Source organism: Variovorax boronicumulans, assembly GCF_030812215.1.
In the GTDB taxonomy this organism is placed as follows: Bacteria; Pseudomonadota; Gammaproteobacteria; order Burkholderiales; family Burkholderiaceae_C; genus Variovorax; species Variovorax boronicumulans_C.
The window spans coordinates 114139-168513 of record NZ_JAUSSG010000002.1 but is presented as its reverse complement, the minus strand read 5'-3'; the positions used below and the strand labels follow the sequence as shown (position 1 = coordinate 168513).

The 54375-nt window shown below is 67.1% G+C and carries 60 protein-coding genes (1 of these 60 only partly in view); 39 read left to right on the top strand and 21 right to left on the bottom strand.

Annotated features, from left to right (window positions below; genetic code table 11):
• The 20 genes from J2W23_RS06990 to J2W23_RS06895 form a co-directional block, all read left to right on the top strand.
• A protein-coding gene (locus J2W23_RS06990) for an RluA family pseudouridine synthase (protein ID WP_176657646.1) crosses the window boundary here: on the top strand, positions 1-627 show its 3' portion. It extends 342 nt beyond the left edge of the window; the window shows 627 of its 969 coding nt (coding positions 343-969); its start codon lies beyond the left edge, outside the window; the stop codon is at positions 625-627.
• A 129-nt stretch (positions 628-756) separates the two neighbouring features.
• A complete protein-coding gene (gene scpB, locus J2W23_RS06985; RefSeq protein ID WP_307648500.1) occupies positions 757-1665 on the top strand; it encodes an SMC-Scp complex subunit ScpB in 909 nt (302 codons plus the stop codon).
• On the top strand, positions 1652-3415 hold the full coding sequence (locus J2W23_RS06980; protein ID WP_307648181.1) for a pseudouridine synthase: 1764 nt from the start codon (positions 1652-1654) through the stop codon (positions 3413-3415). Before scpB ends, J2W23_RS06980 begins: the two co-directional genes overlap by 14 nt.
• A 152-nt stretch (positions 3416-3567) precedes the next feature.
• Positions 3568-3993, top strand: a complete 426-nt coding sequence (gene ndk / locus J2W23_RS06975; RefSeq protein WP_013542117.1) for a nucleoside-diphosphate kinase — start codon at positions 3568-3570, stop codon at positions 3991-3993.
• Positions 3994-4014: 21 nt separating this feature from the next.
• The gene (rlmN, locus tag J2W23_RS06970) at positions 4015-5169 is read left to right on the top strand and encodes a 23S rRNA (adenine(2503)-C(2))-methyltransferase RlmN (RefSeq protein WP_176656783.1); all 1155 of its coding nucleotides are present in this window, start codon (positions 4015-4017) and stop codon (positions 5167-5169) included.
• Positions 5170-5173: 4 nt separating this feature from the next.
• Complete coding sequence (pilW, locus tag J2W23_RS06965) at positions 5174-6028, top strand: type IV pilus biogenesis/stability protein PilW (RefSeq protein WP_307648180.1); 855 nt, start codon at positions 5174-5176, stop codon at positions 6026-6028.
• Positions 6021-6971: a helix-turn-helix domain-containing protein gene (locus J2W23_RS06960; protein ID WP_307648179.1), complete on the top strand. Its 951-nt coding sequence runs from the start codon at positions 6021-6023 to the stop codon at positions 6969-6971. The genes pilW and J2W23_RS06960 overlap by 8 nt, the downstream gene beginning before the upstream one ends.
• Positions 6968-8248 (top strand): flavodoxin-dependent (E)-4-hydroxy-3-methylbut-2-enyl-diphosphate synthase, encoded by a 1281-nt coding sequence (gene ispG / locus J2W23_RS06955; RefSeq protein WP_176656786.1) that lies wholly within the window; start codon positions 6968-6970, stop codon positions 8246-8248. The genes J2W23_RS06960 and ispG overlap by 4 nt, the downstream gene beginning before the upstream one ends.
• Positions 8249-8260: 12 nt before the next feature.
• Complete coding sequence (hisS, locus tag J2W23_RS06950) at positions 8261-9598, top strand: histidine--tRNA ligase (RefSeq protein WP_307648178.1); 1338 nt, start codon at positions 8261-8263, stop codon at positions 9596-9598.
• Positions 9599-9677: 79 nt separating this feature from the next.
• Positions 9678-10370, top strand: a complete 693-nt coding sequence (locus tag J2W23_RS06945) for a YfgM family protein (protein WP_307648177.1) — start codon at positions 9678-9680, stop codon at positions 10368-10370.
• Between the two features lie 7 nt (positions 10371-10377).
• On the top strand, positions 10378-11520 hold the full coding sequence (gene bamB / locus J2W23_RS06940) for an outer membrane protein assembly factor BamB (RefSeq protein WP_176656789.1): 1143 nt from the start codon (positions 10378-10380) through the stop codon (positions 11518-11520).
• A gap of 60 nt (positions 11521-11580) precedes the next feature.
• Positions 11581-12924: a ribosome biogenesis GTPase Der gene (der, locus tag J2W23_RS06935; protein WP_013542109.1), complete on the top strand. Its 1344-nt coding sequence runs from the start codon at positions 11581-11583 to the stop codon at positions 12922-12924.
• Between the two features lie 174 nt (positions 12925-13098).
• Positions 13099-13344 carry an RNA chaperone Hfq gene (gene hfq, locus J2W23_RS06930; protein ID WP_012747311.1) on the top strand — a complete coding sequence of 82 codons (246 nt, stop codon included), beginning with the start codon at positions 13099-13101 and terminating at the stop codon, positions 13342-13344.
• A 57-nt stretch (positions 13345-13401) separates the two neighbouring features.
• Complete coding sequence (gene hflX, locus J2W23_RS06925) at positions 13402-14571, top strand: GTPase HflX (RefSeq protein WP_307648176.1); 1170 nt, start codon at positions 13402-13404, stop codon at positions 14569-14571.
• A gap of 74 nt (positions 14572-14645) precedes the next feature.
• Entirely contained in the window at positions 14646-16016 is a 1371-nt protein-coding gene (gene hflK / locus J2W23_RS06920; RefSeq protein ID WP_307648175.1) for an FtsH protease activity modulator HflK, read from the top strand.
• Positions 16017-16033: 17 nt separating this feature from the next.
• On the top strand, positions 16034-16933 hold the full coding sequence (hflC, locus tag J2W23_RS06915) for a protease modulator HflC (RefSeq protein ID WP_013542106.1): 900 nt from the start codon (positions 16034-16036) through the stop codon (positions 16931-16933).
• Positions 16934-16948: 15 nt separating this feature from the next.
• On the top strand, positions 16949-17137 hold the full coding sequence (locus tag J2W23_RS06910; RefSeq protein WP_013542105.1) for a DUF2065 domain-containing protein: 189 nt from the start codon (positions 16949-16951) through the stop codon (positions 17135-17137).
• 310 nt (positions 17138-17447) lie between these two features.
• Positions 17448-18608, top strand: coding sequence for an ATP phosphoribosyltransferase regulatory subunit (locus J2W23_RS06905; protein ID WP_307648174.1), 1161 nt, complete (start codon positions 17448-17450; stop codon positions 18606-18608).
• A 22-nt stretch (positions 18609-18630) separates the two neighbouring features.
• Positions 18631-19962 (top strand): adenylosuccinate synthase, encoded by a 1332-nt coding sequence (locus J2W23_RS06900; RefSeq protein WP_176656793.1) that lies wholly within the window; start codon positions 18631-18633, stop codon positions 19960-19962.
• Between the two features lie 16 nt (positions 19963-19978).
• Positions 19979-20503, top strand: a complete 525-nt coding sequence (locus J2W23_RS06895; protein ID WP_013542102.1) for a phosphoribosyltransferase — start codon at positions 19979-19981, stop codon at positions 20501-20503.
• Here the strand turns inward: J2W23_RS06895 and J2W23_RS06890 are convergent, their stop codons facing one another.
• The 3 genes from J2W23_RS06890 to J2W23_RS06880 form a co-directional block, all read right to left on the bottom strand.
• Positions 20504-20968: a VOC family protein gene (locus J2W23_RS06890; protein WP_176656794.1), complete on the bottom strand. Its 465-nt coding sequence runs from the start codon at positions 20966-20968 to the stop codon at positions 20504-20506.
• A 63-nt stretch (positions 20969-21031) separates the two neighbouring features.
• Positions 21032-21898 (bottom strand): helix-turn-helix domain-containing protein, encoded by an 867-nt coding sequence (locus tag J2W23_RS06885; protein ID WP_307648173.1) that lies wholly within the window; start codon positions 21896-21898, stop codon positions 21032-21034.
• 64 nt (positions 21899-21962) lie between these two features.
• Positions 21963-22082: a DUF5713 family protein gene (locus J2W23_RS06880; protein WP_307648499.1), complete on the bottom strand. Its 120-nt coding sequence runs from the start codon at positions 22080-22082 to the stop codon at positions 21963-21965.
• A gap of 6 nt (positions 22083-22088) precedes the next feature.
• On the opposite strand from J2W23_RS06880, the gene J2W23_RS06875 reads away from it, so the two are divergent.
• Together J2W23_RS06875 and J2W23_RS06870 are read left to right on the top strand one after the other, a co-directional pair.
• The gene (locus tag J2W23_RS06875) at positions 22089-23282 is read left to right on the top strand and encodes a PLP-dependent transferase (protein ID WP_307648172.1); all 1194 of its coding nucleotides are present in this window, start codon (positions 22089-22091) and stop codon (positions 23280-23282) included.
• Positions 23283-23451: 169 nt separating this feature from the next.
• Positions 23452-23655, top strand: coding sequence for a hypothetical protein (locus J2W23_RS06870; protein ID WP_055796387.1), 204 nt, complete (start codon positions 23452-23454; stop codon positions 23653-23655).
• A 77-nt stretch (positions 23656-23732) separates the two neighbouring features.
• Here J2W23_RS06870 and J2W23_RS06865 read toward each other — a convergent pair whose 3' ends face one another.
• Positions 23733-24365: an arylesterase gene (locus J2W23_RS06865; RefSeq protein WP_307648171.1), complete on the bottom strand. Its 633-nt coding sequence runs from the start codon at positions 24363-24365 to the stop codon at positions 23733-23735.
• Between the two features lie 36 nt (positions 24366-24401).
• On the opposite strand from J2W23_RS06865, the gene J2W23_RS06860 reads away from it, so the two are divergent.
• Genes J2W23_RS06860 through rlmB form a run of 4 tightly spaced genes read left to right on the top strand, consistent with a single transcriptional unit; the run spans position 24402 to position 27453 of the window.
• Positions 24402-25124 (top strand): ABC transporter ATP-binding protein, encoded by a 723-nt coding sequence (locus J2W23_RS06860; RefSeq protein ID WP_307648170.1) that lies wholly within the window; start codon positions 24402-24404, stop codon positions 25122-25124.
• Positions 25125-25180: 56 nt separating this feature from the next.
• Positions 25181-25687, top strand: a complete 507-nt coding sequence (locus J2W23_RS06855) for a ribosomal protein L7/L12 (RefSeq protein ID WP_176656799.1) — start codon at positions 25181-25183, stop codon at positions 25685-25687.
• Between the two features lie 4 nt (positions 25688-25691).
• Positions 25692-26672, top strand: coding sequence for a hypothetical protein (locus tag J2W23_RS06850; protein WP_307648169.1), 981 nt, complete (start codon positions 25692-25694; stop codon positions 26670-26672).
• 34 nt (positions 26673-26706) lie between these two features.
• On the top strand, positions 26707-27453 hold the full coding sequence (gene rlmB / locus J2W23_RS06845) for a 23S rRNA (guanosine(2251)-2'-O)-methyltransferase RlmB (protein WP_176656801.1): 747 nt from the start codon (positions 26707-26709) through the stop codon (positions 27451-27453).
• 7 nt (positions 27454-27460) lie between these two features.
• On the opposite strand, the gene J2W23_RS06840 is transcribed toward rlmB, so the two are convergent.
• The 3 genes from J2W23_RS06840 to J2W23_RS06830 form a co-directional block, all read right to left on the bottom strand.
• Complete coding sequence (locus J2W23_RS06840) at positions 27461-28660, bottom strand: NAD(P)/FAD-dependent oxidoreductase (RefSeq protein WP_307648168.1); 1200 nt, start codon at positions 28658-28660, stop codon at positions 27461-27463.
• 130 nt (positions 28661-28790) lie between these two features.
• Positions 28791-28961, bottom strand: coding sequence for a hypothetical protein (locus tag J2W23_RS06835; protein WP_176656803.1), 171 nt, complete (start codon positions 28959-28961; stop codon positions 28791-28793).
• 101 nt (positions 28962-29062) lie between these two features.
• Positions 29063-29662, bottom strand: coding sequence for a helix-turn-helix domain-containing protein (locus tag J2W23_RS06830; protein WP_307648167.1), 600 nt, complete (start codon positions 29660-29662; stop codon positions 29063-29065).
• 42 nt (positions 29663-29704) lie between these two features.
• Between J2W23_RS06830 and J2W23_RS06825 the strand changes: the two genes are divergently transcribed.
• Positions 29705-30226, top strand: coding sequence for a GNAT family N-acetyltransferase (locus tag J2W23_RS06825; RefSeq protein ID WP_176656805.1), 522 nt, complete (start codon positions 29705-29707; stop codon positions 30224-30226).
• Here the strand turns inward: J2W23_RS06825 and J2W23_RS06820 are convergent.
• Genes J2W23_RS06820 through J2W23_RS06805 form a run of 4 tightly spaced genes read right to left on the bottom strand, consistent with a single transcriptional unit; the run spans position 30223 to position 32974 of the window.
• Positions 30223-30705 carry a DUF3237 domain-containing protein gene (locus J2W23_RS06820; protein WP_307648166.1) on the bottom strand — a complete coding sequence of 161 codons (483 nt, stop codon included), beginning with the start codon at positions 30703-30705 and terminating at the stop codon, positions 30223-30225. The two genes, J2W23_RS06825 and J2W23_RS06820, sit on opposite strands and share 4 nt — an antisense overlap.
• A gap of 13 nt (positions 30706-30718) precedes the next feature.
• Positions 30719-31687 (bottom strand): aldo/keto reductase, encoded by a 969-nt coding sequence (locus J2W23_RS06815; protein WP_307648165.1) that lies wholly within the window; start codon positions 31685-31687, stop codon positions 30719-30721.
• 38 nt (positions 31688-31725) lie between these two features.
• Entirely contained in the window at positions 31726-32325 is a 600-nt protein-coding gene (locus tag J2W23_RS06810; RefSeq protein ID WP_176656808.1) for a chromate transporter, read from the bottom strand.
• Positions 32326-32383: 58 nt separating this feature from the next.
• Entirely contained in the window at positions 32384-32974 is a 591-nt protein-coding gene (locus tag J2W23_RS06805) for a chromate transporter (protein WP_307648164.1), read from the bottom strand.
• Positions 32975-33057: 83 nt separating this feature from the next.
• On the opposite strand from J2W23_RS06805, the gene J2W23_RS06800 reads away from it, so the two are divergent.
• Complete coding sequence (locus tag J2W23_RS06800) at positions 33058-33981, top strand: YihY/virulence factor BrkB family protein (RefSeq protein WP_176656810.1); 924 nt, start codon at positions 33058-33060, stop codon at positions 33979-33981.
• A 20-nt stretch (positions 33982-34001) separates the two neighbouring features.
• On the opposite strand, the gene J2W23_RS06795 is transcribed toward J2W23_RS06800, so the two are convergent.
• A complete protein-coding gene (locus J2W23_RS06795) occupies positions 34002-34553 on the bottom strand; it encodes a DUF924 family protein (RefSeq protein WP_176656811.1) in 552 nt (183 codons plus the stop codon).
• A 115-nt stretch (positions 34554-34668) separates the two neighbouring features.
• Between J2W23_RS06795 and J2W23_RS06790 the strand changes: the two genes are divergently transcribed.
• From J2W23_RS06790 to J2W23_RS06775, 4 genes are all read left to right on the top strand, one after another.
• Positions 34669-35118, top strand: coding sequence for a CHRD domain-containing protein (locus J2W23_RS06790; RefSeq protein WP_176656812.1), 450 nt, complete (start codon positions 34669-34671; stop codon positions 35116-35118).
• 75 nt (positions 35119-35193) lie between these two features.
• Positions 35194-36402 carry a patatin-like phospholipase family protein gene (locus tag J2W23_RS06785; RefSeq protein ID WP_307648163.1) on the top strand — a complete coding sequence of 403 codons (1209 nt, stop codon included), beginning with the start codon at positions 35194-35196 and terminating at the stop codon, positions 36400-36402.
• A gap of 87 nt (positions 36403-36489) precedes the next feature.
• Positions 36490-37239, top strand: a complete 750-nt coding sequence (locus J2W23_RS06780) for an acetoacetate decarboxylase (protein ID WP_176656814.1) — start codon at positions 36490-36492, stop codon at positions 37237-37239.
• Between the two features lie 58 nt (positions 37240-37297).
• Positions 37298-38080, top strand: a complete 783-nt coding sequence (locus J2W23_RS06775; RefSeq protein WP_176656815.1) for a 3-hydroxybutyrate dehydrogenase — start codon at positions 37298-37300, stop codon at positions 38078-38080.
• Positions 38081-38083: 3 nt separating this feature from the next.
• Here the strand turns inward: J2W23_RS06775 and J2W23_RS06770 are convergent, their stop codons facing one another.
• Positions 38084-39034 (bottom strand): bifunctional helix-turn-helix transcriptional regulator/GNAT family N-acetyltransferase, encoded by a 951-nt coding sequence (locus J2W23_RS06770; RefSeq protein WP_307648498.1) that lies wholly within the window; start codon positions 39032-39034, stop codon positions 38084-38086.
• A gap of 161 nt (positions 39035-39195) precedes the next feature.
• On the opposite strand from J2W23_RS06770, the gene J2W23_RS06765 reads away from it, so the two are divergent.
• Positions 39196-41583 (top strand): YgiQ family radical SAM protein, encoded by a 2388-nt coding sequence (locus J2W23_RS06765; protein WP_176656817.1) that lies wholly within the window; start codon positions 39196-39198, stop codon positions 41581-41583.
• A 27-nt stretch (positions 41584-41610) separates the two neighbouring features.
• On the opposite strand, the gene J2W23_RS06760 is transcribed toward J2W23_RS06765, so the two are convergent.
• Entirely contained in the window at positions 41611-41991 is a 381-nt protein-coding gene (locus tag J2W23_RS06760; RefSeq protein WP_176656818.1) for a tautomerase family protein, read from the bottom strand.
• A 54-nt stretch (positions 41992-42045) separates the two neighbouring features.
• A complete protein-coding gene (locus J2W23_RS06755) occupies positions 42046-42717 on the bottom strand; it encodes a cold shock and DUF1294 domain-containing protein (RefSeq protein WP_307648162.1) in 672 nt (223 codons plus the stop codon).
• Positions 42718-42987: 270 nt separating this feature from the next.
• Here J2W23_RS06755 and J2W23_RS06750 point away from each other — a divergent pair, with 270 nt between their 5' ends.
• Both J2W23_RS06750 and J2W23_RS06745 read left to right on the top strand, forming a co-directional pair.
• The gene (locus J2W23_RS06750) at positions 42988-43914 is read left to right on the top strand and encodes a DMT family transporter (RefSeq protein WP_307648161.1); all 927 of its coding nucleotides are present in this window, start codon (positions 42988-42990) and stop codon (positions 43912-43914) included.
• 37 nt (positions 43915-43951) lie between these two features.
• A complete protein-coding gene (locus J2W23_RS06745) occupies positions 43952-44854 on the top strand; it encodes a hypothetical protein (protein WP_307648160.1) in 903 nt (300 codons plus the stop codon).
• Between the two features lie 12 nt (positions 44855-44866).
• Here J2W23_RS06745 and J2W23_RS06740 read toward each other — a convergent pair whose 3' ends face one another.
• Positions 44867-45742, bottom strand: coding sequence for a CoA transferase (locus J2W23_RS06740; RefSeq protein ID WP_307648159.1), 876 nt, complete (start codon positions 45740-45742; stop codon positions 44867-44869).
• 148 nt (positions 45743-45890) lie between these two features.
• Between J2W23_RS06740 and J2W23_RS06735 the strand changes: the two genes are divergently transcribed.
• Positions 45891-46793 carry an SDR family oxidoreductase gene (locus tag J2W23_RS06735; protein ID WP_176656823.1) on the top strand — a complete coding sequence of 301 codons (903 nt, stop codon included), beginning with the start codon at positions 45891-45893 and terminating at the stop codon, positions 46791-46793.
• A gap of 3 nt (positions 46794-46796) precedes the next feature.
• On the opposite strand, the gene J2W23_RS06730 is transcribed toward J2W23_RS06735, so the two are convergent.
• Positions 46797-47255: an Lrp/AsnC family transcriptional regulator gene (locus tag J2W23_RS06730; RefSeq protein WP_307648497.1), complete on the bottom strand. Its 459-nt coding sequence runs from the start codon at positions 47253-47255 to the stop codon at positions 46797-46799.
• 115 nt (positions 47256-47370) lie between these two features.
• On the opposite strand from J2W23_RS06730, the gene J2W23_RS06725 reads away from it, so the two are divergent.
• Positions 47371-47979, top strand: coding sequence for a glutathione S-transferase (locus J2W23_RS06725; RefSeq protein WP_307648158.1), 609 nt, complete (start codon positions 47371-47373; stop codon positions 47977-47979).
• 1 nt (position 47980) lies between these two features.
• Here the strand turns inward: J2W23_RS06725 and J2W23_RS06720 are convergent, their stop codons facing one another.
• Positions 47981-48379: a DUF488 domain-containing protein gene (locus tag J2W23_RS06720; RefSeq protein WP_307648157.1), complete on the bottom strand. Its 399-nt coding sequence runs from the start codon at positions 48377-48379 to the stop codon at positions 47981-47983.
• Positions 48380-48399: 20 nt separating this feature from the next.
• Positions 48400-50265: a PhoX family protein gene (locus J2W23_RS06715; protein WP_307648156.1), complete on the bottom strand. Its 1866-nt coding sequence runs from the start codon at positions 50263-50265 to the stop codon at positions 48400-48402.
• A 99-nt stretch (positions 50266-50364) separates the two neighbouring features.
• On the opposite strand from J2W23_RS06715, the gene J2W23_RS06710 reads away from it, so the two are divergent.
• Together J2W23_RS06710 and J2W23_RS06705 are read left to right on the top strand one after the other, a co-directional pair.
• Complete coding sequence (locus tag J2W23_RS06710) at positions 50365-51192, top strand: crotonase/enoyl-CoA hydratase family protein (protein ID WP_307648155.1); 828 nt, start codon at positions 50365-50367, stop codon at positions 51190-51192.
• Between the two features lie 288 nt (positions 51193-51480).
• Entirely contained in the window at positions 51481-51795 is a 315-nt protein-coding gene (locus J2W23_RS06705; protein ID WP_013542063.1) for a hypothetical protein, read from the top strand.
• Between the two features lie 30 nt (positions 51796-51825).
• On the opposite strand, the gene J2W23_RS06700 is transcribed toward J2W23_RS06705, so the two are convergent.
• Both J2W23_RS06700 and J2W23_RS06695 read right to left on the bottom strand, forming a co-directional pair.
• A complete protein-coding gene (locus J2W23_RS06700) occupies positions 51826-53085 on the bottom strand; it encodes an acyl-CoA dehydrogenase family protein (RefSeq protein WP_307648154.1) in 1260 nt (419 codons plus the stop codon).
• A gap of 84 nt (positions 53086-53169) precedes the next feature.
• On the bottom strand, positions 53170-54312 hold the full coding sequence (locus J2W23_RS06695) for a DSD1 family PLP-dependent enzyme (protein WP_307648153.1): 1143 nt from the start codon (positions 54310-54312) through the stop codon (positions 53170-53172).
• Between the last annotated feature and the right edge of the window lie 63 nt (positions 54313-54375).

The following is a 54375-nucleotide window of genomic DNA, read 5'->3' as shown; positions in this document are numbered from 1 at the left end:
CATCCGGCCCCGGGGCACTGGAGCGGCACGCTGCTGAACGGGCTGCTCGCGCTGGACCCGAAAGCCGTGCTGCTGCCCCGCGCGGGCATCGTGCACCGGCTCGACCGCGACACCAGCGGGCTGATGGTCGTCGCGCGCACCCGTGCCGCGATGGATGCGCTGGTGGCGCTGATCGCCGCGCGCGAGGTCAAGCGGCAATACCTGGCCATCGGACACAAGCCATGGGTCGGCGCCGCGGCCCGCCAGGTCGATGCGCCGATCGGGCGCGATCCGCGTAATCGGCTTCGCATGGCCGTGGTCGACCTGGAGCGCCATTCGGGCAAGACGGCCCGCACACTGATCGAGCGGCTCGACAGCCATTCGGAAGGCTGCGTGGTGCGCTGCACGCTCGAAACCGGCCGCACTCACCAGATCCGCGTGCACATGGCGTCGATCGGCCATCCGTTGGTCGGCGATGCGCTTTACGGTGGCGCTCCGGCCGTGGGGCTGGCGCGTCAGGCGCTGCATGCATTCCGGCTGGCCTTCGTGCATCCCGTCACGCAGGCGCCGCTCGAGTTCCGCTCGCCGCCGCCGCCCGACCTCGTCCAGGCTTTGCAGTCCTGGGGGCTGGACTACAATCGCGCCTGACGGCCCAAGGGCCGCGCCGGCCCCCCGAAGCCGGCCCTGCGTTGCACTCGCCGCGTGCCGGCAACGCCTCCTTCTTTCATCCTTCTGAACAAGCGCCCCCGAGGCGCCTTTTCCCGGATAACGCGAACCATGAATACGGCGGATGCCAAGCGCATTCTCGAAACCGCCTTGATCTGTTCGAGCCAGCCGTTGCCGGTGCGCGATCTGCGCGTGCTGTTCGACGACGAGCTGGGTGTGGACACCATCAAGGTGCTGTTGCTTGAACTGCAGGAAGACTGGGCGCAACGCGGCCTGGAGCTGGTGAGCGTCGGCAGCGGCTGGCGCTTCCAGAGTCGGCCCGAGATGCGCGACCACCTCGATCGCCTGCACCCCGAAAAGCCGCCGCGCTATACGCGCGCCGCGCTCGAAACGCTGGCCATCATTGCCTATCGCCAGCCGGCGACGCGCGGCGATATGGAGGACATCCGGGGCGTCACGATCAACTCGCTGATCCTGAAGCAGCTCGAGGATCGTGGCTGGGTCGAGGTGATCGGCCACCGCGAAACCGTCGGCCGCCCCGCGCTGTATGCAACCACGCGCCAGTTTCTCGACGACCTCGGCCTGGCCTCGCTCGACCAACTGCCGCTGATCGAGACCCCCGCGCAGCAGGCCGCATTGGTCGATGCGCTCGAGCAGGCGTCCGGCAGCCAGCAGGGCCTGCCCATGGATGCCGTCGCCGAATCGGATGCCGATGCGTCCGTCGATGGCGATGTGGATGTGATGCCGCAAGAGGCGCAAGAGATGCCGCTGTTGGCCGGCGACTCCGTCGAAGCCGCACCTGAAGTGCTGGAAGCCGCCGCTGGGCAAGTGGCCGAAGACGTTGCGTCCGCCGACATTGCCGAAGCGGACGAAGCCCCGCTTCCCGCGGGCGAAGAGGCCGAATCTCCTGCTGAAGCCGAGCCCACCCCCGTTACCACCGATTCCGACCCCGATGCCGCGTCCCAGGACGAGGTCGATCCCCACGCAGTTCCTCCGGAAAAACCCCATGAGCCCATCTGACATCGACGACGCGGGAATCCTGCCGATCGCGCCTGAATCCGAGAAGAAAGAGGCGCCGGCGCCTGAGCAAGCTGCGGATGCTGGCATCGATTCCGCGGTACCTGCCGACGGCGAGGCTCCCAAGAAGCGGCGTCCGCGCAAGAAGAAGGTCGTCGAGGTTGTGGCCGACGAGGCCGGAGCGTTACCGGCAGTCGAGCAGGCCGAGCCTGCGGAGCCGGTGGTCGAGTCGTCGGCGGCTGCATCCGAAGAGGCCGCTCCGGTATCCGTCACTCGCCAGGAGCGTCCGGCAGAGGAGCCACCCCGTGGTGACCAGGGCGACGATGAGGACGAAGACGAAGAGCCCGACGAGGAAGAAGACGACCTCGACCGTGCCCGCCGCGCTGCCGAGCGCGAGCAGCGCAACGCGCTGCCGCCTGAGCCGATCCGCTTTGCGGACGTCATCTCGGGCCAGTTCGACGCCGACGAGGAAAGCCCCGAGGTGCCGCCGCTCAAGCGGGTGTTGCTGCCCGAGGCCGATTCGCCCAAGCTGCACAAGGTGCTCGCACAAGCCGGCCTGGGTTCGCGGCTCGAGATGGAAGCGCTGATCCTGCAAGGGCGCATTTCCGTCAACAACGAACCCGCCCACATCGGCCAGCGCATCCAGTACGGCGACCAGGTCAAGATCAATGGCAAGCCGATCCGCTACCGCATCGCACCGCCGCCGCCGCGCGTGATCGCGTACCACAAGCCAGTCGGTGAAGTGGTCACGCATGACGACCCGCAGAACCGGCCCACCGTGTTCCGCAAGCTCCCGCGCCTGCAGCAGGGCAAGTGGCAGTCGGTCGGCCGGCTCGACCTGAACACCGAAGGCTTGCTGCTGTTCAGCAGCTCTGGCGACCTGGCCAACCAATTGATGCATCCGCGCTTCGGCCTGGAGCGCGAATATGCGGTGCGTGTGCTGGGGGCCCTCAGCAGCGAAGAGAAGCAGAAGCTGCTCGACGGCGTGCGCCTCGAAGACGGGATGGCCCAGTTCGGCACCATCGAAGAGGGCGGCGGCGAAGGTTCCAACTGCTGGTATCGCGTCACCATTTCCGAGGGGCGCAACCGCGAAGTGCGCCGGCTGTTCGAGTCGGTGGGCCACGCGGTCAGCCGCCTGATCCGCATCCGCTATGGCGCGATGGTTCTGCCGCGGGGCCTGAAGCGCGGCGCCTGGATGGAGTTGGACGAGCGCGATATCCGCGCGCTGTTCCAGGCGTCGGGCGGCGCGGCTGCGCGCCCTGCGGCGCCTCAGCAACGCGGCCCTGGTGGTCCCGATGGCGGTGGCCGCAACGGGCGCAACAAGAAGCGCCGTGGCAACCGCAACGGCGGCGGTCAAGGGCAAGGACAACAACCGCGCGAAATGCGCGACGACGGGCGCGAGGCGCCCATCCCGAATCCGCTGGGCGATGGTCGTCCGCCGCGCGGCGATCGCGGTGGTCGTGCCAACCGCGGTGGCGGCAACGGCGGCCCGCCCCAGCAGCGCCGTGGCAACGCCGGTGGCAACAACCGCCAAGGGCAGGGCGGCGGCAACCGGCAAGGCGACGATCGCCAGCCGAGCGGCGCCAACCAGCCCGATCCGATGAAGACTTCGCTGGGCTACATCGGTGCCGACAGCTTCTCGCGCCAGCGCAAGGAGCAGCGCGGAGGGCAGGGGCGCCGCGGCGGTGGCGGTGGTGCCCCGGGCGGTGGTGGTTACGGCGGCCCGGCCGGCTCGCGCCGCCGCGGACGCTGAAAGCCAGCCGTCACGGCGCGGCTTTCGCGGGGTTTTCACCAATCCCGAAGGCCGCGCCGGTTAAAATCAGAGGCTTTGTCGACTCGTGACGAAACAAATTCGTTGCAGTTGTGACAAAACACTTCAAAATCAAAGCTGCAGGAAGCATTTCAATGGCTATCGAACGTACCCTTTCCATCATCAAGCCCGACGCCGTCGCCAAGAACGTCATCGGCAAGATCGTTTCCCGCTTCGAAGCTGCCGGCCTCAAGATCGTCGCCGCCAAGCTGGTGCATCTGTCGCGCAACGAAGCCGAACAGTTCTACTCGGTCCACAAGGAGCGTCCCTTCTTCAAGGACCTGGTCGAGTTCATGATCTCGGGCCCCGTGTTCGTGCAAGTGCTCGAAGGCGAAAACGCCATCGCCAAGAACCGTGACCTGATGGGCGCCACCGACCCCAAGAAGGCAGCCGCCGGCACCATCCGCGCCGACTTCGCCGACAGCATCGACGCCAACGCCGTGCACGGTTCGGACGCCCCTGAAACCGCCGCGAACGAAGTCTCGTTCTTCTTCGCCGGCCTCAACGTCTACGCACGCTGAGGCTGTCTGCCGATCGATTCCATGACCACGGCCAACCTGCTCGACTTCGATCTCGAGGGGCTGGCCGCGTTCTGCGAAAAACTCGGCGAGAAGCGTTTCCGCGCCACGCAGCTGTTCCGCTGGATCCACCAGCGTGGCGCCAGCGACTTCACCCAGATGACCGATCTGGCCAAGTCGCTGCGCGAGAAACTCGCGACCACCGCGCGCGTGGAGGCCTTGCCGGTCCTCACGCAGCACGAATCCAAGGACGGCACGATCAAGTGGCTGTTCGACGTCGGCGACGGCAATGCCGTCGAAGCCGTATTCATTCCCGAGGACGACCGCGGCACGCTGTGCGTGTCGTCCCAGGCCGGCTGCGCCGTCGGTTGCCGCTTTTGCTCGACCGGGCATCAGGGCTTCAGCCGCAACCTCAGCACGGGCGAAATCGTTGCCCAGCTCTGGTTTGCCGAACACTTTCTGCGCAAGCATCTGAAACGCGATGATCGCGTCATCTCCAACGTGGTGATGATGGGCATGGGCGAGCCGCTGCAGAACTACACCGCGCTGGTGCCTGCCTTGCGCACCATGCTCGACGACAACGCCTACGGCCTGTCGCGCCGGCGCGTCACGGTGTCGACCTCCGGCGTCGTGCCGATGATCGATCGCCTGGGCACCGATTGCGCCGTGGCCATGGCCGTTTCGCTGCACGCTCCCAACGATGCACTGCGCGACGACCTCGTGCCGCTCAACCGCAAGTACCCGATTGCCGAATTGCTCGAGGCCTGCAAGCGCTACCTCGAACATGCGCCGCGCGACTTCATCACCTTCGAGTACTGCATGCTCGACGGCGTGAACGACCAGCCCGAGCATGCGCGCCAGCTGGTCGAGCTCGTGCGCAAGCACGACGTTTCGTGCAAGTTCAACCTGATTCCGTTCAATCCGTTTCCCGCCTCGGGTCTCTTGCGTTCGCCGCAGCCGCGCGTGCTGGCATTCGCCCGGACTCTGAGCGAGGCGGGCCTCGTGACCACCGTGCGCAAGACGCGCGGCGACGACATCGATGCCGCCTGCGGGCAACTCGCCGGCGACGTCAAGGACCGCACCCGCGCCGCCGAGCGCATGGCCCAACGCCGTGCAACCGAACGTCCCGTTGTCTTGCACCCGAAGCGCAAGGCACCCACCGTCTCCCAGGAGCATTGAACCGATGAGCAAGGCCTTTCCGATGATCACCGCGAGCACGCAGCGCATGCTGGCTGCAAGCCTTGCCGGTGTCGCCGTGGCGTTTCTGCTCGCGGGCTGCGTCAACACGCGGACCACAACCACCAGCTTGGCCGACACCAGCTCGGGCAAGGGCACCGAGATCGTCACCGAGTCCGACGAGACCAACCGCCAGCGCCGCGCGCGCCTGCGCATGGAACTGGCGGCTGGCTACTTCGAGCACGGCCAGACCACCGTGGCGCTCGACGAGATCAAGCAGGCGCTCGTGGCCGACCCCAACTACGCAGACGCCTACAACCTGCGCGGCCTCGTCTACATGCGCCTGGAGGATGCCGGTCTTGCCGAAGACAGCTTCCGCCGCGCGATCGCCATCAACCCGCGCGATCCCAACACCCGCCACAACTATGGCTGGCTCCTGTGCCAGCAGAACCGCTTTGGCGACGCGGCGCAGCAGTTCACTGAAGCGCTCGCCGTGCCCAGCTACGCCGACCGTGCCAAGACGCTCATGACGCAGGGCGTCTGCGAGCTCAAGGCCGGGCTGCGTCCGCAGGCGGAGCGCAGCCTGATGCAGGCCTACGAGATCGACGCCGGCAATCCGGTGGTCGGCTTCAACCTGGCGTCGGTGCTGGCGCAGCGCGAGGAGTGGCAGCGCGCGCAGTTCTACATTCGCCGCGTCAACAACAGTCCCTCGGCCAGTGCCGAGACGCTGTGGCTTGGCATCAAGATCGAACGGAAGCTCAACAACCGCGAGGCCATCGCGCAGTTGGGAGGCCAACTGCAACGCCGCTTCCCTCAATCGCGGGAGGCATCAGCGTACGAGCGCGGGAATTTCAATGACTGAACGGGTTTCGGAGTTCGGCACTTCCGCGGCACTGCCGCTCGAGGAAGGCGACATCACGCAAAAGACGGCCGGCGACCTGCTGCGCGAAGCGCGCGAGGCGCACGGACTGCACATCGAAATGGTCGCGGCCGCACTCAAGGTGCCGCCGCAGAAGCTCGCGGCGCTCGAGGCGGACGACATCGATTCGCTGCCCGACCCGGTCTTCGCACGCGCCCTGGCCAGCAGCGTTTGCCGGGCCCTGCGCATCGACCCGGCGCCCGTGCTCGCCAAGCTGCCGAGCACCCAGCACAGGGCGCTGGCCGTGGCCGACCGCACCCTGAAGACCAATATCGTCTCCGGCACGCCGCGCTGGAACGGCGGACGCTCCAGTGTGCTGCCGTCGCGGCCTCTGCTGATGGTGGTCGTGCTGCTGCTGATCGGCGCAGGCGCGCTGTTCTGGCTGCCGCAGTCGGTCTTTGACCAGATCGACGCCTCGGTGTCGCGTCTCACGTCGCGCAGCGCGCCTGATGCGGCTTCGATGGGGGAGGCGCCTGCAGCCGGATCGAACCTGGGCACGCCGGGTGTTGTGGCTGAAAACGTTCCCGTGCAAGCGGTTGCGCCCACAGGGCCGGCAGGCGACGCGCCCGCCGCGGCTGCCAATGCGAATCCCGCCGCCCCTGCAGCCGTCGCGCCTGCCGCAGCGGCATCTCCTGTCAGCAGCAGCCAGCAACTGGTTTTCGTGGCACGCGAAGAGTGCTGGATCACCGTGACCGAAGCGGGCGGCAAGCAGTTGCTGCGTCGCAGTCTCCAGGCCGGCGAGACCGTCGGCCTGTCCGGCACGTTGCCGCTCTCGGTGGTGGTGGGGCGTGCCTCGGCCGTGGATGTGCAGGTCAGCGGCAAGCCCTACGATCTGAAGCCCGTTACCCGCGGTGGCGGCGTAGCGCGCTTCGAGGTGAAATCGTGACCGATTGCACACCCCAACCCATTGAATCGGCGGCGCCCAAGGCCCGCCGCTCCCGTCAGGCCAGCGTGGTCTGGGGCCCGCGTGTCGTCACGGTGGGCGGCGATGCGCCGGTGCGCGTGCAGTCGATGACCAACACCGACACGGTCGATGCCATCGGCACCGCGATCCAGGTCAAGGAACTCGCCATTGCGGGCTCCGAGATGGTCCGCATCACGGTCAACACGCCCGAGGCCGCGGCCCAGGTGCCATACATCCGCGAGCAGCTCGACCGCATGGGCATCGACGTGCCGCTGATCGGCGACTTCCACTACAACGGCCACCGCCTGCTCACCGACTATCCGGCCTGCGCCGAGGCGCTGAGCAAGTACCGCATCAACCCCGGCAACGTGGGCAAGGGCGACAAGAAGGACAAGCAGTTCGGCCAGATGATCGACGCCGCGATGCGCTGGAACAAGCCGGTGCGCATCGGCGTGAACTGGGGCAGTCTCGACCAGGAACTGCTCGCCAGCTTGATGGACACGAACAGCCAGCGCGCCGAGCCCTGGGATGCCAAGCAGGTGATGTACGAGGCGCTGATCACCTCGGCCATCGAATCCGCCAAGCTCGCCGAATCGATGGGCATGGCCGGCAACCAGGTCATCCTGTCGTGCAAGGTGAGCGGCGTGCAGGACCTGATCTCGGTCTACCGCGAACTTGCGAAGCGCTGCGACAACCCGCTGCACCTGGGCTTGACCGAAGCCGGCATGGGCACCAAGGGCACGGTGGCGTCGGCCACGGCGCTGTCGATCCTGCTGCAGGAGGGCATCGGCGACACGATTCGTGTGTCGCTCACGCCGCAACCGGGCGAGTCGCGCACGCAGGAAGTGCTGATCGCCAACGAAATCCTCCAGGCCCTGGGCCTGCGCGTGTTCGTGCCCAGCGTCACGGCCTGTCCCGGCTGCGGCCGCACCACGAGCACCACCTTCCAGGAACTGGCCAAGCAGATCGACGATTACCTGCGCTTGCAGATGCCGGTCTGGCGCAAGAAATATCCGGGTGTCGAGACGATGAAGGTGGCCGTCATGGGCTGTATCGTCAACGGCCCCGGCGAGAGCAAGCACGCCGACATCGGCATCAGCCTGCCCGGCACCGGCGAGGCGCCTGCCGCGCCGGTCTTCATCGACGGCGAAAAGGCCCTCACGCTGCGCGGCGACAATATCGCCAACGAGTTCCACCAGCTCGTCGAAACCTACATCGAAAAGCGCTTCGGCCAGCCCCAGGCTGCCGACGTCGCCTGACCACTTTCTCCCATGGCTGACAAGATCAATGCCGTCAAAGGCATGAACGACATATTGCCGGCGAGCGTGCCGCGCACCGACCGCTTGCCCGATTCGGCCTTGTGGTCGTGGTTCGAGCAAACGGTGCGCAGGCTGCTGGCCCGTTATGGCTACCAGTACATGCTGACCCCGGTGGTCGAGCCGACTGCGCTCTTCGTACGCGGGCTGGGCGAGGTGACCGACATCGTCGAGAAGGAGATGTACTCCTTCACCGACTCGATGAACGGTGACAAGTTGACGCTGCGCCCCGAGGCCACCGCCGGCATCGTGCGGGCCATGGTCGAGCACAACGCGCTCTACAACGGCCCGCTGCGCCTATGGACGATGGGCCCGATGTTCCGGCACGAGCGCCCGCAGAAGGGCCGCTACCGCCAGTTCCACCAACTCGACGTCGAGGCGCTGGGCTTTGCCGGGCCCGATGTGGACGCCGAACTGATCCTCATGGTGCGCGCGCTGTGGCGCGAACTCGGCCTCCTCGAGGGCCAGCACGTGCGGCTCGAGATCAACAGTCTCGGCCAGCCGGCTGAGCGCCAGGCCCACCGCGAGGCGCTGATCCGCCACTTCGAGGCGCATGCCGGGCTGCTCGATGCCGATGCACAGCGCCGTCTGCACAGCAATCCGCTGCGCATCCTCGACACGAAGAACCCCGCCATGCAGGCGATGGTCGAGGCTGCGCCCCAGCTGATGGATTTTCTTGGCGAGGAATCGCGTGCTCACTTCGATGCGGTGCGCGCGGTTCTCGATGCAGCCGGCCTTGCCTACCGCGTCAACCCTCGCTTGGTGCGTGGCATGGACTACTACAACCTGACCGTATTCGAATGGGTCACCGACCAGCTCGGATCGCAAGGTACGGTCTGCGGAGGAGGGCGCTATGACGGCCTGATCGGCCAGATGGGCGGCAAGCCCGCGCCGGCGGTGGGCTTCGGCCTCGGCATCGAGCGTCTGCTGCTCTTGATCCAGGAACTCGGCCTGCCGGTGCCAGGCACGGCGCCCGCTGCGTACGCCATCGTGCCTTCGGCTGCGGTGCTGCCGCAGGCGATGGTGGTGCTGGAGAAATTGCGCGCGGCCGGCGTCGCCGTGGTGCAGCACGCGGGCGGGGGCAACATGAAGGCCCAGTTCAAAAAAGCCGATGCGAGCGGAGCACGCTTTGCGCTGGTCTTCGGCGAGGATGAGCTTGCCCGCGGCGAAGTCACGGTGAAATCCCTGCGCGACGGCAGCGGCTCTCAAGTGGCCCGTTCGCTTGCGGATGTGGCCGCTTGGGCGGCCACCCTACAATTGCCGGCTCCCGGGGAATCATCGGACCGTTCCTGAATCCTTAAGCCTCATGGAGGCACAGGGCGCGCAACCCGGCGCACTACGGCTTTCGAGTCCTTCCAACCACTGACAGCGCATGGCAACCCATCTCGACCTTGAAGAACAGGAACAGCTCGACCAGCTCAAGCATTTCTGGAATACCTACGGCACCCTGATCACCTGGGTCGTGCTGCTTGTCGCCGGCGCCTTCGTGGCCTGGAACGGCTGGCAGTACTTCCAGCGCAACAAGGCAGCCCAGGCCGCGGCCCTTTACGACGAGGTCGAGCGCAGCACGCAGTCCGGCGACGTCGAGCGCATCCAGCGTGTGCTGGGCGACATGAAGGAACGCTTCGCCGGCACCGCTTATGCGCAGCAGGCAGGCCTCCTGGCCGCCAAGACGCTGTACGAAAAGGGCAAGGTCGAGGAATCGCGTGCCGCGCTGGGCTGGGTGGCGCAGAGCGCCGTCGATCCGGGCTACCAGGCCATTGCGAAGCTGCGGCTCGCGGCCGAGCTGCTCGACGGCAAGTCGTACGACGAAGCCTTGAAGCAACTCGACGGCAACGTGCCCAAGGAGTTCGAACCACTGGTGGCCGACCGCAAGGGCGACATCTACATGGCACAGGGCAAGCGCGACCTGGCGCAGGCCGAGTACCGCAAGGCCTGGACAGGCCTTGGCGCAACCTCCGATTACCGCCGCCTGGTGGAGATCAAGCTGAACGCGGTCGGTGTCGACCCGAAGAGCCTGGCGCCAACCATCACTGTCACACCTGCAGCCCCCAAAACTCCCTGATCGCATCATGAATTTCAAGCGTCTCATGTCTGAATCGGGCGCCCTGCGCGCAGGTTCCGCTCTTGTTCTGGTAGCGCTGCTGGCCGCCTGTTCCGGCACCAGCAAGCCGAAGCCGGCCGAGCTGCCTGCCAACCCCGCCTTGCTCGGCGTGCGCCAGGCCTGGAGCGTGAAGATTCCGGAAGTGAGCTTCCCGCTCACCGCCGACGTCAGCGGCGACATCGTGACCGTGGCCGGCAACGACGGCACCGTGGTGGCCATCGATGCCCGTGCCGGCCGTGAAACCTGGCGTGCAAGCGCTGGCGCGACGCTGGCGGCAGGCGTCGGCAGCGACGGCTCGATGGCTGCGGTCGTCACCACCAACAACGAGCTCGTCGCCATCGAAGGCGGCAAGGTCCTGTGGAAGCAGAAGCTGGCGGCGCAGGCCTTCACCGCACCGTTGGTCGCAGGCCGCCGCGTGTTCGTGCAGACCGCCGACCGCAGCATCAGCGCCTGGGATGGCCAGAGCGGCCGCCGCCTCTGGCTGCAGCAGCGCCCCGGTGAAAACCTCGTGCTGCGCAAGTCGGGCGTGCTGATCGCCGTGGGCGACACCTTGGTCGCGGGCATCGGCGGCCGGCTGGTCGGCATCAACCCGGCCAATGGCACCTCGCGCTGGGAGTCGCCCATCGCGGCGCCGCGCGGCACCAACGACGTGGAGCGCCTGGTCGACCTGACCGGCAGCGTGAGCCGCTTCGGGGACAGCGTTTGCGCGCGGGCCTACTACGCCAGCGTCGGTTGCGTCGAGACGCAGCGCGGTGCGCTGGTCTGGAGCAAGCCCGCCTCGGGTGCGGATGGCGTCACCGGTGACGAAGGCTTTGTCTACGGCACCGAATCCGATGGCAGCGTCACGGCCTGGCGCCGCGGCGACGGCGAGCGCGCCTGGCAAATGACCCGCTTCAAGAACCGTGTACTGACCTCGCCGCTCGCGGTGGGTCGCTCGCTGATCATCGGCGAGGACACCGGCTCGCTGCATTTCGTTTCGCGCGAAGACGGCGCGCTGCTCAATCGTGTCACGCCCGATGGCTCCGCCATCACCGTTGCGCCGGTCCTGGCCGGCAACACGGTCGTGGTCGTGACTGCCAAGGGCGGCGTGTTTGGCTATCGCCCTGACTAATTTCTTCTTTTCCAACTCTCAAGGCCCGACCATGAAAACCGCGCCATCGAAAGGCCGGCCATGAAGCCGGTCGTGGCCCTGGTCGGCCGTCCCAACGTCGGCAAGTCGACGCTCTTCAACCGCCTGACCCAGACGCGCGACGCCATCGTCGCCGACTACGCTGGCCTCACGCGCGACCGCCACTACGGCAATGGCCGCCTGGGCAAGCACGAGTTCATCGTGATCGACACCGGCGGCTTCGAGCCTGATGCCGGCAGCGGCATCTACAAGGAAATGGCCAAGCAGACGCGACAGGCCGTGGCCGAGGCCGATGTGGTGATCTTCGTGGTCGATGCCCGCGAAGGCCTCTCGGCACAAGACCACGACATCGCCAACGAACTGCGCCGGTTGGGCAAGCCCTGCGTGCTGGCGGCCAACAAGGCCGAAGGCATGCACGACGGCACCAAGCTTGTCGACTTCTACGAACTGGGCTTTGGCGACGTGCACGGTGTGTCCGCTGCGCACGGGCAGGGCATGCGCGACCTGGTCGAACTGGCCCTTGAGCCGCTGAACCTGCCGGACCCGGACGACGAGACCGACGAAGACGACGTCAACAAGCCCATCAAGCTGGCGGTGGCTGGACGGCCCAACGTCGGCAAGTCCACGCTCATCAACACCTGGCTCGGCGAAGAGCGCCTGGTGGCCTTCGACATGCCGGGCACCACGCGCGACGCCATCTCGGTGCCGTTCGAGCGCAACGGCCAGCGTTTCGAGTTGATCGACACCGCAGGCCTGCGCCGCAAGGGCAAGGTGTTCGAGGCGATCGAGAAGTTCTCGGTGGTCAAGACGCTGCAGGCCATCGAGTCCGCCAACGTCGTGCTGCTGCTGCTCGATGCCACGCAGGGCGTGACCGATCAGGACGCGCACATTGCGGGCTACATCCTCGAAAGCGGCCGCGCGGTGGTGATCGCCATCAACAAGTGGGACGCGGTCGACAGCTACCAGCGCGAGCAGATCCAACGGCAGATCGAGACCCGGCTGCCGTTCCTGAAATTCGCGTCATTGCATTTCATCTCGGCCATCAAGCGCCAGGGGCTGGGTCCGGTGTGGCAAGCCATTGCGCAGGCCCACAAGTCGGCGACGCGAAAAATGTCGACGCCGGTATTGACCCGGCTCTTGCTGGAAGCGGTGCAATTCCAGGCGCCCCAGCGCGGCGGCATGTTCCGGCCCAAGCTTCGGTATGCGCACCAGGGCGGCATGAATCCGCCGGTGATCATCATTCACGGCAATTCCCTGGAGCACGTGACCGACGCGTACAAGCGATTCCTGGAAGGGCGCTTCCGCAAGGAATTCGACTTGGTGGGCACACCCTTGCGGATCCAGTTCAAAAGCTCGCAAAATCCCTTTGCGGACAAGGACAGCTGAATTGCGTTCGGGATGCTTGGCCGCCGATGGCAGCCGATGAGTTGCAGCTGGAACGGAAGTTCCGTCTTTTGAGAACCGTTATTTTCTCAAGGCTTTTGACTCCGATTGCTGCAGCGCAGAAACCCTGTGTTAAGGTCATCTCTCCAACAACTACTCTTGAACACGGAGAATATCGTGAGCAATAAAGGGCAACTTCTGCAAGACCCGTTTCTGAACACCCTGCGTCGCGAGCATGTGCCGGTCTCCATTTATTTGGTGAACGGTATCAAGCTGCAGGGCCAGATCGAGTCTTTTGACCAATACGTCGTGCTGCTCCGCAACACAGTGACGCAAATGGTCTACAAGCACGCCATTTCCACCATCGTGCCGGGTCGTGCCGTCAACTTCTCGGCTGCCGAGAACGACGACGCCGCAGCCTGATCGCGCGGAGCGCGGCGGAGCCCCCTCCGTCGCGCTTTTTCCATTTTCTGATTCCGCTTGTCTGAACTGATCCACCGCCAGGAAGGCGCCGCCGTTCTCGTCGGCGTCGACTTTGGGCTGCCCCATTTCGACAGCGAACTCGAGGAACTCGGCCTGCTCGCGCAGACCGCGGGCCTCACGCCTGTCGCCCGACTCACCTGTAAACGCAAGGCGCCCGATGCGGCGTTGTTCGTGGGCAGTGGCAAGGCCGACGAGATCAAGGAACTCGCCGCCATGCACCAGGCGAGCGAAGTCATCTTCGACCAGTCCTTGAGCCCGGCACAGCAGCGCAATCTCGAGCGCCAGCTCGACGTCGCTGTCTACGACCGCACTTTCCTCATTCTCGAAATCTTCGCCCAGCGCGCGCGTTCGCATGAAGGCAAGCTGCAGGTGGAGCTCGCTCGCCTGCAGTACCTCAGCACGCGGCTGGTTCGCCGCTGGTCCCACCTGGAGCGCCAGACCGGCGGTGCAGGCGTGCGCGGCGGCCCCGGTGAGAAGCAGATCGAGCTCGACCGCCGGATGATCAGCGAGTCAATCAAGCGCACGCGTGAGCGTCTGGCCAAGGTGCAGAAGCAGCGCGGCACGCAACGCAGGCAGCGGGAGCGCCGCGAGACCTTCAACATCTCGCTCGTGGGCTACACCAACGCGGGCAAGTCGTCGCTCTTCAATGCGCTCGTGAAGGCACGCGCCTACGCGGCCGACCAGCTCTTCGCGACGCTCGACACGACCACCCGCAACCTCTACCTCGGCGATGCGAAGCGCCAGGTGTCGATCTCCGACACCGTCGGATTCATCCGCGACCTGCCGCACGGTCTTGTCGATGCGTTCAAGGCCACCTTGCAGGAGGCGGTCGATGCCGATCTGCTGCTGCATGTGATCGATGCCTCCAACCCCCATTACCCCGAGCAGATGGCCGAGGTGCAGAGCGTCCTGCGCGAGATCGGCGCGGACGCCGTTCCGCAACTGTTGGTGTTCAACAAGCTCGATGCTCTTGAAAGCACGCAACGTCCGCTGCATCTGCATGACGAGATGGAAATCGACGGCGTTCAGGTTCCCCGCATCTTTCTCAGTGCCAGAAGCGGCGAGGGCGTGCCGTTGCTGCGTGCCGAACTGGCGCGGCAATCGGGCTCCGCAGCCGATACGATGACCCCTGCGGACGACACTGAATTGCACGATGCCGCCCTTTGATTGGGCACAATCCCGCCACTGACAAGAGAACGAAGCGAATGAATGCAAAGCCAGCGCGGAGAGGGTTTTTGGGCATGTTCAACCTGAACGATGGCCGATGGGGTCGCGGCGACGAGCCGTCGTCCTCCAACGGCGATCGCCCAGCCGGCAACCGCCCGCCCGATGCCGATCCACCGGGCGCACCGACGCCCCCGCCTTCGGGCAACAACAACGGCAATCGTCCCCGCGGCCAGGGTCCCAACCAGGGCCCACCCGACCTCGATGAACTCTGGCGCGACCTCAATCGCAAGCTTGGAGGTTTCTTCGGCGGTGGCAAGGGTGGCGGCAACCGTCCCAGCGGCAACAACGGCGGCGGTGGCGGCAACGGCTACAGGCCCGATATGAAAAACGCAGGATTCGGCCTCGGCCTGGTGGCTGCCGTGGCGATCCTGATCTGGCTCGGCACCGGCTTCTTCATCGTGAACGAAGGCCAGCAGGCGGTGGTCACGCAGTTCGGCCGCTACAAGTCGACCGTGAACGCCGGCTTCAACTGGCGTCTGCCGTACCCGATCCAGCGCCACGAAGTGGTGGTGACCACGCAGATCCGTTCCACCGACGTGGGCCGCGACGCCATCGTGCGTTCCACGGGCCTGCGCGAATCGGCGATGCTGACCGAAGACGAGAACATCGTCGAAATCAAGTTCGCCGTGCAATACCGCCTGAGCGATGCGCGTGCCTGGCTCTACGAGAGCAAGTCGCCGTCCGAAACCATCGTGCAGGTGGCCGAGAGCTCGGTGCGCGAGGTCGTCGGCAAGATGAAGATGGACGCCGCGCTCGCCGAAGAGCGCGACCAGATCGCCCCGCGCGTTCGCGCGCTGATGCAGACCATCCTCGACCGCTACAAGATCGGTGTCGAAGTCGTCGGCATCAATCTGCAGCAGGGCGGCGTTCGTCCCCCCGAACAGGTGCAGGCTGCGTTCGACGACGTGCTCAAGGCCGGCCAGGAACGCGAGCGCACCAAGAACGATGCGCAGGCCTACGCCAACAACGTGGTGCCGCTCGCCACCGGTACGGCGTCGCGCCTGAAGGAAGAATCCGAGGCCTACAAGGCGCGCATCGTCGCGCAGGCCCAGGGTGACGCCGGCCGCTTCAGCGCGGTGCTGGCCGAGTACCAGAAGGCGCCGCAGGTCACCCGCGACCGCATGTACACCGACGCCATGCAGCAGATCTACGCCAGCACGACCAAGGTGCTCGTCGATACCAAGCAAGGCTCCAACCTGCTGTACCTGCCTCTCGACAAGCTCATGCAGATGAGCGGCAACAGTGCCGCGGCAACACCCGTCGATGCCGCCAGCCCGAGCGTCGCCGGCACCGCGCCAGCCCAGTCATCGGTGATTCCGGTGGCACCGCCCACGGGCGAGAGCCGTGGACGCGATGGCCGTTCGCGTGACCGTGACGTGCGTTGATAAAGGCCAAGAAGAACATGAACAGAATCGGATTCATCGCCTCGTCGATCCTCGTCTTGCTCGTGCTGCTGAGCTCGACCCTTTTCGTGGTCGACCAGCGCCAGTTCGGCGTGGTCTACGCCCTCGGCCAGATCAAGAGCGTCATCACCGAGCCCGGCCTCAACTTCAAGTTGCCGCCGCCGTTCCAGAACGTGTCGTACATCGACAAGCGCCTCCTGACGCTGTCGAGCATCGACACCGAGCCCATGCTCACGGCTGAAAAGCAGCGCGTGGTGATCGATTGGTACGTGCGCTGGCGCATCAGCGATCCGCAGGCCTACATCCGCAACGTCGGTCTCGACGAGAACGCGGGTGCCATGCAGCTGAACCGCGTGGTGCGCAATGCGTTCCAGGAAAACATCAACAAGCGCACCGTGCGCGACCTGATCTCGGTGCGTCGCGAAGCCTTGATGGCCGATGTGCAGCGCGAAGTGCTGGCCGTGGTGAAGGGCAGCAAGCCCTGGGGCGTCGATGTGGTCGACGTGCGCATCACACGCGTGGACTACGTGGAAGCGATCACCGAATCGGTCTACCGCCGCATGGAAGCCGAGCGCAAGCGCGTGGCCAACGAACTGCGTTCGACCGGTACGGCCGAAGGCGAAAAGATCCGCGCCGACGCCGACCGCCAGCGCGAAGTGATCGTGGCGAACGCCTACCGCGATGCCCAGAAGATCAAGGGCGAGGGCGACGCACAAGCCGCCTCCGCATACAGTGAGGCCTTCGGCCGCGATCCGCAGTTCGCGCAGTTCTATCGCAGCCTCGAGGCCTACAAGCAGAGCTTCAACAAGAAGAGCGACGTGCTGGTGGTCGACCCGTCGTCCGACTTCTTCCGTGCCATGCAGGGCTCCGGCTCCGCGGGCAACGCACCCCGCCGCTGATCCGTTTCAGGTTCAGTGAGCGCCGAGACCTTCTGGAGCGCGCTGGCGCTCGTCCTGGTGATCGAAGGCATCCTGCCCTTCGTGTCACCGGGAGGTTGGCGGCGCGGCTTCGGGCAGCTGATGCAGCTGCGCGACGGTCAGCTCCGTTTCTTCGGTCTTTGCAGCATCTTGCTGGGCTTGGTACTACTTTGGGTTTTGGCTTAGGGTCTGGCGCCAATTGAACGCCTGCGCGATACCCTGCTGCGCGGTGCAGTGCAAGGTGCCCTGAGTGCCGCATAGCACAGCTACGCAAGCGAAGGGCAACGCCGCAATGCGTCGCGCAGCAGGGTCTCCCTCCGGGCTGGCCCCGCCATACGGCGTGTGCTTTGGCGGCTGGCTTGCCCATGGGTGGCCATGGGCAAGCCACCCTTCGCACCCCCACCGCATGGCGGGACCAGCGCGCAGGCGTTCAATTGGCGCCAGACCCTGGGCGCGGTCCCGGTAGAATCCCGGTTTAACCACGCCCCCGATCCCCATGTCCGCCTGGGTCCTCCCGGATCACATTGCCGATGTGCTGCCTTCCGAGGCGCGCCACATCGAAGAACTTCGACGCCAGCTGCTCGATACCGCCCGTGGCTATGGCTACGAGTTGGTGATGCCGCCGCTGCTCGAGCACCTCGAGTCGCTGCTTTCGGGCACCGGCGAGGCGCTCGACCTCCAAACCTTCAAGCTCGTCGACCAGCTCTCCGGCCGCAGCATGGGCCTTCGCGCCGACACCACCCCCCAGGTGGCGCGCATCGATGCCCACCTGCTGAACCGCGACGGTGTGGCGCGGCTTTGCTATTGCGGCCCGGTGCTCCACACCCGGCCCGACCGCCCGCATGCCACCCGCGAGCCGCTGCAGTTCGGCGCCGAGATCTACGGCCACGCCGGTCTCGAAGCCGACACTGAAACGCTGCTGCTGGCACTCGACTGCCTCGACGCCGCCGGCCTGCGCGACGGTGTGATCGTCGACCTGGCCGATGCCCGTATCGTTCGCGCGCTGTTCGCCGGCGTGCCGGTCGATGCCGCCGCACTCGCCCGCGTGCATGCCGCGCTGGCCGCCAAGGATGCGAGCGAGCTGCATTTGCTCACCAAGGATTTCCCGGCCGCTTCACGCGACGGGCTGCGCGCGCTGGTTCAGTTGTACGGCGACGCGTCGGTGCTCGATGAGGCGGCCCAAGCCCTGAAGGGAACGCCGGCCGTGGCCGCCGCCCTGGCCGACCTGAAGCAACTCGCCGCCGGCCTGAACGGCTCGGCCGGGCGCCAGATCAGCTTCGACCTGGCCGACCTGCGCGGCTATGCCTACTACAGCGGCATGCGCTTCGGCATCTACGTGCCGGGGGCCGCAGATTCGCTGGTGCGTGGCGGCCGCTACGACGAGGTGGGCGCCGTGTTCGGCCGCAACCGTCCGGCCGTCGGCTTCAGCCTCGACGTGCGCGAACTGGTCGGCGTGCTGCCGGCACGCCCGCTGCGCGCTGCCATCCGCGCGCCCTGGAGCGATGCGGCTGGGCTGCGCCAGGCCATCGCCCAACTGCGCAAGGCCGGTGAAACGGTTGTCTGTGTGCTGCCGGGACACGGCAGCGAAATCGATGAATTCCATTGCGACCGCGAGCTCGTCGAGCAAGCTGGCCAATGGAATGTCCGAGCGATCTGAATTTTTAAGCAATGGAACGAGCATGAGCGTAACCACCGGAAGAAACGTGGTCGTCGTCGGCACCCAGTGGGGCGATGAGGGCAAAGGCAAGCTGGTCGACTGGCTGACCGAAAGCGCCCAGGGCGTGGTCCGCTTCCAGGGCGGCCACAACGCGGGCCACACGCTGGTCATCAACGGCGTGAAGACCGCCTTGCATCTGATCCCGAGCGGCATCATGCGGCCCGGCGTCAAGTGCTACATCGGCAACGGCGTGGTTCTGTCGGCCGCCAAGCTCTTCGAGGAAATCGAAGGCCTGGAGAAGGCCGGCGTCGAAGTGCGCTCGCGCCTGCGCATCAGCGAGGCATGCCCGCTGATCCTGCCGTTCCACGCCGCGCTGGACATCGCGCGCGAGGCCTACCGCGAGAAGGGCGGCGTCGAGAAGATCGGCACCACCGGCCGCGGCATCGGCCCGGCGTACGAAGACAAGATCGCCCGCCGCGCGCTGCGCGTGCAGGACCTCAAGCACCCCGATCGCTTCGCCACCAAGCTGCGCGTGCTGCTCGACCTGCACAACCATGTGCTGACGCAGGTGCTGGGCGCGCCGGCCGTCGATTTCGATGCCGTGTTCGACGAAGCCATGCGCCACGCCGTGCTGCTCAAGCCGATGATGGCCGATGTGTCGCGCGAGCTGAACGACGCCAACAAGGCCGGCGCCAACCTGTTGTTCGAAGGCGCGCAGGGCACCCTGCTCGACGTGGACCACGGCACCTACCCGTACGTCACCTCCAGCAACTGCGTGGCCGGCAATGCCGCCGCGGGTTCGGGCGTCGGCCCGGGCATGCTGCACTACATCCTGGGTATCACGAAGGCCTACTGCACGCGCGTTGGCGGCGGTCCGTTCCCCACCGAACTCGACTGGGCCACGCCCGGCACCCCCGGCTATCACATGAGCACCGTGGGTGCCGAAAAAGGCGTGACCACCGGCCGCAGCCGCCGTTGCGGCTGGTTCGACGCCGCGCTGCTCAAGCGCTCGGCGCAGGTCAATGGTCTGTCGGGCCTGTGCATCACCAAGCTCGACGTGCTGGACGGTCTCGAAAAGCTCGAGCTGTGCACCGGCTACGAACTCGACGGCGAAACCACCGACATCCTGCCGATGGGCGCGGATGAAATCGAGCGCTGCACCCCGATCTACGAAACCCTCGAAGGCTGGACCGAAAGTACGGTCGGCGTCACGCAGTACGACAAGCTGCCGGTCAATGCGCGCCTCTACCTGCAGCGCATCGAGCAGATCACCGGCGTGCCGATCCACATGGTTTCCACGAGCCCGGATCGCGACCACACGATCATGATGCGTCACCCCTACCTGGCCGATTGAAGAGGAACCCGAACCCATGTTGACCGAAGACGGCAAACATCTCTACGTCAGCTACGACGAGTACCACAACCTGATCGAGAAGCTCGCGATCAAGGTGCACCAGTCGGGCTGGGAGTTCGACACCATCCTGTGCCTCGCGCGCGGCGGCATGCGGCCGGGCGACGTGCTCTCGCGCATCTTCGACAAGCCGTTGGCGATCATGTCGACCAGCTCTTACCGCGCCGATGCCGGCACGGTGCAGGGCCACCTGGACATCGCCCGCTTCATCACCACGCCCAAGGGCGAGATCGCCGGCAAGGTGCTGCTGGTGGACGACCTGGCCGACTCTGGCCACACGCTGCATGCCGTGATGGACATGCTGCGCAACAACTACAAGCCGATCACCGAGCTGCGCAGCGCGGTGATCTGGACCAAGGCGCTGTCGACCTTCACGCCCGATTACTCGGTCGAGTACCTGGCGACCAACCCCTGGATCCACCAGCCCTTCGAGGGCTACGACTCGCTCGGCGCCGAGAAGCTGCTGGAGAAGTGGTCGGTCTGATCAGGTCTTGCACGACCCGTCGCCGGAAGTGAGCATCGCGGTGTAGCGCCGCTGCATTTCTTCCGGCGTCAGTTTTTCGATGCTGTGGCCCACGTTCCAGCGGTGGCCGAAGGGGTCGCGAAACACCCCAGAGCGCTCACCGTAGAACTGGTCCTGCGGCGCCATGTCCAGCGTTGCGCCGGCCGCCACGGCCCGCGCGACCACCGCATCCGCATCGTCCACGTGCAGGTGCAGCGTCACCGCGCTGCCGCCCAGCGTCTTGGCGCTGCGGATGTTGTACTCGGCGAACTCGTCCGAAATCATCAGGATCGCGCCGTTGTGGAAGTCCAGTTCCGCGTGGCCGATGCGCCCGCTGGGCTCGGTGAGGCGAAAAATTTCCTTCACTTCGAACACCTCGCAATAGAAGTCGATGGCCGCGCCGGCATCGTCGACACAGAGGTACGGAAACAGTTCGTGGATCGCCATGATGGTTGCCTTTCGAGAAGAGGAAAGCCGTTGTCGTGGCGCCGATTCTGGGCCGCCACGCCGCTAGCGTCTTGAACGAATTTGACCTGTGACCGTGCCCGCGGGCACATGCCGCGGCGACGTGGCCCCGGTCCGACGCCAGGCCTGCGGCGACATGCCTGCCAGCGCGGAGAACTCGCGGCTCAGGTGCGCCTGGTCGCTGTAGCCGGCAGTCAGCGCAATCTCGGCCCAGCTTTGCGTGGGGTCGCCTGCCAGCGCCAGCGCGCGGTCGAAGCGCATCACGCGTGCGTACTCCTTGGGGCTGAGGCCGATCGCGCCGCGAAAGAGCGCGATGAAGCGGCGGTGGCTGTAGCCGCTGCGCGTCACCAGCCCGGTGATCGAAGGGTTCTCGTGGGCCAGCGGTCCGAGTGTTGCGGCGATGGCCGGATGCAGCCCATGCAGGCCGGCGCCGAGCGAGTCGATGACACGCTGGGCGAGCAGGGCTTCGAAGACGTTCAGCTGTCTTTCGAGGTCGCCCGCAGCGTGAACCTGTTCGAGCGCGGCCTCGGTCTGCCGCGCGCCCCAGAGCGCGTCGAGCGGCGTGTGCTGGCCGGCCAATGCGTCCTCGGGCGCGCCGAGCAGGGCGCGGGCGGCGCCGGGCTGAAGCTGTGCGCCGACGGAGCGTGCGGCCACCGAGACGTCGCGCATGTAGGAGGCGGCGCGCGCGCCGCCGACGATCGCGTAGCCGCAGGTCTGGCCGCGTGCATCACCGGGACCGCCGAATAGTTTCAGCGGAGGGCCCGACAGGCGGAACACCAGATGCATCCCGCCGGTGGGCAGCACATGCTCGCGCGCGCCCGGCCGTTCGGTCGGCGTGCCTTCGGGTGCCGAGGCCCACAGCAGCTTGATGAATGGCTGCAGATGGGGAGGAGGGCAGCGCGTCAGTTGCATGCCGCGAACCCCGGTTGGAACAGGCTGTGGCCCATTGGGCGATTGTGCGATGGCCCCGCCGGGCTTACCAGTCACGCGTGGCGATCACGTCCTCGATGTCCACATCGACGAACCCATAGGTCCTGACGATGGTATCGAAGTCCGCGCCAATGGCTTCGCGCGCATGTGACGGGCGCGCTAGCATCGGCACATGAGCAAGCCTTCGACGACCCTGATCCACCATCCCTATACCCCGCCGGCCACCTTCGCCGCGCCGCAGCCCGGCGTGTTCAAGGCATCGACCGTCTTTTTTGCCGACGTGGCCGCCATGCGGGCGCGCGACTGGAAGACCAAGGCCGGCTACACCTACGGCCTGCACGGCACGCCGACCACGTTCACGCTCGAGGAGCGCCTGGCCACGCTCGAAGGCGGCACCGAATGCCTGCTGGTGCCTAGCGGCCTGGCGGCCATCTCGCTGGTCTCGTTCGCGTTCCTCAAGACCGGCGACGAGGTGCTGATCCCCGACAACGCCTACGGCCCCAACAAGGCGCTGGCCACGGGCGAGCTCGCCAACTTCGGCATCACCCACCGCCTGTACGACGCGATGAACCCTGCCGACCTGGAGGCCAAGATCTCGCACCGCACGCGGCTGGTGTGGGTCGAGGCGGCGGGCTCGGTCACGATGGAGTTTCCGAACCTGCCCGCGCTCGTGGACGTCTGCCGCGCGCGCGGCGTGGTGACGGCGTTGGACAACACCTGGGGCGCGGGCCTTGCCTTCGCACCCTTCGACTTCAACGGCACGGGGCAGGGCGTGGACATCTCGGTGCATGCGCTCACCAAGTACCCCAGCGGCGGCGGCGACGTGCTGATGGGCAGCGTGGTCACCAACGACGAGCGGCTGCACCGCGCGCTCAAGCTCGCGCACATGCGCATCGGCTTCGGCGCCGGCGTGGGCGACGTGGAGACCCTGCTGCGCTCGCTGCCGAGCATCGGCCTGCGCTATGCGGCGCACGACCGCGCGGCGCGTGAACTGGCCGGTTGGCTCAACGGCTGCGAGGAGATCGTGCAGGTGCTGCACCCCGCGCTCGAAGATTCGCCCGGCCACGCCAACTGGCGCGCGCTCTGCGGGGCCACCGACCTGGCCGCGGGCCTGTTCTCGGTGGTGTTCGACGAGCGCTACAGCACCGAGCAGGTCGACCGTTTCTGCGACAGCCTGAAGCTCTTCCGCCTCGGCTATTCGTGGGGCGGGCCGATCAGCCTGGTGGTGCCCTACGACATCGGCCTGATGCGCGACGCGAGCGTGGCGCGCTGGCCCTACAAGGGCACGCTGGTGCGCTTCTCGATCGGGCTGGAAGACGTCGACGACCTGCGCGCCGACTTGCAGCAGGCACTGGTGCAGATGTAGGACCCGCTGCGCGCACTTGGCGACCTGGTTCATGCCCCAGCGCTACCTCGGTTTGCAAGGTGTGTTCGAGTTCGAAACCGCACCCGGCGCCACGCCTTGAGACTGCACCGTTATCGCTTACAGTAGGCGACGCACAGTCACCGTGACTGTCTCGCCTCAAGGAGAAGCAGTGGCAACACCAAATTACGGCTACGAGAAGCGCCAGAAAGAGCTGGCCAAGAAGAAGAAAAAGGAAGAAAAGCTTCGGGAAAAGGCGAATCGCAAACTCAGCCCGAGCAGCGACGGACTGGCTCCCGGAGACCCGGAAACCGACGTGGCATCGCTCGAACGCGATCCCCCCACGGTGCCCGAGTTGCCCACCAAGAACGGTTGATCCGCTCCTGGCGTTCCCATCGAAAAAGCCGCCGCAGGCCTCTGCCTGCGGCGGCTTTTTTTCGGCCGCACCGCGGGTTACTTCGGCAGCAGCTTGCGCAGTTCGGGCCAGACGTTGTCGAGCAACTGCGGTTGCGCCACGGCCGTCGGATGGATGCGGTCGGCCTGGAACAGCGACATCGCGTTCGGCGCATCGGCCACGCCCTTGAGCAGGAAAGGCACGAGCGCCGACTTGGTCGCGCTGGCCACCTTGGAGAACACCGCCTCGAAGCGCCGCGTGTAGTCGCCGCCGTAGTTCGGCGGCACCTGGATGCCGACGATCAGCACCTTCGCGCCGGCGGCCTGCGCGGCCTTGGTGATCTGCAGCAGGTTGCTCTCGGTGTCCGAGAGCGGGAGGCCGCGCAGCGCGTCGTTGGCACCGAGTTCCAGCACCACGTGGCTGGGCTTGTGCTGCGCGAGCAGGGCCGGGAAGCGGGCGCGTCCGCCGGAGCTGGTGTCGCCGCTGATGCTGGCATTGACCACGGTGGCCGCGATCTTCTGCTGGGCAAGCCTTTTTTCCAGCAAGGGTACCCAGCCTTCGCCGCGCTTCAAGCCGTACTCTGCGCTCAGCGAATCGCCCAGCACCAGGATGACCGGCTTGCCGGTCGTGGACGTCTGGGCCTGCGCTGCGGCCGTCCATGCCCCCGCGCTGCCTAGCGCGGCGGTGGTCAAGATAAAGTCACGTCGATTCAAAACCAAAGCCTTTCCATGTCCCAACCCCCGTCTGATGCCATTGTCGCCGTCGAGCATGTCTTCAAGTCCGTCACCGATTCGACCGGCACGCTGGACATTCTGCAGGACATCCATTTCACCCTCGGCGCGCGGGAAACCGCCGCCATCGTCGGCGCCTCGGGCTCCGGCAAGAGCACCTTGCTGTCGATCATCGCGGGGCTCGATACGCCCACGCGCGGCACGGTCAAGCTTGCGGGCGACGACATCTTCGCCATCGACGAGGACGAACGTGCCGCCCTGCGCGCCCAGCGCGTGGGCTTCGTGTTCCAGAGCTTCCAGCTGCTGGGCAACCTGAGCGCACTCGAAAACGTGATGCTGCCGCTGGAGCTGGCCAACCGCAAGGACGCGCGCAAGGCGGCCACCGAGATGCTCGGCCGCGTCGGCCTCGGCCAGCGCCTGGGCCACTACCCCAAGGTGCTCTCGGGCGGCGAGCAGCAGCGCGTGGCGCTGGCGCGGGCCTTCGTGGTCCAGCCGGCCCTGCTCCTGGCCGACGAACCCACCGGCAGCCTCGACTTCGCGACCGGCGAGCAGGTGATGAAGCTGATGTTCGACCTCAACCGCGAACTCGGCACGACGCTGGTGCTGGTCACCCACGACCGCGGCATTGCATCGCGTTGCGAGCGCCGCATCACCATCGAGGCCGGGCGCGTGTCGCTCAACGAGAAAACGCCCGTCTCGACGGTCGAGCAGGCGGCCTGAACGTCGAAGAAGGCACGGCGAAGAACCCGCGACCACAACAAACCGAGGAGAGGTCCATGGACAAGCAGCTTCCACCCGAAGCCGTTGCCGCACTGCAGCGCGGCAGCCTGATCGAGGCGATCAAGATCGTGCGCGACAAGACCGGCCTGGACCTCAAGTCGGCCAAGGAAGCCGTCGAGCGCTACGCCAACGGCGAAGGCGCGCCGGCCGACTGGCAGGAGGGCGACTGGGGCCGCGGCGAACCCGAGGGCGCGGGCATGCAGGGCAACGGGCCTGCGGCGGTGCCGTCGGCCGCTCTCACGGCCCTGGCGAAGGGCAACAAGATCGAGGCCATCCGCCTCACGCGCGAAGCCACGGGCCTCGGGCTGGCCGAGGCCAAGCAGCTGGTCGAGAACCACCAGAACCCGGCTGCCGGCGATTTCGGGCATTTGCCGTCGGGCATTCCGACGAACCCGATGGCCGAGCCGGGGCGGGTGTCGCAAGGGGGCTCGAAGTTGCTGCCCATCGTCATCGTCGTCTTGGTCGTGGTGCTGGCCTGGCTGTATTTCGCGAAGGGCGCCTGAAGCGATGATCGTTCCCCAGTTCTGGGCCGAAGGCCGCATCCAGGAGCGCGTAGACGGCAAGCAGATCACCGTGCGGCGCTACGGCTGGTCAGACGACAGCCCGCTGGCCGCGCAGGCGCATGCCGACCAGCGCACCCGCGAGGCCTTCGACCGCATCGTGAGCGGCGAAAAACTCGAGCGCCGCGAGCGCAAGCTGGCCTACAACGGCGCCGACGGCGTGCCGATCCGCGAGGAAATCGTCGAGCGGCAGGGCGAGAGCGTCGTCACCCGCAACGGCTACGGCGCGCGCTGCCTCAACACGCCCGACGTGATGTTCGTCGACATCGATTTCGACGAGCCCCTGCGCACCAGCGTGTTCGGCTTTGCCTTGGTGCCGGCACTCATCGCGGGAATCGTTGGCGGATGGACGGCCAAGACCTGGGTGGGCGGGTTGATCGCCGCCATCGTGGTCTTCATCGTTGCCTATCGCATCGGGCTGGCCAAGAAGCGCGGGGAGGCCAGCACGAACCCCGCGCCCGAGAAGCGCGCGGCCGAGCGCATCGGGCGCTTCATGCACCAGCATCCTGACTGGCACCTGCGGGTGTACCGCACGCCCGCGGGCTTCCGCCTGCTGGCGATGCACGATGTCTTCAGCCCCGCCGACATGACGGTGGCCGACTGCTTCCAGGCGCTGGGCGTGGACAAGGTCTACGCGCGCATGTGCCGCAACCAGAACTGCTTTCGCGCCCGCCTGAGCGCCAAGCCCTGGCGCATCGGCATCGCCGAGCACATACGGCCGCAGCCGGGCGTCTGGCCGGTGTCGCCCGACAAGCTGCCGGTGCGCGAGGCCTGGATCGCGCAGTACGAAAAGGCCGCCGAAGGCCATGCCGCCTGCCAGTACCTGGAGAGCGTGGGCAACACCGGGCGGGTGCATCCGAACGCGCAGGTGGTGCAGGAACTGCACGATGAGCGCACCCGGGCGCTCAGCGGCCTGCCGATCGCCTGAGGGGGCGATCCCTGGGGGTAGGGATAATCGAGGGATGTCTTCCCCCAAAGTGATCTTCGGCTTCCATGCCGTGGGCGTGCGAATCAAGACCGCGCCGAAATCGGTGCTCGAGGTTCTGTTCGACGCCAGCCGGCGCGATGCGCGCATGAAACAGTTCATCGCGCGCGCGCAAGAAGCCGGTGTGCGGCTGGTCGAGGCCGACAGCCTGCGCATCGCCAAGCTTGCCGGCAGCCACGGCCACCAGGGCGTGGCGGCGCGGGTCGAACCCACGGCGCAAATCCATTCGCTCGACGAACTGCTCGAAGGTCTCGAAGAGGCCGGCACCGTGCCCCTCTTGCTGGTGCTCGACGGCGTGACCGATCCGCACAACCTGGGCGCGTGCCTTCGCGTGGCAGACGGCGCCGGCGCCCATGCGGTGATCGCACCCAAGGATCACGCGGCCGGCATCAACGCCACCGTGGCCAAGGTGGCGAGCGGCGCGGCCGAGACGGTGCCTTATTTCATGGTGACCAACCTCGCGCGCACGCTCAACGAACTCAAGGAACGCAACATCTGGTGCGTGGGCACCAGTGACGACGCACCGGGCACGATCTACCAGAGCGACCTGAAGCGTCCCCTGGCGCTGGTGCTGGGCGCCGAAGGCGAGGGCATGCGCCAACTGACCCGCAAGACCTGCGACGAGCTCGTGAGCATCCCGATGGCCGGCGCGGTCGAGAGCCTGAACGTCTCGGTGGCCAGCGGTGTGTGCCTCTACGAGGCGATGCGCCAGCGCAGCGCCTGATCTCCCGCTAGCGCGTCCTCGGCAGCGGCCCGCCCTTGCGGTGGAAATAGACGAGCTCCGCCATGCGCCGCATCTGCGGCGTGCCCAGCAGGTGGTTGAACATCCAGTCGCTCTGGAAGTGGTCGAAGGCCCAGCGCAGCGAACGCTTGAGAAGGAAACGCGGGTAGCTGCGCACGAACCACGTCGCCGGGTCGCCCATCTCGCCGCGCACGAAGCGCGCCACCGCCTCGCCCGCGCGTTCGCCGTGCTGCAGCGCGGTGTGGATGCCGCCGGCCGTGACCGGCGACACCATGCCGGCCGCGTCGCCCACCAGCAGTGCCCGTTCGCGCGCCACGACCGGGAGCACGCCGCCGCAGGGAATCATTCCGGCGCGCACGGCCACGGGGGGCGCATCGCCCGGCGACACCACCGATTCGATCTTCTTGAGCAGCGGGGCGAGCCGCAGCGCGTTCGCATCGTGGCGGCCCAGGCGGCGGGCCAGGCCGATCTGGCTCACGCCCACGCCGTCGAGTGCCCAGCCGATGTAGCCAGGGGCGAGTTGACGGTCGATGAAGCAGTGAAGGAGGTCGGGCGCCATGCGGGCGCCCTGGTATTCATGCTCGACGCCATAGAGAAAGCGCGTGTTGCGCGAGAGGCCCAGCGCCTTGGCGACGCGCGAATGCGGGCCGTCGGCGCCCACGAGGTAGGTGGCGGTGATGCAGGGGCCGTGCGTTACGGGGACTTCCCAGCGGTCGTTCATCCACAGCGCCTGCTCGAAGAGCGTGCCGAGCCGCACATCGACGCCGCAGGCCCGGGCGGAGCCGACCATCCAATCGAGCAGCGCGGGCGCATCGGTGGCCCAGAACCAGTAGCCGGGCGCGTGCAGGTCGACGTGCCGCATGTTCGGCGCATAAAGCCGCACGCCTTCGATGCGCCGGACCAGCGTGGGTGGCACTTCGGCCAGCCAGGGGACGCTGTCGACTGCGTCCTTCACGATGATCCCGGTGGTGTGGAGCTTGGCGCCGGCACTGGTCTTCTTCTCCAGCACCATCACGCTGAGCCCGGCGAGCGCCGCGGCGCGGGCACAGGCGAGGCCCGCGAAGCTCGCCCCGACGACGAGCAGGTCCACCTTGACGTTGGCGGGGCCGCCGCTCGTGGCGGCCGGCACCGGGCAGGGCGCCGTGGATGAAGTGGAGAGCGGGGAGAAGAAGCAGGAAGAGGAGTGCATGGGCAGCTGACTTGGCAATGCGCACCACGGTTTGTGGTGCGTGTGCGAAGTTAGCTACGCCATGTGCGGGGGGTGTGCAGGCGGTGTGCGTGCGGCGTGAAGGCTGTGTGAACCCCGCAGCCGCAGCGCGTCAGGATGGATCCTTGCTGCGCGTGCGGCCCACCGCACTGAAGATGCCGATGCCCAGCAGGATCAGCGCACCGATGCCGATATAGAGGGTGGGAACGCCTGCCACCGACGCACCCCAGGCGATACCGCCCAGGAAGATCAGGAACCCGATCATGTAAAGCGCAAAAGACATCATGGTCCTCCGAAACTGAGATGCCTCGGTGTATCCGGCCAGGCTCCCGGTCCGCACCGGCCTGCGCCGCCTCTGCGTGTGGGAGCCTGCCTACCGATTGCCTAGGCCGCGCAGGCCACCAGCAGGTAGCGGCAGGCCGTTCGTCCCAGTGCCTTGAAGACCAGCGGGCGGTCCACGCCGAAATCGAGGCAATCGCCGGGTGCCAGCTCGAAGCGCTCATCGCCGTAGTCCACCCGCAGCGCGCCTTCGAGCATCCACAGGCATTGGCGGTAAGGCTTGCCGCTCCACCGTGGATAGCCGACCTGCGCCGAACGCGGCAGCTCGACCTCGACCAGTTCCACCCCGCTGCCTGTCGTGCCGCGCTCGGCGACCTGGCGGCGCAGATAACCCGCCTCGGGGTCGCGCCAGACTTCCTGCATGGCCTTCGTGCGAAGCCGCTGCGGGCCTTCTTTTTCCTTTTCCTCGGTAAGCAGTTGCGCCAGCGACACACCAAGGCCCGCCGCCAGCCGGCCCAGCAGCACGGCGGTCGGGCTGCTCTGTGCCCGCTCCACCTTCGAGATCATGGCCTTGCTGACACCCGACAGCTCGGCCAGCTCGGCTAGGCTGAGCCCCTTGGCCTGGCGCAACGCCAGCAGCCGCGTTGCGATGAGGGCGTCGATGTGGCCGGGGGATTCGCCTGGAGGAGGTGATTCGTTTCTCATATGAGATTATTATTCTCCTATATTGAACGACAGAGAAGCACCATGCGCCTCATTCCCTGCACCGAGGAAGCCCACGCCGCCGCCATCCTGGCGATCCTCAACGACGCCATCGTCACCTCCACCGCGCTGTACGACTACAAGCCGCGAACGCCCGAGAACATGGTCGCGTGGTTCGCCACCAAGCGGGCCAACGGCTTTCCGGTGATCGGTGCGGAGGACGAGAACGGCAAGCTGCTGGGCTTCGCGAGCTACGGCACCTTCCGCGCCTTTCCGGCCTACAAGTACACGGTCGAGCACTCGGTGTACGTCGAAGCCGGGCATCGCGGCGCGGGGCTTGGACGCACGCTCATGGAGGCGATCATTGCGGAGGCGATCGCGCGGGACGTGCACGTGATGGTCGGCGCCATCGACGCCGCGAATGCGGGCAGCATCGGCCTGCACGAGCGGCTGGGGTTCGAGCACTCGGGCACGGTGCGGCAGGCGGGTTTCAAGTTCGGCCGCTGGCTCGACGTGGCGTTCTACCAGCGGATTCTTGCGACGCCGCTGAATCCGGTCGATGGCTAGTCGAGCGCAAAAAAGCGCATCACCACTTCGGCCGGGTGCCTGACCCCGGCGCCGACGAACATGCGTTCGTTGATCCAGCGCAGCGCGGGCGAGGCCGTCTCGAAGCGTGGGTTGCAGCGGAAGTAGACCTCTGCCGGATCGACCGGCTCGCCACGCAGCAGCTTGGCCATCACCTCCGGCGCGGCCGAGCGCACCGCGTGGTTCTGCACATAGATCAGGTCGCCCGCGTCGGTCTCCAGGCCATAGCGCGCATCGAGTTCGGAGAGCGTATCGTTCACGATCAGCTGGAAGTCGCTGCCACCGGGCAGCACGCGTGCGCGCCAGCCGTGGCCCGACGCCTCGCCGCCCGTGATGGGCACGACGCGCCGCAGCCCGCGCGCGCTCTGTCCCAGCACCTGTGGCACGCCGACCTGCACCCGCAGGTCGGCGAAGTGGTCGAGCGTCGGCGCGGCGATCGAATCGAAGACGTTGCTGCTCATCGTTGACAGCGGGTCAGGCGGCTGCCGTCTCTGCGCTCGCGCGGTCGAGCATCTCGATGGTGCCCGCGTCGAGCTTCAACTGCGTGGCGACCACCAGCTCTTCGAGCTGGGCGATCGAGGTGGCGCTGGCGATGGGCGCCGTCACGCCCGGCCGCGCGATCTGCCATGCGATGGCGACCTGGCCCGGCTTGGCGTTGTACTGCTGCGCCACCTTGTCGAGCGCATCGAGGATGCGCAGGCCCCGCGCGTTGAGGTACTTCTTCGTGGTGTTGGCGCCGCGCGCGCTCTTGGTGGCATCGGCTTCGGTGCGGTACTTGCCGGTCAGGAAGCCGGCCGCGAGCGCGTAGAAGTTGATCACGCCCACTTCGCGCTTGATGCACAGCGGCTCCAGTTCGTCTTCGAACACCGCGCGGTCGTACAGGTTGTAGAGCGGCTGCAGGCTCTCGTAGCGCGCGATGCCCAGGCGCTCCGACACGTCCAGCGCCTCGGCCAGCCGCGGCGCGGTGTAGTTGGACGCACCGATGGCGCGCACCTTGCCTTCCTTGATGAGCGCATCGAAGGCGCCGAGCGATTCTTCGAGCGGCGTGCCGGCGTCGTCGTCGTGCGACTGGTAGAGGTCGATGTAGTCCGTCTGCAGGCGCTTGAGCGAAGCTTCCACCGCCTCGCGGATGTACTTGGGCGCGAGGCCCACCTTGCCTTCGCCCATCGGCTTGCCGACCTTGGTGGCCAGCACCACGCGGTTGCGCTTGCCGCTTTGCTTGAGCCACTTGCCGATGATGGCTTCCGACTCGCCGCCCGTGTGGCCCGGCACCCAGGCGGAGTAGACGTCGGCGGTGTCCACGAAGTTGAAGCCCGCATCCAGCCAGGCATCGAGCAGCTTGAACGAGGCGGCCTCGTCGACTGTCCAGCCGAACACGTTGCCACCGAAGGCGAGCGGTGAAACCAGGAGGCCGGAGCGGCCGAGCGGGCGAAGTTGCGACATGACGAAGTTTCCTGAGGAAGAAAAACGAAAGGGAAGGATCAGACGAAGCCCACGGCGCCGAGCAATGCGCCCGCGCCGAGCAGCCAGAGAAGGTGGACGCGCGTGCGCCAGACGATAAGCGCGGCCACGCCGGTCAAGAGCCACAGGTGCCAGGCAGGCGCGTTGCCGGCATGGTTACCCGCGGCCAGCACCCAGCCGGTGGCGATCAGCAGGCCCACCACCACCGGCGCCATGCCCTGCTTGAAGGCGCGCACTTCGCGGCGGGTGCGGTTGCGATGGCCCCAGCGGGTGGCGAAGTAGGTGAGGGTGGTGCTCGGCACCATGATGCCGACCATGGTCACCATCAGGCCGAAGAGACCGAGGAGCCACGCCGTCGGCCCCGCGCCGATGCCGCCGCCCGCATTGAGCCCGACGTTCCAGCCCATCAGCGCGACGAACAGCACGTTGGGCCCGGGCGCCGCCTGTGCGATGGCGACCGACGAGCTGAACTGCGCATCAGTGAGCCAGCCGTGCTGTGCGACGAGGTAGCGGTGCATGTCGGGCACCGTGGTGATGGCGCCGCTGATCGACAGCAGCGAGAGCAGCAGGTACTGGCCGAAGAGGGCGAGCCAGTCGTGCCATTGCATGACGATGGTCATTCGAAAACCTCCGCCTTCGGCTGCGGTGCGAGCTTGCCTGGGGCGGTCCGGCTCACGCTCATGGGGCGATCCTTTTCCAGGTCCAGACGCACGCCACGCCGCCGACCACCAGCAGCACCCAGCCGAGCGGCACCTTGAACACCGCGATCGCCGCGAACACCAGCGCCGTGAACGCGAGACAAACCGGAAAGCCCAGCGGGTGCTTGCGCAGTTGCGGAAGCAGCTTGATGCCCGTGGCGGCGATCAGCCCGCCCGACACCGCCCCCATGCCCCGCAGCGCCGCCGCCACCTGCGGATTGCCGGCGTAGTGCGCATAGAGCACGGCCAGCGCGAGGATCACGACGAGCGGAATGGTCAGCATGCCGGCCACCGCCGCCATGGCGCCGCGCAGGCCGAAGTAGCGGTCGCCGATCATCAGGGCGAGGTTGATCACGTTGGGACCGGGCATCACCTGGGCCACGGCCCAGTCTTCGAGAAACTGCTCGGGGGTGAGCCACTTCTTCTTCTCGACCATCTCGCGCTGGACGATGGCGAGGACGCCGCCGAAGCCCTGCAGCGCGAGCCAGGTGAATGAAACGAAAAGGTCGCGCGGCGACCGCGGCTGTGGCGTGTCTTGCGGCGTTGCCGCATCGGAGAGGGGCGGTTGCATGTGGATGCGATTATCGTAGGCAGGCCTGCAAACTGCCGGGCATCGCGCCGACATGACCCCGGCCGATTCAACAGGGACACTCCATGCTCATGCAAATCCGCGCGCTCCTCGATCTCTGCAAACGGGCCTTCGCATCGTGGTCGAACGACTACGCCCCCAGCATGGGCGCGGCGCTCGCGTACTACACGGTGTTTTCCATCGCGCCGCTGCTCCTGATCGTGATCGCGGTGGCGGGCCTGGTCTTCGGCCAGGAGGCCGCGCGCGGCGAGATCTTCGCGCAGCTCTCGGGCCTCATGGGCACGCAGGGCGCGGCGGCGGTGCAGGGCATGCTGCAGGCGGTCAACAAGCCGACCGAGGGCATCGTGGCCACTGTGATCGGCATCGGCCTGCTGGTGGTCGGCGCGACCACCGTGTTCGGCGAGTTGCAGGACGCGCTCGACCGCATCTGGCGCGCGCCGGCCCGCACCAAGAGCTCGGGCATCTTCAACCTGCTGCGGGTGCGGCTCCTGTCGTTCAGCATGATCATGGGCATCGGCTTCCTGCTCATGGTGTCGCTGGTGGCCAGCGCGGCGCTGGCGGCGCTGGGCAAGTGGTGGTCGCCGGTGTTCGGCGCGTGGGAGAGCCTGGCGCAGGTGGTGAACTTCGTCTTCAGCTTCGCGATGGTGACGGTGATCTTCGCGATGATCTACAAGATCATGCCGCGCGCGAAGGTGCAGTGGCGCGACGTATGGGTGGGTGCGGCGGTCACCGCGCTGCTCTTCACGGTGGGCAAGCACCTGATTGGCCTCTACATCGGCAAGAGCAGCGTGGCCTCGGGCTACGGCGCCGCGGGCTCGCTGGTGGTGGTGCTGGTGTGGGTGTACTACTCGGCGCAGATCTTCCTTCTGGGCGCCGAGTTCACCTGGGTCTATGCGCGCACCTACGGCTCGATGAAGGACAAGGCGGGCCTGCCCGATGCGAACCCGTCGCCGACGCGCGATGTGCCGCTGGCGCACAACGACACCTGAATCGACACCTGCGGCGAACGTCAGCCGGCGAAGCCGCCTTCGTCGAGAAACTTCTGCTCTTCCGCGGTGCTGCTGCGCCCCAGCATCCGGTTGCGGTGCGGAAAGCGGCCGAAGCGCGCCACGATGTCCCGGTGCAGCACGGCGTAGCGCTGCGTGTTGGCATCGAGCGCCGCGTTGAGTTCGACCGAGCGCTCCTGCTCGGCCAGCACCTCGGAGTGCATGAAGGGCAGGTAGAAGAACGCGCGCAGCGCGGTTTCGAACTGCAGGTCGAAGCCCGCGTCGATCGCCTTCTTCGCCACGGCCAGCGCGAGGCCGTCGGTGGCGAGCATGTGAGGGTTGTTGCGCCAGGCGTTGCGTGGCAGCTGGTCGAGCAACACCAGAAGGGCCAGCGAGCCCTCGGCCTCGTCGGCCCAGTGAGCAAGTTCGCCGCGGGCGGCGGCCTGGTGCGCATCCGAGAAGCGGGAGAGGAATTCGGCGTCGAATGCATCGCTCTTGGCGAACCAGCGCGATGGACCGGCTTCGCGCCAGAAATCGACCACTTCACGGGCGGCAGGGAGTGTTTGCGAGGTCATCGTTGCATTCTCTTTCACTCTGTGGCGGACCTGCAAAGACGGGGCGGTGGCCGACATGACGGGGCGCGGACGCTGCCTATGCTGGGGAGGCTTTCACAACCAGGAGATAAAGCTCATGACCAAATACGGCACCCTTTTGCGCGCAGCCCTCATCACCGGCGTGGCCAGTGCTGCCCTGGCCGGCTGCGGGATGATGTCCAAGTCGAATACCGCCAGCTTCAGCGGCGCCATGAACGCGGCCAGCGAAGTGCCGCCCAACATGACGCGCGGCAGCGGCCTGGCCGAAGCCTGGCTCAACCGGGACACCAACGTCCTCAAGTACAAGATCACCTACACCGGCCTGAGCGGCCCGGCCACCGCGGCGCACTTCCACGGCCCTGCCGCCGCGGGCGCGAATGCCGGCGTGGTGCTGCCGTTCGCCAATGCGGCGAGCCCGATCGAAGGCCAGGCCACGCTGACCCCCGCACAGGCGGCTGATCTCGTCGCGGGCAAGTGGTACGCGAACATCCACACCGCGGCCAACCCGGGCGGCGAGATCCGCGGCCAGATGCTGCCGAAGATGTGATCTTCTTCCGGTGAGGCCTTGGGGGCTTGGGTTTCGCGTCAGGTTACTGTCGCGGGGCTGGTGTCAAATGAACGCATGACGACGACCCCCAAGAAGAAACCCCGTGCGGCATCCTCCCAACCCCTCAATCCTTTCGCGTCACGCCGCGAAGACATGCGCCAGGCCCGCAAGGCCCTGGTGCTTCAGGGGGGCGGCGCACTCGGCGCCTACCAGGCGGGCGTGTATGCCGCGCTCAGCGAGACCGAGCTGCAGCCGCACTGGATCGCCGGCGTATCGATCGGCGCCATCAATGCGGCGCTGATCGCGGGCAATGCGCCCGAGCACCGGGTCGACAGGCTGCGCGAGTTCTGGCACCTCGTGTCGTCGGGTCCCTCGCAGCGCCTGCCGTCGTGGCTCGGCGACCGGGCCACGCAGAACCAGTACAGCGCGGTGATGGCTTCGCTGGTCGGCATTCCCGGATTCTTCGAGCCACGCTACTCGCCGGCCCTTTTGATGGGTGGCGCCGCGCCGCTCCTGAGCTACTACGACACCTCGCCGCTCAAGGCCACGCTCGAGCGCCTCATCGACTTCGACCGCATCAACGCCTGCGAGGCCCGCTTCAGCGTGGGCGCGGTCAATGTGCGCACCGGCAACTCGGTGTACTTCGACAACACGCGCCAGCGCATCGGCCCCGAGCACATCATGGCCAGCGGCGCGTTGCCGCCGGGCTTTGCGCCAGTGCACATCGATGGCGACGACTACTGGGACGGCGGCATCGTCTCGAACACGCCGCTGCAGTACGTGCTGGACATCCATCCGCGCAACGAACCCCTGGTGGTGCTGCAGGTCGACCTGTTCAATGCGCGCGGCGAGATGCCGCGCAACATGGCGGGTGTGATGGAGCGGCAGAAGGACATCACCTATTCGAGCCGCACCCGCATGAACACCGATGCGATGGCCGCGAACATGAACCTGCAGCAGGCCATTGCCGACCTGATCACCAAGCTGCCGGCGAACCTGCGCAAGGACCCGAGCGTGCTCGCGGTGCAGTCGCAGCTCACGCACGAGCCCATCGACATCTTTCATTTGATCTACCGCGACAAGCCCTACGAACTCGAGTCGAAAGACTACGAGTTCTCGCGCGCCGCGGTCGAGGAGCACTGGGAGTCGGGCGCGCGCGACATGCGCACGACGCTGGCCCATCCCGAGACCCTGCGTGCCGATGCCACCGTGAATGGCGTGACGACCTTCGACCTCGGCGAACACGGCTCGGGCCGGGTGAAACGGCCAGGCCTGTCGCGCTGAACGCTGAAGGAGCGATCAGGTTCGACTAAGAAACCAGCGCCAGACTGAGAGCCTGAGAGCCAGCCACTTCACCAGGAGGAAATGTTCGTGAACATTGAAGATGTACGGCGACAGGCATTCGCCATGCCGCTCACCAGCCCCGCCTTTCCGCCCGGACCGTACCGGTTCGTGCGCCGCGAATTTCTCATCGTCACTTATCGCACCGACATGGACGCATTGCGCGCCGTGGTGCCCGAGCCGCTCGAAGTGGTCGAGCCGCTGGTGAAGTACGAATTCATCCGCATGCCCGACTCCACCGGCTTCGGCGACTACACCGAGTCGGGCCAGGTGATTCCGGTGCAACTGCGCACCGCAAAGGGCCTGGAGCAGGGCGCGTACGTGCACGCGATGTACCTGAACGACCATCCGCCGATTGCCGGCGGCCGCGAGCTCTGGGGCTTTCCGAAGAAGCTTGCCTCGCCGGTGCTCGACTACGAGACCGATGTGATCGTTGGCACGCTCGACTACGGCAAGGTGCGCGTGGCCAAGGCCACGATGGGTTTCAAGCACCGCGCGCTCGACCCCGCGCCCATTCTTGCGGGCATCGCGCAGCCGAACTTCCTGCTCAAGATCATTCCGCATGTCGACGGCACGGCGCGCATCTGCGAGCTGGTGCGCTACCACATGGTCGACGTCACGCTGCACGGTGCGTGGACCGCGCCGGCTTCGCTCGAGCTGCACCCGCATGCGCTCGCGCCGGTGGCCGATCTGCCGGTGCTGAAGGTCGAATCGGCGGTGCACTACATCGCGGACATGACGCTCGCGCTGGGCACCGTCGAACACGACTATCTCGCCTGACGACCGCGCCCGTTTTTTGCTGTCTTCTTTCATCCTCAACCCTCAAGGAATATCCACCATGCAACTCAAGGACAAGGTCGCCTACATCACCGGCTCGGCCAGCGGCATCGGCAAGGAAATCGCCATCCTCTTCGCACAAGAGGGCGCCAAGATCATCATTGCCGACCTCAACAAGGAAGCGGCGGACGCCACTGCCGCGGAACTCAGGGCCACGGGCGCACAGGCCGTCGGCGTGGCGGTCGACGTGACCAACGAAGACCAGGTCAACGCCTCGGTCGAAGAGGGCGCGAAGGCCTTCGGCGGCATCGACATCCTCATCAGCAACGCCGGCATCCAGATCGTGCATCCGGTCGAGGAATTCAGCTTCGCCGACTGGAAGAAGATGCTCGCCATCCACCTGGACGGCGCATTCCTCACCACCAAGGCGTGCCTCAAGCACATGTACGCCCAGGGCCGCGGCGGCAGCGTGATCTACATGGGCTCGGTGCACTCCAAGGAAGCGTCGCTGCTGAAGGCGCCGTATGTCACGGCCAAGCACGGGCTCATCGGCCTGGCCAAGACAGTCGCCAAGGAAGGCGCCAAGCACGGCGTGCGCGCCAACGTGATCTGCCCGGGGTTCGTGCGCACGCCGCTCGTGGAAAAGCAGATTCCCGAGCAGGCCAAGACGCTGGGCATCAGCGAAGAGGAAGTCATCAAGAACGTGATGCTGAAGGAAACGGTCGATGGCGAATTCACCACCACCGAGGACGTGGCGCGCGTCGCGCTGCTGTTCGCGGGCTTTCCGACCAATGCGCTCACCGGCCAGTCGCTGGTGGTGAGCCACGGCTGGTTCATGCAGTAGGCGCTACAGCTTCATTTCCCACGTCTCGCCCACGAGCTGCTTCCCATAGCTCTCGTGTGGCTCCGATTTGGTGAGCTGGAAGCCTCGCTTGGCATAAATCGCGCGCGCGGCCACGAGGTCGCTGTTGGTCCACAGGACCATCTTCTTGTAGCCCTTGCGGCGCGCGAAGGCGATGCATTCGTCGACCAGCTTGCCGCCCAGGCCCAATCCGCGCGCGGCCGGCGACAGGATCAACAGGCGCAGTTGCGCCACGCTGGCCGACTTGCGCACCACGAAGATCGAACCCATGCGCTCGCCGTTGAGTTCGGCGATCCAGCAGCGCTCCCACTCGGGCTGGAACTTGAGCAGGAATTCCCCCGCGATCTGCGCCACCAGCGCTTCGAAGCTGCTGTCCCAGCCGTACTCGCGCGCGTAGATCTCGCCGTGCTGCTGCACAACCCAGCCGATGTCGCCGGGGGCCGGGTCGCGCAGGATCGCGGCCTGGGGTTTGGCGGGCGCGGCTGCGGGGTCGAGCAGCGACTGCATCGTGCCCATGGCCTGCACCAGCTGGTTTCGCTGGGCCGGGGCAAGCGGGGCGAGCAACGCCGCGGCTTCGTCGCGCGATTTCTGTTGCAGCGGCGCGAATGCGGCGTGGCCGGCCTCGGTCAGGTGCAGCACGCTCTGGCGGGCATCGCGGGTGTGGGGCTCGCGCGTGAGCCAGCCTTCGGATTCGAAGCGGCGCAGGATGCGGCTCATGTAGCCGGCATCGAGCCCGAGGTCGCGGCCGATCTCGCTGGCGACCGCCGTTTCGCGGTGCGCCAGCTCGTACAGAACGCGCACATCGGTCAGCGACATCTCGCTGCCGAGGTACGGATCGAGCGCGCCGATCTGGCGTGTGTAGAAGCGGTTGAACTGCCGGATGGCCTTGATGGCAGCGACGTCGGCGGTAGGTGAGGGCGAGGACATGGTTGCCATTGTCATTTAATTGATTGACTTTGGCAATCAATTAAGGACTCGCCGAGCCCTGGTCACTGGATGTTTGTCGCGACAGGCATGCTCGAAAACCCTAAAATCGCGGGTTGCCCACGACAGCACCGCAGCATCGCCACACTCAGGCTGTCCCTAACTTCCCACTGATGAACGCCCCCGTCGACGTCTCCTTTTTTGCGCGTGCCGCCAAGCCGCTGACCAGCTACCGCAAGTACTGGGCGGCCCGTTTCGGCACGGCCAAGTTCCTGCCGACTTCGCGCAAGGAGATGGAGGCGCTCGGCTGGGACAGCTGCGACATCATCGTGGTCACGGGCGATGCCTACGTCGACCACCCCAGCTTCGGCATGTCGGTGATCGGCCGCATGCTCGAGGGTCAGGGCTTCCGCGTGGGCATCATTGCCCAGCCCGACTGGCAGAGCGCCGAGCCCTTCAAGGTGCTGGGCAAACCGAACCTGTTCTTCGGCGTGACCGCCGGCAACATGGATTCGATGATCAACCGCTACACCGCGGACCGGAAGATCCGCAGCGACGACGCCTACACCCCCGGCGACATCGGCGGCTCGCGCCCCGACCGCGCGGCCATCGTGTATTCGCAGCGCTGCAAGGAAGCCTGGAACGACGTGCCGATCATCCTGGGCGGCATCGAAGGGTCGCTGCGCCGCATTGCGCACTACGACTACTGGTCGGACAAGGTGCGCCGCTCCATCGTCGTCGACGCCAAGTGCGACCTGCTGCTGTACGGCAACGCCGAGCGCGCCATCGTCGAGATCGCGCATCGCCTGGCGGCCAAGGAGCCGGTGCAGCAGATCACCGATGTGCGCGGCACCGCCTATGTGCGGCGCGAAACGCCCGAGGGCTGGTTCGAGATCAATTCCACCAGCGTCGACGAGCCAGGTCGCGTCGAGGCGCACGTCAACCCGTACCTCATGGTGTCGGACCAGGCCAAGGCGAATGGCGCCACCTGCGCGAAGGAAGACGAGGCGAAGGACGTGGCCAAGGCCGCGGAAGCCGCTGGTTCACCGGCGCTCCAATCGGTGGTGAACCCGGCCATCAAGCCGCTCAACTTCGTTCCCAATCCCGCACTGCAAAGCCGCGGCAAGATCAGCGTTCCGCCGCGTGACCGCTCGGTGATCCGCCTGCCTTCGTACGAGCAGGTGCGCAGCGATCCGGTGCTCTACGCCCACGCCAACCGCGTGCTGCACCTGGAAACCAACCCCGGCAACGCCCGCGCGCTCGTGCAGGCGCATGGCGAGGGCACCACGGCGCGCGATGTGTGGATCAACCCGCCGCCCATTCCGCTCACCACGGCGGAAATGGACTACGTGTTCGACCTGCCGTATGCGCGCAGCCCGCATCCGCGCTACGCCGACGAGAACGGCAGCCACGACGGCGCGACCAAGATCCCCGCGTGGGAAATGATCCGCTTCAGCGTGAACATCATGCGCGGCTGCTTCGGCGGCTGCACCTTCTGCTCGATCACCGAGCACGAGGGCCGCATCATCCAGAGCCGCTCCGAGGAATCGATCATCAAGGAGGTCGAGGCCATCCGCGATTCGGTCAGCGGCTTCACCGGCACCATCTCCGACCTGGGCGGCCCCACGGCCAACATGTATCGCCTGGGCTGCAAGAGCCCCGAGATCGAATCGGCGTGCCGCAAGCCCAGCTGCGTGTACCCCGGCATCTGCCCGAACCTGGGCACGAACCACGATCCGCTCATCAAGATCTACCGCCGCGCGCGTGCGCTGCGCGGCATCAAGAAGATCCTGATCGGCTCCGGCCTGCGCTACGACCTGGCCGTGCAGTCGCCCGAGTACGTGAAGGAGCTGGTGCAGCACCATGTCGGCGGTTATCTCAAGATCGCGCCCGAGCACACCGAGCAGGGCCCGCTCACCAAGATGATGAAGCCCGGCATCGGCAGCTACGACAAGTTCAAGCAGATGTTCGAGAAGTTCTCGGCCGAGGCGGGCAAGAAGCAGTACCTCATTCCGTACTTCATCGCCGCGCATCCGGGCACCAGCGACGAGGACATGATGAACCTCGCGATCTGGCTCAAGAAGAACGGTTTCCGCGCCGACCAGGTGCAGACCTTCTATCCGTCGCCCATGGCCACCGCGACGACGATGTACCACACCAACAAGAACCCGCTGCGCAAGATCACGCGCGAGAGCGAGACGGTGGACATCGTGCGCGGCGACAAGCGCCGCCGCCTGCACAAGGCGTTCCTGCGGTATCACGACGCCAACAACTGGCCGCTGCTGCGCGAAGCCTTGAAGAGCATGGGCCGGGCCGACCTGATCGGCAACGGCAAGCACCACCTCATCCCGACGTGGCAGCCGCTGACCGATGGCGGCTACACGAGCGCGCGCCGCAAGAACTCGACCTCCGCGCCCGTCGCCGCGAAGGCCTCGGCGCCGGTCAGGCTGGCACCGGTGAAGCCCTCCAAGGGCCGGATCCTCACGCAGCACACGGGCCTCCCGCCGCGGGACACCGGCAGCGGCAAGCCAGTCAGCAAGCCTTCGCGCAAGGTGCGCTGATCAAGGCGGGCGCGCGGCGGGCGACCGCTACGCGTACTGCATCTCGCCGTTCCCGAACGACCAGTTCTCCTTCATCACCTCGACGAGGTTGATGAACACGTCCTCGCGCCGGATGCCCAGCTTCTCGTGCAGGTCGTCGGCCACGCGCTTGTAGAAGGCCTTCTTCATCTCGATCGTGCGTCCCTGGTTCAGCGTGATCTGGATCAAGACGAAGCCCGCCGAATACGCGACGCCCAGGTAGCTCTGCGGATGCACCAGGTCCTCTGCGGCATGCCGCGTGATGACCTGGAACTTGTCGTCCTTCGGCACGTTGATGGTTTCGGTCATGGCCTGGTAGATCAGGTCGCCGATGGCGGGGCCGAGCGTTTCGGGCGAGGCATCGGACAGTTCGATTCGAACGAGTGGCATGGGCGCTTTCTCCTGGATTGGACCGTTTCAGTCTAGGACCGCACGCGACGGACGTCAGGCCGCGCCGTAAATATCCCGCAGCCAGAAAACCCAGCCCAGCAACGCCGCGCAGTGGAGGACGACGGTGGCGCGGTACACGAGCAGGAAGCTCTGCTTGCTCGACTTGTGGCGCAGCAGCCTTTGCGCGGCCCAGGCGCCCGGCCAGCCGCCCGCCAGCGCGAGCAGATGCAGGGTGCTTTCCTTCGTGCGCCAGCGGCCGGTCTGTGCGGCGTTCTTGTCGAAGGCGTAGGCGAAGAAGGCCAGCAGGCTGAGCCCCGGCACCACGCCAAGCACGAGCAATGGCAGGCGGCCGGACCAGACGGCTGTACCGAGGAGCACCCCGTACGCCAGAAGGAAAAGCAGACCCCATGAAGTCGAGGGTTCGGAAGTACTCGCGTGGCGCGGATTCACCCGCCTCGAGGCGGGGCGGCGATGGCTGTTGATGGGCGTGTGCTTCGGCGCGGACCGCGATGCACCGGCCGATGCCGCCTGCACCGCCACCGCGCGCGGCCCTTTGCCGCCGACATGGATTTCTTCGAAGCTCAGTTCCATGCCCACCTGCGGCTTCACTTGCCGGTCGCTGAAGTCGCGCAGGTGGACAAACACATCGGCCGATACCTCGGGGCTGCGGATGAAACCGAAGCCGCGGTCGGCCTCCCAACGGACGAGTCGGCCTTGGCGTTTCATGCGGCGTGACGAGCGGGAAGAGGGCACATGGCCGCGATTCTCTCTTGCCCTCGCCGGACCCGGCTTCTATCATCGCCCGCTCATGCACCTGCACCACTCTCCCCCCGCCATCGCCTGCATCTGACGCGCGCCTCGCGCCGCGCTCAGACCCGCAAGTGGTCGCCGTCGTCCGCCTCCTCTGAGGTCGGGTGACGGCCGGATGGTCATGCCCGCCCTCTACAGAAGCCGAGCGGCGGGCGTCATGGAGAGATTTCAACAATGAACAGAAGAATGTCTGCCGCCCTGGCCTGGGGCGGCGTGTTGCTGGCCGGCGCGTTGTGGGGCGGCGGCGCGCTGGTGGCGCAATTCCTCATCGATGGCGGCATCGCGCCGCAGAGCTTGTCTTTGGCGCGCTTCGCGCTCGGGGTGCCGCTGTTGTGGTGGCTGCATCGGAGGACGCAGCGCAGGGCGCAGTCCGCCAACGCACGCTGGCGCGACCTGACCCGGCGCGAGCAGTTCCAGGTCGTCGGCACCGGCGCCGCGATGGCGCTCAACGTGAGCTGCTGGTTCGCGGGCATCGCGCACCTGGGCGTCGCATTGCCGACGGTGATCTCGATCTGCTGCGCGCCGGTGATCGTCGCCTTGGTGTCGGTCGCCCGCGGCTACGAGCGCTTCGGCCTGCGCCTGTTCGGCGGTCTCGTGCTGGCGCTTGCGGGCGTCGCGCTGCTGGTGGTGCCGGTCCAGGGCTGGGGTCCGCTGCCAGCCGGACATGCCGCCGGTCTGGCCTGGTCGTTCGGCTCGGCCATCTGCTACGCGCTGGTGGTGCTCGGCAACGCGCGCATGCCGGTGCGCGTGCCGGCCGTCACCGCATCGGCCTGGGGCATGAGCGTGGCGGCGCTGTGCATGCTCGCGGTCGCATGGCCGAGCGGCATCACCTGGCCCGGCGGCACGGCCCAGTGGCTGGGCGCGAGCTACACCGGCGTGGTCACGACCTCAGTGGCCTACCTGGCCTTTGCGTGGGGCGCGCGGCGCCTGTCGCCGACGGCGGCGGTGGTTGGCACGCTGATCGAGCCGCTCGTGGCTGCGTTGCTGGCGGCGCTGCTGTTCGCCCAGCCGATGGCGCCCCGGCAGTGGCTGGGCGCCGTGCTGCTCGCGGTGGCCATGCTGCTGCTCATGCGGCGCGGTGCGAAGGCGGCACCCGAAACTGACACCGACTGAAACCAATAGTGGTCACTCCGTTGTATGGTGTGGCCCCATGAGCAGTTCGCCCCATCTGCCGGCATCGTGGACACGCACCCTGTGCGGCGCCGTCCTGTTCGCGGCTTCGTTGCAGCCCTGTGTCGCAGCGCCCGCCGAGTCCGCCGCGCCGGTCCAGGCGCTGCGCGACACCCACCAGCGCCTGAGCGACAAGCTCGGCCACAGCAGCTTCGGCCGCCCGGTGCAGCTGGATTCGAGCGAAACGCCCGGCGGGCTCGAGGGCGACGTCTACGCGGTGATCGACCATCCGCTGTCGGAGGTCACGGCCGCGTTCAAGGGGTCGGCGCACTGGTGCGAGTTGCTCACGCTGCACATCAACAACCGGCGCTGCAAGACCGGCACGGCGCAGGGGCGCGAAACGCTCACGCTCTACGTCGTGCGGCGATACGACAAGCCGATCGACCAGGCTTTCGAGCTGCCCTTCGTCTATCGCGTGGCCAACGCGACGCCCGAGCACCTGTCGGTCGAGCTCTCGGCCGCGAGCGGACCGTTCGGCACGAGCAACTACCGCGTCACGCTCGAGGCGATTGCGCTCGACGCACAGAAGAGCTTCGTGCATTTCAGCTACGGCTACGACCACAACCTGATGGTGCGCCTCGCCACCCAGGCCTATCTCGCCACCTTCGGCCGCGACAAGGTCGGCTTCACGGTGATGGGCAAGGCGCCCGACGGCAAGCCCGAATACATCCGGGGCCTGCGGGGGCTGGTGGAGCGCAATGCGATGCGCTACTTCCTCACGCTCGATGCGTATCTCTCGACCGATGCCAAGGATGCCGACGAGCGCCGTCAGCGCCACTGGTTCATGGCGGCCGAGCAGTACCCGCGGCAGCTGCATGAGGTGGACCTGGACACCTACCTCGCCCTCAAGCGCGAAGACCGGCAGCGCGACGCCGGGCGCTGAAAACCCAAGCCTTCAATCGGCCAGCGTGAGCAGCGGCACGTCGCGCTCCCGGCTCATCGCATCGAGCTCGGCGCGCGTGCGGGTCGCGAGCCAGGCCGCCAGCGCCTCGTGCGTGGCCGTGGCCATCATGTCGGGCGGCCTCACGCCGGCCGCTTCGCACAAGCGGTTCGCGAAATGCGGCTCCAGCGCCGCCACCGCCACGCGGCCATCGGCACACGGGTAGACGCGGTAGCCCGCATGCGCGCCGCCGACCGCGCCCGTGGGCTGCGTCAGCCCCCAGGTGCGCGGCAGGGCCAGCCAGTCGGCCGAGGCGTTCAGGGCGACTTCCAGATAGATGCCGCTTGCCTTGTCGCCGCTGCGGGCGCGATGCAGCATGGCCGCAAGCACAGCCTCGCTGGCGAGAAGGGCGCCGCCCATGTCGGCGTAGAGCGTGGGCGGCAGCTCGGTGCCGGTGACGAGGCCGCTTTCGGCGACGTAGGTGAGGTCGTGGCCCGGCTCCTCGGCCCGCTCGCCCGGCGCGCCGACGATGGCCACCTGCGACAGCGACGGATGGCGCGCCTGCAGCGCGGGCCAGTCGAGGCCGAGCTTGCGCAGCGCGGAAGGGCGGAACGAGGTGAGCAGCACGTCGGTCTTCGCGAGCGCGGCGTGCAACTGCTGCTGTCCCGCCTCCGTCTTCAGGTCCGCGGTTTCGATGCCGATGCCTTCGTGCAGCGCGGCATACGCCGGTTGGTTGTAGAGCGCCATCGGGTCGCCGGCCGGTGGCTCCAGCTTCAGGCAGCTGGCGCCCATCTGGCGGCAGCGCAGCAGCGCGGCGGGACCGGGCAGGTTGAGCGCAAGGCTCAGGACGCGCACGCCGTCTAGCGGCAGGAAGGAGGTGAGGCTGGACATGGGTGTCGATCCGGAGAACAGGTCAAAAGACATTCTCACCCGGCCCGCGCCGAAGCCAGATTCCGCAAGCCGCCGCGCCGGCGCCGCGCGTAGCATGCGCCATGGCAGCGCTCGTCCTTGCCGCTGCCGCAACGCCAAGGAGACCCCCATGTTCCAACCTTCCCTGATGAGCGGCCAGCGCATCCTCGTGACCGGCGGCGGCACCGGCCTCGGCCGCGCGATGGCCGAGCGCTTTCTCGGCCTGGGCGCCGACATTGCCATCTGCGGCCGGCGCCAGTCGGTCTGCGAAGAAACGGCGGCCGAATGGCGCCAGCAGTTCCCCGGCCGGCGCATCGACACCTTCGGCGTCGACATCCGCATCGCGCAGAGCGTGGACGAGATGGTCGAGAGCCTTTTTCAGAGCGGTGGCCTCACCGGCCTCATCAACAACGCGGCGGGCAACTTCGTCGCGCCGACCGAGAGCCTCTCGCCGCGCGCCTTCGACGCGATCGCGAACATCGTCTTCCACGGCAGCTTCTACGTGACGCAGGCGGTGGGCAAGCGCTGGGTGGCCGAGGCCAAGTCGGGCAAGTGGAAGCAGGGCGACCCCTTCCGCAGCGTGATGAGCATCATCGTCACCTGGGTCGACAACGGCAGCCCCTACGTCGTGCCCTCGGCGATGAGCAAGGCCGGCATCGAGGTGATGACCAAGTCGCTCGCGGTGGAATGGGCGCGGCACGGCATCCGCCTGAACGCCGTGGGGCCCGGCGAGATCCCCACCGAAGGCATGAGCAAGCGCCTCAACCCCGGTGAGGAGCCGGGCGCACGCACCAGGGAGATGAGCCCGATGGGCCGCACTGGCCGGATGAGTGAGCTGCAGAACATCGCGGCCTTCCTGATGGCGCCGGGCCAGTGCGACTGGCTCACGGGCCAGAGCATCATGATGGACGGCGGCAACGCGCTGGCCAATGGCGGCAACTTCTACGAGCTACGCCAGTGGAGCGACACCGACTGGAAGGACGCGCGCGAACGCATCGAGGCGCAGAACCAGAAGGACAAGGCGCAGCGCTGACGGCTACTTGCGCGGCGCCTTCGCCGCGTGCACGGTGACGTGCTTCTGCACGGGGCTCGACAGCACCAGCGAGGTGGTCACCGCGCCGTCCACCGCCAGCGCATCGACCACGCGCTGCAGGTCGGCCGGCTCGGCGATGGCGCAGCGCACGAAGAAGCAGTCCTCGCCGGTCACGCGGTCGGCGCTCAGCACCTCGGGCATGTCGTCGAAGAGCTTCAGGTACTTGGCGATGCCTGCATGCGTGGTGTCGATGCGGATGATGGCCTGCAACCCCACGCCCAGTGCCCGCAGGTTGACGCGGGCGCCGTAGCCCTCGATCACGCCCGCATCTTCCAGCTTGCGCACGCGCTCGCTCATCGCGGGCTGCGAGAGACCGATGCGCTTGCCCAGCGCGGCCAGGCTCTGGCGCGCATCGGTCTGCAGGGCTTCGAGGATCAGGCGGTCCTTCTTGTCGATGTTCATGGTGTGTTTCATGACCGATGGGTGATCGGTTTACGGCCCCGATTTTCGATGGGTTGCCATTCGGCGCAGGCGCGACGGCCGATATCGTGGCGCACACCTTCAGGAGAAACAAACAATGCAACTCGTCGGCATGCTCGATTCACCCTATGTGCGCCGCGCCGCCATCTCGCTGCGGCTTCTCGGCCTTGCGTTCGAGCACCGCCCGGTCTCGGTCTTCAGCACCTTCGATCAGTTCCGCGCGATCAACCCGGTGGTCAAGGCGCCCACGCTGGTGTGCGAGGACGGCACGGTGCTGATGGATTCGACGCTGATCATCGATTACGCGGAAGTGCTGGCCGGGCGCAGCCTGATGCCCGCCGACCTGATGCAGCGGCAGCGCGCGCTGCGCATCACCGGGCTCGCGCTGGCCGCTTGCGAGAAGACGGTGCAGATCGTCTACGAGCACAACCTGCGTCCCGCCGAGAAGCTGCACCAGCCGTGGCTCGACCGGGTGCAGGGGCAGCTCGTTGCGGCGTACGCGGCCCTCGAGCAGGAGGCGGCCGAGATGCCGCCGCCTGCCGACGAGAAGACGATGACGCAGGCCGGCGTGTCAGCGGCCGTGGCCTGGTCTTTCACGCAGCTGATGGCGCCTGAGTCGATCGCGCCGGCCGGTTTCCCGATGTTGGCGGCATATGCCGCACGCGCGGAAAACCTGCCGGCGTTCCTGGCCTTGCCCCAGGTGTGACTCAGTCCGCGATGTCCGCGCCGCGCTCGGCCAGCAGGCCGCGCAGCAGCGAGCGGTGGCAGCGCGACTCGTCCTCGCAATAACAGCCGACCGCAAGCGCAGCGCTGTGCGAAAGCGCTGCGAGCAGGTCGAGGCTGCGGCTCGCGTCGGCCTCGGCCATTTCGGACTTGTACTTTCGCGCGAAGGCGTTCCATTGCGCGGGCTCCTGCGTTGCCTGCGCCTCCTGGCCCAGCTTCATCGTGTCGGCGGACGGCGCGAGGTTGGGGTACCACACGTCGTACCAGTCCTGCGCGGCGAATTCGGTCTTCGGAACGCCGCGCGGCGGACGGCGCACGGTGCCGATGCGCAGGCCCTCGCCGGGTGCGCGCGGCGTGCCCAGGCGAACGATGCGGATGCTCATGGAGGGTCTCCTTCTTCTCGTCAGGTGCCGACGATACCGCCGTCGCGGCGACGGATCGCAAGGGTCGCCGAACGCGGCCGCGCGGAGCCCGGCGCGGTGCCGTCGGGCCAGGCGCTGTTGTGCGTCGCGCTGCCGTCGTCGCGTGCCTCGCCCGGATGCTGGATGTTCACGAACAGCGTGCGGCGGTCCGGCGTGACCACGCAGCCGGTGATCTCGCTGCCGTTCGGTCCGGTCAGGAAGCGCTTGATCCGGCCGGTGGCAGGGTCGGCGCACAGCATCTGGTTGTTGCCGAGCGACGCGTAGGCGGGCTTGCCGATCACCTGGCCGCTCATGTCGGTCTGGATCCAGAGCAGGCCGCCGCTGTCGAAATGCAGACCGTCGGGGCTGCCGAACATGTCGGCGTCGGCCGAGGGATAGCGTGCGCCGCTCCCCGGCTGCGCGGGGTCGCCGGCGAGCGTGAAGTGGTCCCAGGCAAAGCCGGTGCTCGCCGCGTCGCCGCCGTCCTCCCTCCAGCGCAGGATGCCGCCGAAGAGGTTGTCGGCGCGCGGGTTGGCGGCATCGGGCGCGGGCTTGCCGGGGTCGCCGCGCTGGCTGTTGTTGGTGAGGGTGACGTACACCTCGCCGCTCGTGGGATGCACGGCGATCCACTCGGGGCGGTCCATCTTCGTGCCGCCGACGATGTCGCCCGCGAGGCGGGCGTGGATCAGCACCTCGGCCGCGTCGGCGAAGCCGTTGGCGGCATCCAGGCCGTTGCGGCCGTGCGTGAGTTCGAGCCACCGGCCGCGTCCGCCTGCGTCGTAGCGCGCGACGTAGAGCGTGCCGTCGTCGAGCAGGTGGCGGTTGGCGGCGCGCGCTCCAGCGTCGGTGCCGGGGCGCACCTTCTCGCGGCTCACGAACTTGTAGATGTATTCGAAGCGCGCGTCGTCGCCCATGTAGACCACCACGCGGCCGTCCTTCGATGTCGTGCAGGTGGCGCTCTCCTGGCGCTTGCGGCCGAGCGCGGTGCGCTTGACGGGCGTGGATGCTGGATCGAACGGATCGATCTCCACCACCCAGCCGAAGCGATGCGGCTCGTTCGGGTGGCGGCCAAGGTCGAAGCGTTCGTCGAAGCGCCAGTACTCGACCCACTGCGTGCCCGGGACCGTGCCGTAGCGGCGCTGTGCATCCGTCAGGTCCTTTGCCGCTTCCTTCGGTCCGCCGAAGTAGCCGTGGAAGTTCTCCTCGCAGGTGAGATACGTGCCCCAGGGCGTGACCCCCATCGCGCAGTTGGCGAAGGTGCCGAAGACCTGGTCGCCGGCCGGGTTGGCGGCGGTGCGCATCAAGGCCGTGCCTGCCGCCGGGCCGGCGATGCGCATCGGCGTGTTGCCATGGATGCGGCGCGCGAAGGGCGAGGGCTGCACCTGCTGCCAGCCGGTGGGCGTGCGGCGAATCTCGATCACCGAGACGCCCATCGCGTGGAGCGACTTGCGCACCTTGTCCGCGGTCCATGCCTTGACGCCGTCGGTGTGCAGCAGTTGCTCGTCGGTGTACTCGTGGTTCATCACGAGCAGGCCACGCTCGCCGCGCGAATCGAGTGCGAAGAAGTGCATGCCGTCGTGGTGCATGCCGGCCTGCACGGCCTGATCGGCGGCGCTGTTGGAGCCGTCCGGTGCGAAGGCCGGCATCTGGCCCGCGATGCCGGTGGGCGTACCCCAGGGGTAGAGCAGCTGCCATTCGTATTCGGGCGGCACGACGACGGCATCGCGCAGGGACACGGGCACGCCGGTGAACCCGAGCGTATTGCCGCTGCGGGCCGCAGAAGGCAATGCACAACCCTGGCCGAACAGCGCCACCACGGCGGCGGCCGAGCCCGATTGAAGAAGGAAGTGGCGACGGTCCAGCGGCATGGCAGAGGTGTTGGGTAGGCGACAGCCGCCATCATCGCCCAGCCGCCATGCCGGGCGATACTGGCCAAAACCCACAACGAACCCCACAAGGAGACACGCATGAGCGATCGCATCGAATGGACCCGCCACCCCGACGGCGTGGTGGAACTGCAGCTGGCCCGCGCCGACAAGATGAACGCACTCGATCCCGCGATGTTCGACGCGCTGATCGAAGCCGGCGAAGCCCTGCGCGGCGACACGGCGGTGCGCGCCGTGGTGATTTCCGGCCGCGGCAAGGCGTTCTGCGCAGGGCTCGACATGGCTTCGTTCGAGCGCATGCAGCAGGGCGCGGGCGAGGGCGTGCTGGGGGAGGGCGCGGCGGCTGCCGATCTGGTGAAGCGCACCCACGGCATTTCCAACGCCGCGCAGCACGTCGCCATGGTCTGGCGCGAGGTGCCGGTGCCGGTCATCGCCGCGGTGCACGGCGTGGCCTTCGGCGGCGGCCTTCAGGTGGCGCTGGGAGCGGACATCCGCATCGTCGCGCCCGACACGAAGCTGTCGGTGATGGAAATCAAATGGGGCCTCGTGCCCGACATGGCCGGCATGGTGTTGATGCGGGAACTGGCGCGCAGTGACGTGGTGCGCGAGCTCACCTTCACCGGGCGCATCTTCTCGGGCGAAGAGGCGCTGCAGATCGGCTTCGCCACGCGCCTGTCGGCCGATCCGCTGGCCGATGCGCTGCAGATGGCGCACGAGGTCGCGGGCAAGAGTCCCGATGCGATTCGTGCGGGCAAGCGCCTGCTCAATGCGGCCATGTCGCAGAGCGCCGCGGAGCTGCTGATGGCCGAATCGGTCGAGCAGAAGGCGCTGATCGGCAGCGCGAACCAGGCCGAAGCCGTGAAGGCCAACATCGAGCGCCGCGCCCCGCGTTTCGATCCACCCGCCTGACCGGCAAGCCACCGCTGCGTTGCACCGTCCGCGCTCCGAAAAGGAAGCGTGGCGCCCCCTTTTCCGAACGATTTACGCATTCTGGGTGCCGAATAAGTCGGCATTTAACACACATCGGGTATCTGTGTGTAAGAATTAAGTAGTTGTTTTATGGGGGAGGTGGAAGGAAATGGAATCACTTTGTGTGCAGAAGATCACGTCTTGTCAGGGAGTAGTCCCTTGGAAGGATGGCTCCTGAACGCGCACTCCTTAACAATCGACAGCTTTGCCTAGCGACGGCGGCCCCGCATGTCGACGACCACGTTTTTTTGTAACCTCAGCGTGCCCATCCTGGTGGGCGAGGATCGCTACAAGTACATCCCCATCGTCGGGGTTTTCCGCAGCATTCCGTTCGATCAAGTCGATGAGTGGGTGATGCATCCCGACGGCGGACCGCGCAGCGATCGCGAACTCGCGGCCGAAGTGCTTGTCGAGATCCGCAAGCCGCTCGGCGCGAGCGGACGCACCGCGCCGCATGCCTTCGATGTGGCCGACATCCTGCAACTGGATCGCGCTGCCGCGATCGTTGTCTCCACTTTCCTTGCCGCGCTGCCTCGCGTCTGAGGCTTTCGTTCCTGTCTCTTTCTTGCGCCGTCAGGCCGCAATCGCTCCCACCGCCCAGTAGAACGTCGGCCTTGCTCCGTTGAGCAGGTGATCGCCGACCACGCGCCCCTTGTAGATCGTCGGGTTGTGCGATGCCAGCGTGCGCGCGTTGCGCCAGTGGCGGTCGAGCCGGCGGTCTTCCTGCAGCGCAGAGGCGCCGCCGATGTCGAAGAGCCGTGTGCCCGCCTGCAGCACCGCGTCGACGATGCCGGCCTGCGCCTTCGCGGTGTCGAGTTCCACCTCGAAGGGCAGGCTCTCGGGAACGGGCTCGCCGCGCTGGCGGAAGCGGTCGACTTCGCCGAGCCCGCGCGCCACGGCCTGGACGGTGGAGGCCGCGATGAACGCGGTGCTCGCCAACTGGCCGATGACCTGCTGCACCAGCGGATCTTCGCGCGGCGTGTCGCCGCTGCCGTGGCTGTAGACGCGCTTGCGCGGCTGCACGAAGGCGACCGCGTCGCGCACGATGGCGCGTGCGATGCCCGCCAGCGTGGCGAGATGCGTGAGCTGGAAATGTGCCGTGAGCGGCGTCGGCTGGTCGCGCACGTAGAGCAGCACGTTCTCGGGCTTCACCCGTACGTTGCGAAAGCGCGTGGTGCCCGATGCGCTCAGCCGCTGGCCGAAGCCGCGCCAGTCGTCCACGCGCTCCACGCCTTCGGCCTCCGAGGGCACGAGCGCGATCACGCGGTCGCTGCTGCCGTCGGCGTTCAGGCGCTGGGCCGAGACCGAGATCCAGTCGGCGTAGAGCGTGCCGGTGCTGTAGTACTTGTCGCCGTCCAGACGCCACGCATCGCCGTCGCGCGACAGCGTGGTCTGCAGCACGCCGAGTGCGCCTTCGCCGAGTTCAGTGGTGGCATTGCCGAAGATCACGCCTTCGGCCGCCAGCCGCATCCACGGGCCGTGGAGCGACGGATCGATCTCCGCGAACAGCCGTTCGATGAAGCCGAAGTGCGCGCGCAGGATCTGCGGCAGGTTGGAGTCGGCTTCGCCGAGTTCGATGAGCAGGTCGTACAGCTGCTCGACCGACGCCCCGATGCCGCCGTATTCGGCGGGCACGCGCAGGGCGCCGAAGCGCTCGGCGTTTAGCCAGGCGACCGGCTCATGGGCCAGTTCGCGATCGTTTTCGCGCTGAGCCGCATGCACGGCGATGCGGTTGAAGATGGGGCGAAAGCGCGCGAGGAGTTGTCGGGAAGAGGGCGCGGCCGGCGCCGCATTGGCGCGCGCCGTGCGCGGTGTGTCTTGAGTGATGGCCATTGGGGCAGGACTGTGCCCCGGCACCGCTCGCCTTGGAAATACGCTTTCCGAGTTTCCTTATGCCGTGCGCGCGGCTGTACGTGGCTATCGCTTCCCGCGCGCGTCCACCGGCCAGATCGCCACCAGCGCCCCGCCTTCGACCACGTGATAGACGTCGTGCAGGTTCACCGTCGGATCGCAGTGCGGCGTCACGAATTCGATGCGCGTGCCGAGTGCAGGGCGCGGCCCCGCGGGCATCAGCTTGCCGTGCTCGTCGCCGAAGAAGGCGTAGCGGCTCGCGGCATCGGTGCCGCGCGCGACCAGCGGCACGCCGCCGTCGGTGGCGAAGCACTTGGTGCCTCCGTCCACCGTGACCCAGTCCGCCGCATTGGTGCTGACCACGGCCGTCTGCACGAAGAGGGCCACCTCGAACGGCGAGGGCTCGGTGCCGGCGGCCAGCACCTGCGTGTATTCCGCGTCCATGAAGACATAGGAGCCGGCCTGCAGTTCGGTGAAGGCGTTCTGTTCCGAATCGAGGTCGTGGGTGCCGGTGCCGGCACCGGTGACGATCTCGAAGTTGAACCCCTTGCGCCGCGCCGCCGCGACGATGCCCGCCACGGTTTCGCGCAGCGCTGCGGCCGCCGCGCTGCGCTCTTCGCGCGCCACGATGTGCTGCAGGTTGCCCGCATAGGCCTGAAGGCCGCGCAGCCGCAGGCTCGGCTCGGCGGCGATGGCGGCCGCCAGGGCGAGCACCTGCGCCTCGTTCGCGGCGCCGGTGCGGTTGTAGCCTGCGCCATAGTCGACCAGCACCGGGAGCGGATGCAGCAGCCCGCTCGCGGCCCGGGCCAGGTCGGCCACATTGGCCAGGTTGTCGGCCACCACCATCACGCCGCCGGGCGCCGCGCGCTCCGCCAGCTTGACGAGGCGCGCGATCTTGCTCGGCGTGACGGCGGGCGAGGTGATCAGCACGCTGCGGATGCCGCCGTCGACCATGATTTCCGCCTCGCCCATGGTGACGCAGCTCACGCCGATGGCACCGGCGGCCACCTGGCGCCGCGCGATCTCGATCGACTTGTGGGTCTTCACGTGGGGCCTGAGGCCAATGCCGCGTGCCTTGGCAAAGGCGGCCATGCGTTCGATGTTGCGGGTCATCGCGGGCAAATCGATCAGCAGGGCGGGGGTGTCGAGCAGGTGGCGGCCGCCGGGAACGCCGATCAGCGGCGAATTGGCGTGCAGGGGTCTGGGCATCGTTTTGTCTTCCTTTGTTCTCGGATTCGGGCAATCGGGGTCTCGTGACGCAGGGATGCATGC

Excerpts from the sequence above, each read along its gene's own strand:
- J2W23_RS06795 (WP_176656811.1), bottom strand. The coding sequence starts at position 34,553 with ATGACCTCGCAAACACTCCCTGCCGCCCGTGAAGTGGTCGATTTCTGG.
- rlmB (WP_176656801.1), top strand. The coding sequence starts at position 26,707 with ATGTCTTCCCCCAAAGTGATCTTCGGCTTCCATGCCGTGGGCGTGCGA.
- J2W23_RS06980 (WP_307648181.1), top strand. The coding sequence starts at position 1,652 with ATGAGCCCATCTGACATCGACGACGCGGGAATCCTGCCGATCGCGCCT.
- J2W23_RS06735 (WP_176656823.1), top strand. The coding sequence starts at position 45,891 with ATGTTCCAACCTTCCCTGATGAGCGGCCAGCGCATCCTCGTGACCGGC.
- J2W23_RS06815 (WP_307648165.1), bottom strand. The coding sequence starts at position 31,687 with ATGTCGCAACTTCGCCCGCTCGGCCGCTCCGGCCTCCTGGTTTCACCG.
- J2W23_RS06800 (WP_176656810.1), top strand. The coding sequence starts at position 33,058 with ATGCTCATGCAAATCCGCGCGCTCCTCGATCTCTGCAAACGGGCCTTC.
- hflC (WP_013542106.1), top strand. The coding sequence starts at position 16,034 with ATGAACAGAATCGGATTCATCGCCTCGTCGATCCTCGTCTTGCTCGTG.
- J2W23_RS06885 (WP_307648173.1), bottom strand. The coding sequence starts at position 21,898 with ATGCAACTGACGCGCTGCCCTCCTCCCCATCTGCAGCCATTCATCAAG.
- J2W23_RS06895 (WP_013542102.1), top strand. The coding sequence starts at position 19,979 with ATGTTGACCGAAGACGGCAAACATCTCTACGTCAGCTACGACGAGTAC.
- rlmN (WP_176656783.1), top strand. The coding sequence starts at position 4,015 with ATGACCACGGCCAACCTGCTCGACTTCGATCTCGAGGGGCTGGCCGCG.
- J2W23_RS06710 (WP_307648155.1), top strand. The coding sequence starts at position 50,365 with ATGAGCGATCGCATCGAATGGACCCGCCACCCCGACGGCGTGGTGGAA.
- J2W23_RS06765 (WP_176656817.1), top strand. The coding sequence starts at position 39,196 with ATGAACGCCCCCGTCGACGTCTCCTTTTTTGCGCGTGCCGCCAAGCCG.
- J2W23_RS06840 (WP_307648168.1), bottom strand. The coding sequence starts at position 28,660 with ATGCACTCCTCTTCCTGCTTCTTCTCCCCGCTCTCCACTTCATCCACG.
- J2W23_RS06860 (WP_307648170.1), top strand. The coding sequence starts at position 24,402 with ATGTCCCAACCCCCGTCTGATGCCATTGTCGCCGTCGAGCATGTCTTC.
- J2W23_RS06770 (WP_307648498.1), bottom strand. The coding sequence starts at position 39,034 with ATGGCAACCATGTCCTCGCCCTCACCTACCGCCGACGTCGCTGCCATC.
- scpB (WP_307648500.1), top strand. The coding sequence starts at position 757 with ATGAATACGGCGGATGCCAAGCGCATTCTCGAAACCGCCTTGATCTGT.
- J2W23_RS06945 (WP_307648177.1), top strand. The coding sequence starts at position 9,678 with ATGGCAACCCATCTCGACCTTGAAGAACAGGAACAGCTCGACCAGCTC.
- J2W23_RS06890 (WP_176656794.1), bottom strand. The coding sequence starts at position 20,968 with ATGGCGATCCACGAACTGTTTCCGTACCTCTGTGTCGACGATGCCGGC.
- J2W23_RS06830 (WP_307648167.1), bottom strand. The coding sequence starts at position 29,662 with ATGAGAAACGAATCACCTCCTCCAGGCGAATCCCCCGGCCACATCGAC.
- J2W23_RS06740 (WP_307648159.1), bottom strand. The coding sequence starts at position 45,742 with ATGTCCAGCCTCACCTCCTTCCTGCCGCTAGACGGCGTGCGCGTCCTG.
- J2W23_RS06715 (WP_307648156.1), bottom strand. The coding sequence starts at position 50,265 with ATGCCGCTGGACCGTCGCCACTTCCTTCTTCAATCGGGCTCGGCCGCC.
- hflK (WP_307648175.1), top strand. The coding sequence starts at position 14,646 with ATGTTCAACCTGAACGATGGCCGATGGGGTCGCGGCGACGAGCCGTCG.
- J2W23_RS06730 (WP_307648497.1), bottom strand. The coding sequence starts at position 47,255 with ATGAACATCGACAAGAAGGACCGCCTGATCCTCGAAGCCCTGCAGACC.
- J2W23_RS06720 (WP_307648157.1), bottom strand. The coding sequence starts at position 48,379 with ATGAGCATCCGCATCGTTCGCCTGGGCACGCCGCGCGCACCCGGCGAG.
- hisS (WP_307648178.1), top strand. The coding sequence starts at position 8,261 with ATGGCTGACAAGATCAATGCCGTCAAAGGCATGAACGACATATTGCCG.
- der (WP_013542109.1), top strand. The coding sequence starts at position 11,581 with ATGAAGCCGGTCGTGGCCCTGGTCGGCCGTCCCAACGTCGGCAAGTCG.
- ndk (WP_013542117.1), top strand. The coding sequence starts at position 3,568 with ATGGCTATCGAACGTACCCTTTCCATCATCAAGCCCGACGCCGTCGCC.
- J2W23_RS06905 (WP_307648174.1), top strand. The coding sequence starts at position 17,448 with ATGTCCGCCTGGGTCCTCCCGGATCACATTGCCGATGTGCTGCCTTCC.
- J2W23_RS06835 (WP_176656803.1), bottom strand. The coding sequence starts at position 28,961 with ATGTCTTTTGCGCTTTACATGATCGGGTTCCTGATCTTCCTGGGCGGT.
- bamB (WP_176656789.1), top strand. The coding sequence starts at position 10,378 with ATGAATTTCAAGCGTCTCATGTCTGAATCGGGCGCCCTGCGCGCAGGT.
- J2W23_RS06790 (WP_176656812.1), top strand. The coding sequence starts at position 34,669 with ATGACCAAATACGGCACCCTTTTGCGCGCAGCCCTCATCACCGGCGTG.
- J2W23_RS06725 (WP_307648158.1), top strand. The coding sequence starts at position 47,371 with ATGCAACTCGTCGGCATGCTCGATTCACCCTATGTGCGCCGCGCCGCC.
- J2W23_RS06850 (WP_307648169.1), top strand. The coding sequence starts at position 25,692 with ATGATCGTTCCCCAGTTCTGGGCCGAAGGCCGCATCCAGGAGCGCGTA.
- J2W23_RS06855 (WP_176656799.1), top strand. The coding sequence starts at position 25,181 with ATGGACAAGCAGCTTCCACCCGAAGCCGTTGCCGCACTGCAGCGCGGC.
- J2W23_RS06805 (WP_307648164.1), bottom strand. The coding sequence starts at position 32,974 with ATGCAACCGCCCCTCTCCGATGCGGCAACGCCGCAAGACACGCCACAG.
- J2W23_RS06820 (WP_307648166.1), bottom strand. The coding sequence starts at position 30,705 with ATGAGCAGCAACGTCTTCGATTCGATCGCCGCGCCGACGCTCGACCAC.
- J2W23_RS06700 (WP_307648154.1), bottom strand. The coding sequence starts at position 53,085 with ATGGCCATCACTCAAGACACACCGCGCACGGCGCGCGCCAATGCGGCG.
- pilW (WP_307648180.1), top strand. The coding sequence starts at position 5,174 with ATGAGCAAGGCCTTTCCGATGATCACCGCGAGCACGCAGCGCATGCTG.
- J2W23_RS06810 (WP_176656808.1), bottom strand. The coding sequence starts at position 32,325 with ATGACCATCGTCATGCAATGGCACGACTGGCTCGCCCTCTTCGGCCAG.
- J2W23_RS06750 (WP_307648161.1), top strand. The coding sequence starts at position 42,988 with ATGTCTGCCGCCCTGGCCTGGGGCGGCGTGTTGCTGGCCGGCGCGTTG.
- J2W23_RS06775 (WP_176656815.1), top strand. The coding sequence starts at position 37,298 with ATGCAACTCAAGGACAAGGTCGCCTACATCACCGGCTCGGCCAGCGGC.
- J2W23_RS06960 (WP_307648179.1), top strand. The coding sequence starts at position 6,021 with ATGACTGAACGGGTTTCGGAGTTCGGCACTTCCGCGGCACTGCCGCTC.
- J2W23_RS06745 (WP_307648160.1), top strand. The coding sequence starts at position 43,952 with ATGAGCAGTTCGCCCCATCTGCCGGCATCGTGGACACGCACCCTGTGC.
- J2W23_RS06785 (WP_307648163.1), top strand. The coding sequence starts at position 35,194 with ATGACGACGACCCCCAAGAAGAAACCCCGTGCGGCATCCTCCCAACCC.
- J2W23_RS06705 (WP_013542063.1), top strand. The coding sequence starts at position 51,481 with ATGTCGACGACCACGTTTTTTTGTAACCTCAGCGTGCCCATCCTGGTG.
- J2W23_RS06880 (WP_307648499.1), bottom strand. The coding sequence starts at position 22,082 with ATGCTAGCGCGCCCGTCACATGCGCGCGAAGCCATTGGCGCGGACTTC.
- J2W23_RS06760 (WP_176656818.1), bottom strand. The coding sequence starts at position 41,991 with ATGCCACTCGTTCGAATCGAACTGTCCGATGCCTCGCCCGAAACGCTC.
- J2W23_RS06755 (WP_307648162.1), bottom strand. The coding sequence starts at position 42,717 with ATGAAACGCCAAGGCCGACTCGTCCGTTGGGAGGCCGACCGCGGCTTC.
- J2W23_RS06695 (WP_307648153.1), bottom strand. The coding sequence starts at position 54,312 with ATGCCCAGACCCCTGCACGCCAATTCGCCGCTGATCGGCGTTCCCGGC.
- J2W23_RS06875 (WP_307648172.1), top strand. The coding sequence starts at position 22,089 with ATGAGCAAGCCTTCGACGACCCTGATCCACCATCCCTATACCCCGCCG.
- J2W23_RS06900 (WP_176656793.1), top strand. The coding sequence starts at position 18,631 with ATGAGCGTAACCACCGGAAGAAACGTGGTCGTCGTCGGCACCCAGTGG.
- J2W23_RS06825 (WP_176656805.1), top strand. The coding sequence starts at position 29,705 with ATGCGCCTCATTCCCTGCACCGAGGAAGCCCACGCCGCCGCCATCCTG.